Genomic DNA, 45,464 nt, shown 5'->3' on the forward strand with positions numbered 1-45,464 from the left:
CGGGGATGGCGTCCATGCGGTAGTCGAAGGCGCTCTGGCGCCCGGCCGGCAGCAGCGCGGGAATGGGCCCGGCCGGCGAGTCCACCTGGCGCCAGCGCTCGCGCGCCTGCAGCTGCGGATGCGCCCAGAGCCCGGCCATGTCGTTCATGCGCGCATTGGCGATCTGGGCGGCGTCGAGGCGCTCGAGCACCTGGGCGGTGCTCAGCGCGCCGAACAGGCCGACGATGATGGCGCGCAGCTCCTCGCGGTGTTCGTTGCGCCGCGCATTGCTGTCGAAGCGCGCGTCGGTGGCCAGCGCGGGCTGCAGCAGCACCTTCTCGCAGAACAGCTTCCACTCGCGCTCGTTCTGCAGGCCGAGCATCACCGTGCCGCCGTCGCCCGCGGGGAACGGGCCATAGGGATAGATGGTGGCGTGCGAGGCGGCGCTGCGCGGCGGCGGCGTCGCGCCCTGGTAGGCGTAGTACATCGGAAAGCCCATCCACTCGGCCAGCGACTCGAGCATCGAGACGTCGATGTGCGAGCCCTTGCCGGTCTTGCCACGCTGGAGCAGCGCGGCCAGGATGCCGGTGTAGGCATACATGCCCGCGGCGATGTCGGCGATGGAGTTGCCCGACTTGCAGGGCTCCTCGGGCGTGCCGGTGACCGAGAGGAAGCCGGCCTCGCTCTGGATCAGCAGGTCGTAGGCCTTCTTGTCGCGGTACGGGCCGTCCTCGCCATAGCCCGAGATGTCGCAGACGACCAGCCGCGGGTACTTGGCCTGCAGCGCCTGCGCACCCAGCCCCATGCGTGCCGCGGCGCCCGGCGCGAGGTTCTGCACCAGCACGTCGGCGCCGGCCACCAGCTCCTGCAGCACCTCGAGCGCGGCGGGCTGCTTGAGGTCGAGCGAGATGCTTTCCTTCGAGCGGTTGACCCAGACGAAGTGCGAGGCCTCGCCGGCCACGCGCTGGTCGTAGGCACGCGCGAAGTCGCCCACGCCCGGGCGCTCCACCTTGATGACGCGCGCGCCGAGGTCGGCGAGCTGGCGGGTGCAGAAAGGCGCCGCGATCGCATGTTCGAGCGACACCACCGTGATCCCGTCGAGGGGTCTTGTCATTGCTTGATTTCCCGAGAAAAGAAGAAGCTCAGGCCAGCACCGCGGTGGCCTGCATCGTGAGCCAGCCCTCGGCGTCCTCGGCCCAGAGCGCGAAGCTCCCGCCGTCGGTGCCGGGCTTGCCATGCACGCGGAACGGCGCGATGTCGAAGGTGGGCCGCACGGCGCGGAACTCGAAGCGCGCGAGCGGCGCGTCGCCCGTGTGCCGGCGCAGCAGGTCGACCAGCAGGGTCGCGATCAGCGGGCCGTGCACGATCAGGCCCGGATAGCCCTCGACCTCGGTGACGTAGCGCCGGTCGTAGTGGATGCGGTGGCCGTTGAAGGTCAGCGCCGAGTAGCGGAACAGCAGCACGTCGTCGGGCACGATGTCGCGACTGAAGGCGGCGTCCTTCGGCGCGGCCTTGGGCGGCGGCGCGGCCTCGCCGGGTTGCGGCGCGGCGCGGTAGACGATGTCGTGTTCCTCGGTCAGCGCGAGGCCGCGCGCGTTGTGCACCTCGTGGCGTACCAGCACGAACACCAGTTCGCCGCTGCGGCCGGTCTTGTGCTCGACCGAGACGATGGTCGAGCGCCGCTCCACCGTGTCGCCCACGGCCAGCGGATTGCCGGCCTCCCAGCGCAGCCGGCCGCCGGCCCACATGCGGCGCGGCAGCGGCACCGGCGGCAGGAAGCCGCCGCGCTTCGCATGGCCGTCGGGGCCGATCTCGGACTGGCGGTGGTGCGGCAGGAAATAGAGCCAGTGCCACAGCGCGGGCAGCGGCGTGCCGGCGATCGGCGCGGGATCGTCGCGGTCGAGCGTGGCCGAGAGCGCGCGCACCGGGCTCGCGACGATCTGGTCGTGCAGGCTTTCGCTGCGGCCCTGCCAGGCCTGCAGGCCGGCGAGCGCGGCGGCGTCGATGGCGGGGGTGTCGTGTGGGGTCATCCGTTCTCCTGAATCCGGGTCAATCGACCGAGGCGCCCGATTGCCTGACGATGCGCGCCCACTTGCCGAGGTCGTCGTGCAGCAGCGCCGCGAACTGCTCGGGCGAGGTCGGCGGCGCGACCTCCACGCCCTGCTGCTCGAGCTTCTCGCGCAGGTCCTTCGCGGCCAGCGCCTTGTGCATGGTGTCCTGCAGCTTCGCGAGCACCTCGCCCGGCACGCCGGCGGGCGCGAACAGTCCGATCCACAGGGTGCCGTCGTAGCCCGGCACCGCCTCGGCGATGGCGGGCACGTCGGGCAGCGCCGGCGAACGCTTCGCGCCGCTGACGGCCAGCGCGCGCAGCTTGCCGGCCTTGATGTGCGGCAGCGCCGAGGGCAGGCTCGCGAACACGATCGGCAACTGGCCGCCGAGCACGTCGTTGATGGCCGGCGCCACGCCCTTGTAGGGCACGTGCTCGAGCGAGAGGCCGGCCATGCTGTTGAGCATCTCGCCGAGCAGGTGGTTGAGCGTGCCGTTGCCGGCCGAGGCGTACTGGTAATGCGCGCCCTTCTGCCGCGCGAGCGCCAGCAGCTCGGGCAGGGTCTTGGCGGCGAAGCCGGGGTTGACCAGCAGCACGTTGGGCACGGCGCCGATCAGGCCCACGGGCTTGAAGTCCTTCTCGGGATCGAAGCCCGGGTTGCGATAGAGCGCGGGGTTGATCGCCTGGCTGCTGCTGATGGTCATCAACAGCGTCTGGCCGTCCTTCGGTGCCTTGGCTGCGAGCTGCGTGCCGATGTTGCCGCCCGCGCCCGGGCGGTTGTCGACCACCACGCCGACGCCGAGCAGCTCGCCGAGCTTCTGGCCCACGAGCCGGCCGACGATGTCGTTGGTGCCGCCCGCGGCCTGCGGCACGATCAAGGTGACGGGGCGCGTGGGATAGGTGCTGGCCGCCGGCTGCGCCGAGGCGCCGGCCGACAGCACGGCGATCGATGCCGCCGCGAACCACGAGAAAAGAGAAGAAGAAAGCGCCGTTGCGCGAGAACCCATGCCTGTCTCCGGTGTGTTGTAAGGGCCGCGGTGCTCCCCGGCCATGGCGGCATGGTGCGCCGCGCCTCCACCTCGGCGCAATCTCCGATTTCGGAACCCAGCCTTCGGTCTTGCCGAAGCCTCGCGGTCGCTTGCTACCATCGGGCCATGCTTTTCGACCTCACCGACCTGCGCCTGTTCGTGGCCACGGCCGAGCTCGGCAGCCTCACGCGCGCGGCCGACCGGCAGCACCTGTCGCTGGCCGCGGCGAGCGCCCGCATCAAGGCGCTCGAGAACCAGGCCGGCCTGCAGCTGCTGCAGCGCGAGGCGCGCGGCGTGCGCCTGCTGCCGCCGGGCGAGGCCTTCCTGCACCATGCACGACTGCTGCTGAACCAGACCGACCAGCTGCGCACAGACCTGCTCGAATATGGCGGTGGCCTGCGCGGCCACCTGCGCGTGTTCGCCAACACCACGGCCGTGACCGACTTCCTGCCCGAGATCCTGCCGGCCTTCCTCGCCGCCAATCCGCGCATCAACGTCGACCTTCAGGAAAAACCGAACGCTCAGATACCGCGCGGCGTGCGCGACGGGCGCGCCGACATCGGCATCGTCGCGGGCAGCGTCGACACCCTGGGCCTGGAATCGATCCACTTCAGCACCGACCGGCTGGTGCTCGTGACCTCGCGCCAGCACCGCTTCGCGCACCTGCGCACCATCGCCTTCGCCGAGACCCTCGATGAGGACGCCATCGGCATGCAGCAGGGCAGCACCTTGCAGGCCTTCCTGGGGCAGGTCACGGACCGCATCGGCAAGCGCCAGAAGCTGCGCATCCAGCTCGGCAGCTTCGACGCCATGTGCCTGATGATCGGCAGCGGCGTGGGCATCGGCGTCGTGCCCGAGTCGGCCGCGCGCCGCAACCAGGAGGGCATGAAGCTCGCGCTGATCGAGCTCAGCGACGCCTGGTGCGTGCGCGAGCGCTATCTGCTGGTGCGCGAACGCGCGGCGCTGCCGGTGTATGCGCAGGCGCTGGTGGACACGCTATGCCGCCACTACGCGGCCGATGCAGCCGGCGCCTGAGGGAGATTTTCCGTGGGACTGCGCCTACTTGCACGTGACTCCTGAGTTCCGCCGCTTCATCCCCACTTTCTGTGCACAACTTTGGGGACAACTCATGTGGAGCCTTGTAAAACGAATTTAAGTCGTTGTTTTATAAAGGGATTCCACACTTTGCTCAAAAAACGGGCGGTGTACAAGATGAACAGGCTCAGCCCGGGTTGGCGCCGAGCTTGTCCTGCGTGCGGGTCTGGAAGTCGCCCGCGTCGTGGCGCTCGTGCAGCTGGCTCTCGGGCTGGCCCCAGGCGCGGTTGACCATGCGGCCGCGCTGCGCCGCGGGGCGCTGCGCGATCTCGTCGTTCCAGCGCAGCACGTTCTTGTATTCGCTCACCTGCAGGAACTCGCCCGATTCGTAGAGCTGCCCCTTGGCGAGGGCGCCGTACCAGGGCCAGACCGCGATGTCGGCGATGGTGTAGTCGTCGCTCGCGAGGTAGCGGCTCTCGGCCAGCCGGCGATCGAGCACGTCGAGCTGACGCTTGACCTCCATCGCGAAGCGGTCGATCGCGTACTCGATCTTGGTCGGCGCGTAAGCATAGAAGTGGCCGAAGCCACCGCCCAGATAGGGCGCGCTGCCCATCTGCCAGAACAGCCACGACAGGCATTCGGCGCGCGCCGCGCGCTCGGTCGGCAGGAAGGCATTGCCGAACTTCTCGGCCAGGTACTGCAGGATCGCGCCCGACTCGAAGACGCGGATCGGCGTGGCGCCGCTGCGGTCCAGCAGCGCGGGAATCTTGGAGTTGGGATTGACGGCCACGAAGCCGCTGCCGAACTGGTCGCCCTCGCTGATGCGGATCAGCCAGGCGTCGTACTCGGCGCCCGCGTGGCCCAGCGCCAGCAGTTCCTCGAGCATCACCGTCACTTTCACGCCATTGGGCGTAGCCAGCGAATAGAGTTGCAGCGGATGCCGTCCCACCGGCAGGTCCTTCTCATGGGTGGCACCCGCGATCGGGCGATTGATGTTCGCGAAGCGGCCGCCGCTTTCCTTGTTCCAGGACCAGACGGTGGGCGGCGTATAGGCGGTCGTGCCATTCATGCAATGAGTTCCAGGAGTTGGACAGACGATGAACATTCTCTATGACTGCGCCACCGCGCCGAGTCCGCGCCGCGCGCGCATCCTGCTGGCCGAGAAGGGCATTGCCCACGAGACGGTGCAGGTCGACCTGGTTCGTGGTGAGCAATTGGGCGCGGCCTACCGCGCGATCAATCCGCAATGCACGGTGCCGGCGCTGCGCACCGCCGAAGACGGCCTGCTGACCGACAACGCCGCCATCGCGGCCTGGGCCGAGGCGCGCCATCCCGAGCCGCCGCTGATGGGCCGCACGCCGGCCGAGAAGGCCGAGGTCGCGAGCTGGAACTGGCGCGTGGAATTCGAGGGCCTGCTGGCGATCGCCGAGACCCTGCGCAACGGCTCGCCGGCCATGGCCGACCGTGCGCTGCCGGGCCCGGTGAACTACGCGCAGATCCCCGAGCTCGCGCAGCGCGGGCTGGCGCGGGTGCAGCATTTCTTCGAGACGCTGAACGACCGGCTGGCCGGCCGCGAGTTCATCGCGACCGACCGCTTCAGCCTGGCCGACATCACCGCCGTGGTGGCGGTGGATTTCGCGCGCATCGTGCGCGTGAAGCCCGGGGAGAAACACCCCGAGCTGATGCGCTGGCGCGCGGCGATGGCGCAGCGGCCGTCGATGTCGCTCTGAGCAACGACGACGGCGCGCCGAGGGGTCAGCGCTCGATGGTGAGCGCCACGCCCATGCCGCCGCCGATGCACAGCGAGGCGATGCCCTTCTTGGCGTTCTGGCGCTGCATCTCGTGCAGCAGCGTCACCAGGATGCGGCAGCCCGACGCGCCGATCGGATGGCCGATGGCGATGGCGCCGCCGTTGACGTTGACCTTGTTGATGTCCCAGCCCATTTCCTTGTTCACGGCGCAGGCCTGCGCGGCGAAGGCTTCGTTGATCTCGAGCAGGTCGAGGTCGGCGGCCTTCCAGCCGGCGCGCTGCAGCGCCTTGGTCGAGGCCGGCACCGGGCCCATGCCCATGATCGCGGGGTCGAGGCCGGCGGTGGCGTAGCTGGCGATGCGGCCCAGCGGCTTGAGGCCGAGGGCGGCCGCCTTCTTGGCGGTCATCACGAGCACGGCGGCGGCGCCGTCGTTCAGGCCCGAGGCATTGCCCGCGGTCACACCGCCGGCCTTGTCGAAGGCGGGGCGCAGGCCGGCCAGGCCTTCGGCGCTGGTCTTGCGGTTGATGAACTCGTCCTTGTCGAAGACGATCGGGTCGCCCTTCTTCTGCGGGATGGTGACGGGAACGATCTCGTCCTTGAACTTGCCGGCGTCCTGCGCGGCGGCGGCCTTGGTCTGGCTGGCGAGCGCCAGTTCGTCCTGCGCGGCGCGGTCGATGCCGTACTTCTTGGCCACGTTCTCGGCCGTGATGCCCATGTGGTACTGGTTGTAGACGTCCCACAGGCCGTCGACGATCATGGTGTCGACCAGCTTCCAGTCGCCCATGCGCTGGCCGTTGCGCGAGTTCGGCAGCACGTGCGGTGCGAGGCTCATGCTCTCCTGGCCGCCGGCCACGACGATGTCGCTGTCACCCGTGGCAACCGCCTGGGCCGCGAGCATCACGGCCTTCAGGCCCGAGCCGCAGACGGCGTTGATCGTGAGCGCGGGCGTTTCCTTGGCGCCGCCGCTCTTGAGCCACGCCTGGCGCGCGGGGTTCTGGCCGGCACCGGCCGCGAGCACCTGGCCCATGATGGCTTCGCCGACCTGCTCGGGCGTGAGGTTGGCACGCGCGATCACTTCCTTGATGACGATGGCGCCCAGTTCGGTGGCCGCGATGCCGGCGAGCGAGCCGCCGAACTTGCCGACGGCGGTGCGCGCGGCCGAAACGATGACGATGTCTTCCATGAGGTTCTCCGTTGAGGTGATTTGAAATTCGGTAATGCAAGTGTCAGGCGCGGGCCTTGACGTAGCGACCCGGGGCGGGCTCGATGGCCTGGTAGGCCTTGCCCTTGCCGTAGGTCTTGGGCGCGGGGATCTGCTTGCCCGCGTGGCCCTTGAGCCACTGGGACCAGTCGGTCCACCAGCTGCCCGGATGCTCCTGCGCGCCGGCCAGCCATTCGGCCTGGGTCTTCGGCAGCTTGCCGTCGGCACGGATCCAGTGGCTGCGCTTGTTCTTGGCCGGCGGGTTGATCACGCCCGCGATGTGGCCCGAGGCGCCCATCACGAAGCGCTTCTTGCCCGGCAGGATCTGGGTCGAGGCGTAGGCGCCGCCGATCGGCACGATGTGGTCCTCGCGCGAGCCGTAGACGTAGGCCGGGATGTCGATGCGGCGCAGGTCGATCTTCTCGCCGCAGACCGTGAGCGCGTCGGGCTCGGCCAGCTTGTTCTCGTGGTACGTGTTGCGCAGGTACCAGGCGTAGAACGGACCCGGCAGGTTGGTGGCGTCGCTGTTCCAGTAGAGCAGATCGAAGGGCGGCGGGGTCTCGCCCTTGAGGTAGTTGCCCACCACGTAGTTCCAGACCAGGTCGTTGGGACGCAGGAAGCTGAAAGTGGACGCCAGGTCGCCGCCGGGCAGCAGGCCGCCCTTGCCGAGCTGCATCTCGCGGTACTGCACCATGGGCTCGTCGACGAAGATGTCGAGGATGCCGGTGTCGCTGAAGTCGAGGAAGGTGGTCAGCAAGGTGACCGAGGCGGCCGGCTTCTCGCCGCGCGCGGCCAGCACCGCGAGCGCGGTCGACAGGATGGTGCCGCCGACGCAGAAGCCCAGCGTGTTGATCTGCGGGCTGCCGCTGATCTCCTGCACGCGGTGGATGGCCTCGATCGCGGCCTGCTCGATGTAGTCGTCCCAGGTGGCCTGCGCGAGCGATTCGTCGGGATTGCGCCAGCTCACCACGAACACGCGGTGGCCCTGCTCGTTGGCATAGCGGATCAGCGAGTTCTCGGGCTGCAGGTCGAGGATGTAGAACTTGTTGATGCACGGCGGCACCAGCAGGAACGGGCGCTCGTAGACCTTGGCGGTCAGCGGCTTGTACTCGAGCAGCTGGAAGAACGCGTTCTCGAACACCACCGCGCCCTCGGTGGTGGCGACGTTGCGCCCCACTTCGAAGGCGCTCTCGTCGGTCATGCTCAGGTGGCCCTGGCGCACGTCGTGCAGCAGGTTCTGGATGCCCTTGGCGATGCTCTCGCCCTGGGTCTCGATGGCCTTCTTCTGCGCCTCGGCATTGAAGGCCAGCGAGTTGCTCGGCGACGAGGCCGCCATCCACTGCTCGACCGCGAAGCGCAGCCGCGCCTTGGTCTTCTCGTCGGCATCGATGGCCTCCGCCATCTTCAGCAGCGTGCGGCCATTGAGCAGGTAGATCGCGGCCGAGAAGGCCGACAGCGGGTTGCCGCTCCAGGCCTCGCCGGCGAAGCGCCGGTCGCCCTCGGGCCTGGCCTGGAAGCCCTGGCCCCAGAGCGCGGTGGCCTCGGAGATGTACTGCTGCTGGATGGCCTGCAGCGCCGCGGGATCGATCGAGAACTTGGGCAATTCCGGCATCGCGCCCAAAGAGGGCATGCCGGGCATCTCAGGTATTTGCGGCATCTGCCATAGGGGCTTGCCATTGCCGGTCCAGGCGCCCTGCCCGGCCGGCTGCTGGAAGGACTCCAGCGCCTTGCGCCACCCCTGGGTGAGCGCCTGTTGAAAGGGTTCGAACGCGTCGGCCCCCGTTGCTTTCGTCATGGTGTCTCCTGCTCCTCGCCTGAAATCGATCCGGATGGCTTTGCGTCGTTTGAGTATGCTGCATTCGCAAGACGCTCACAACGCCGCGCCGGCGCGGTCCGGACCCCGGTGGCCGTCATCGCACGGCCGGTGTGGAAACACGCTTTACTTCCTCTTTCGTTCGCCCCGCTCTCCTTTTCCCATGTTCATTCATCTCGTCGTGATCGGCTGGCTCTACGTGGTGCTGATGATGGCGGTGGCCCAGGCCACCAACACCACCGGCACCGTGCTCGGCGCCATCATCACCTTTCTACTGTACGGGCTCGCCCCCGTGACACTGGTGGTTTACCTGATGAGCACGCCCGCGCGGCGCCGGGCGCTGAAGGAAAAGGAACTGGCCGCGCAGGAGGCGGCGCGGCGCGCGGCCGCCGAGGAACGGGCGGCGCAGGCCGGACATTCAGACCTTCCAGACCAGCGCGGCGAAACGCCCGCTGACCCCGTCGCGCCGGTGCGAAAAGAACCCTGAGGCATTGCGCACGGTGCACCAGGCATCGCCGCCGTCGTTGCCGTGGATCCGCTCGATGCCGAGCGCGCGCAGCCGCTGGCGTGCGAGCCTTGGCAGGTCGGCCAGCCACTTGCCCGGCGCGGCGCCCGGCCGGAAACAGCCGGCGGCCTCGAGCGCATGGGCCTCGAAGGCGGCCTTGACCTCGGCGCCGACCTCGAAGGCCGAGGGGCCGATGCAGGGGCCGAGCCAGGCGACGACGTCGCTGCCGGCTTGCCCGTCGTCCTCGAAGGCGCGGAAGGCCTGCTCCAGCACCCCGCCCGCGAGCCCGCGCCAGCCCGCATGGGCGGCCGCCACGCGCCGGCCCTCGGTATCGCAGAACAGCACCGGCAGGCAATCGGCGACCATGATCGTGCAGGCCGTGCCCGGCACCGTGGCGGTGCAGGCATCGGCCGCGGTGCCGTCGGCCACGTCCGGCGCGTCGAGCGACACCAGGCCCGTGCCGTGCACCTGCTGCAGGAACACCGGCCGCGTGCCGATCGCCTCGCGCAGCCGCGCGCGGTTGGCCGCGACATGGGCCGGGTCGTCGCCGACGTGGTCGCCGAGGTTGAAGCTGGCATAGCGCCCCTGCGAGACGCCGCCCTCGCGCGTGGTGCAGACGGCGCGCACATGGGCCGGCACCGGCCAGTCGGGCACCAGCCAGGGCTGCGCCATCAGGCCTCCGCGTCGGGCGACTGCGAGGGCTGCGCGCGCTGGAAGGCGTCGAGCTGCATGCAGGCGTCGAAGGCCGCCATGCTGCGCGGCAGGTCGCTGAAGTCGCAGTCGAAGCGGCGGCCGTTGAAGACCTGCGGCACCAGGCAGCAGTCGGCCAGCGTGGGCTTCTCGCCCCAGCAGAAGGTGCTGGCGGGCTGCAGCGCGAGCTGGCGCTCGAAGGCCAGCATGCCGTCGCGCACCCAGTGGCGATACCAGGCGTTCTTGGCTTCCTCGTCGAGCTTGAGTTCCTTCACGAGGTACTTGAGCACGCGCAGGTTGTTCAGCGGATGGATCTCGCAGGCGATCGATTGCGCCAGCGCGCGCACGTGGGCGCGGCCCGCGGGATCGCTCGGCAGCAGCGGCGGCTCGGGATGCACCTCGTCGAGGTACTCCATGATCGCCAGCGACTGCGAGAAGCGCTCGCCCTCGTCCTCCAGCATCGGCACCAGCTTGTCGGCCGAGATCGCCGCGTACGGGCCGGTGCGGTGCTCTCCGCGCGCGATGTGCACGGGGATGTATTCGTAGTCGAGTCCCTTGAGCTCGAGCGCGATGCGCACGCGGAACGAGGAGGAGGAGCGGAAGTAGTTGTGCAGCTTCATGGTCATGGTTTCGAGGATAGCGTCGGTGCGATTCATGAGCGGGGCGCTGCGGCAAGCACGCAGCGCAGGTCGCGCGGGGCGGCCGCGGGATGTTCCCGCTGCCAGTCGTCGAGCAGGGCGCGGGCCGCGGCCTCCCCGCGCGTGGCCAGGCCCAGGCGCCAGGGCCCGCGCGGGCCCACGGTCTGGTCGGCCGGATGTTCGTGGCCCTCGCCGTCGCCGTAGGGCCGGCCTTCGGAACAGGCCGCGCACAGCATGCGGATGCCGAGGCTCCAGTTCTCGGCGCCGTCGCCCACCGCGTGGAAGCGCGCGATCAGGGTGTCGATCTCGTCCTGCGACGCCTCCTCGATCCAGAGCTCGAAGGTGGCGTAGTCGGAAGGCGCGATCAACGCGAGCGCATCGAACACCGCCACCTCGCGCCCCTGGTGCAGCCGGTAGCCATTGGGCGCGCCGTCGTGCAGCACGAGGTCGCCGTAGCGGTGGCCCGAGCCCGGCAGCGGCACGTTGCGCAGGATGGCGCGCGCGGGATCGATGCGGTCGGCCCACAGCACCTCGCTGGCCTCGTCGCCATGCACGCGGATCGGCGTCAGGCCGGCGAAGTGGTCGACCGGGCCCTCGCCCTCGGCCAGCGGGATGCCGTAGAGGCGCCAGGCGCGCCGCGCCGTGGTCCAGTCGCCGAGCGCGGTGGCGGCGATGCCGAGGTTCCAGACCGCGCCCTCGTTGCCCGGATCGCACTGCACGGCGCGCGCATTGGCCTCGAGCGAGGCGGCCCAGTCGCCGCGGTACTTGTGGATCAGGCCGGCGTTGTACCAGGGCACGGCCCAGTCGGGACGGTGGCTGCTGGCCTCGGCATAGGCCTGCAGCGCGCCGTCCTCGTCGCCGTCGTCCTGGCGCGTGTTGCCGAGGTCGTTGCAGGCCTGGGCCTTGCCGGCTTTTCCGAATCGAAGGGGCATGGGGAGGAGCGAAGCGGTGGCGGGGCGGAAAACGGGCCGTATTCTGCGCCCTGAACGCGGCACCTCGGCCCGCATACCCCGATGGCCGCCCCCGGTGCCCGGCGGCCGGCCGGCGCCTCTGGCACACTGCCGGCTTCCCCCTCTCCCGCTTCGCCTCCAAAGGATACTTTTCCATGGCCTCCGAGTTCGTCTTCGCCCCGCCTGCGACCGTTTCCGTTCCCGTCGTCGGACAGACCGCCCGCTTCCCGGTGCACCGCATCTACTGCGTGGGCCGCAACTACGAAGATCACGCCAAGGAAATGGGCTTCACCGGCCGCGAACCGCCGTTCTTCTTCATGAAGCCCGCCGACGCCGCCGTGGTGGTCGAGGCCGGCCAGACCGGCACCGTGGACTACCCCACGCTGACCAAGAACCTGCACCACGAGATCGAACTCGTGGTGGCCATCGGCACCGGCGGCAAGAACATCGCGGCCGCCGACGCACACAAGCACATCTTCGGCTATGCCGTGGGCCTGGACATGACCCGCCGCGACCTGCAGAACGAGATGAAGAAGCAGGGCCGCCCCTGGGACATCGGCAAGGGCTTCGAGCAGAGCGCGCCGATCGGCCCGATCGTGCCGGTGGCGCAGGCCGGCGACGCCGAGAAGGCCGAGATCTCGCTGCAGGTGAACGGCAGCGATCGCCAGCGCAGCAACGTGAGCAAGCTGATCTGGAACGTGGCCGAGACCATCGAGCATCTGTCGGCCGCCTGGGAGCTGCAGCCCGGCGACCTGATCTACAGCGGCACGCCCGAAGGCGTGGCGGCGGTGGTCGCGGGCGACACGCTGGTGGGCGAAGTCGCCGGCCTGCCCGTGCTGACCGTCAAGATCGTCTGAGGCCGCGAGCACGCCCGCCCCATGCTGCTGCGCATCCCCATCAAGCATTGCAAGAACTGCGGCACCGCGGTGGTCTACCGCGTGCCCGACGACGGCGACACCAAGGAACGCGCCGTCTGCCCGGCCTGCAACACGATCCACTACGAGAACCCGCTCAACGTGGTGGGGACCATCCCCGTGCTCGGCGACAAGGTGCTGCTGTGCAAGCGCAACATCGAGCCGCGCTGGGGCAAATGGACGCTGCCGGCGGGCTTCATGGAGCTCGAGGAGACCACGGCCCAGGGCGCGGCGCGCGAGACCGACGAGGAAGCCGGTGCCAATTTCGAGATCGAGGGCCTGTTCGCGGTGATGAGCGTGCCGCGCGTGGGACAGGTGCATCTGTTCTACCGTGCGCGCCTGCTCGACGACCGCTTCGATCCGGGCCACGAGACCATCGAAGCGAAGCTCTTCGCCGAGGAGGAGATTCCCTGGGACGAGATCGCCTTCCGCACGGTGCGCGAGGCGCTGCAGCACTACTTCGAGGATCGGCGCCGCGGCAGTTTCGACCGCGTCCACACGATCGACATCGTCTGAACCGATGAAGCACGCCATCTCCCTTCGACGCGGCGCGGCGCTCGCGTTCGCCGCCGCCCTGCTGGCCGCCACCGCGGCCCATGCCGAGACCGTGGGCGAGGTCGACACCGCCTTCAAGCTGATCGGCCCCGACCACAAGATCGTGATCGAGGCCTACGACGACCCCAAGGTCAACGGCGTGACCTGCTATGTCTCGCGCGCCAAGACCGGCGGCATCGCGGGCGCCTTCGGCGTGGCCGAGGACAAGGCCGAGGCCTCGATCGCCTGCCGCCAGGTCGGCCCGGTGAACGTGACGCAGCCGCTGCCCAAGCGCGAGGAGGTCTACAGCGAACGGCTGTCGGTGCTGTTCAAGCGGCTGCGCGTGGTGCGCATGGTCGACGCACGGCGCAACACGCTGATCTACCTCACCTACTCCGACCTGCTGATCGACGGCTCGCCGAAGAACAGCGTCACCGCGGTGCCGATCGACCGCGGCACGCCGATCCCGCTGAAGTGATCGCCTGAAGCCGCGCGCGGGAAGTCCCTGCCGGCCCGATGGGAACGTGCCGGCGACTTTGCTAGCATCGACCGGCCGGGACCACCCGGCCCCGAGATCCGAAGGAACCCTTCAGAACGCCCCCGTTCCAACCGAGCGCCATGCACCTTCAGACTTCCGTTTTCCGAATCGGCGCCGCGGCGCTGCTCGCCGCCGGCATCGCCGCCTGTACGACCACGCCACTGCCGCCCATGCAGCAGCCCGGTCGCACCACGACGGCCCCGCCGCAACGCCAGGCCATGTTCATCCGGCCCGCCGCCGGCACCACCATCGGCCGCTTCGACGGCGTGCGCAACAAGGGCGTGGACATCGCCGGCAACCTCGGCGACCCGATCGTGGCCTCGGCCGACGGCCGCGTGGTGTACGTGGGCAACGAGCTGGCCGCCTACGGCAACATGGTCATCGTCAAGCACAACGAGACCTTCCTCACCGCCTATGCCCACGCGAGCACCATCCTCGTGAAGGAAGGCGCGGTGGTGCGCCAGGGCGAGAAGATCGCCGAGATGGGATCGGGCGGCGATGCCAACCGCGTGAAGCTGCGCTTCGAGATCCGCAAGAACGGCGTGGCCGTCGATCCCGAGCCCTACCTGAGCGGCCGGCTGCAGCAGTAAGCGAGCCTCACAGCAGACTCTCGGGCACCAGCGGAGCGAGCAGCTCGAGCCGCCAGCGCGCCCAGAAATTCGTCTCGGGCTCGGTGTGCAGGATGGTGTCGGCGCCATCGCCCGCGGCCGGGCTCACCCATTCGATGCCACCGCGCGGCCCGAGCTGCAGCTGGTAGGCGCCGTCGAGTCGGATGAAGCCGATCAGGCTGTTGAGCTGCTGCGCGATCTGCGGGCTGAAGATGAAGAGACCGATCTCGGTGTTGTGCAGCACCGAGCGCGGATCGAAGTTCATCGAGCCGATGAAGACCGTGCGCCCGTCGATCACCGCCGACTTGCCGTGCAGCCGGCCGCTCGAGGTCTCGTACATGCCGAAGCGCCGGCTCTGCTCGACCCGCTTGGGACTGAGCTCGTAGAGCGCCACGCCCAGGCGCAGCATCTCGGCGCGGTATCGGCGGTAGCCGATGTGCACCAGCGACTCGTCGGTGGCCGCCAGCGAGTTGGTGACCATGATGTAGCCCACGCCGTTGCCGCGCACGTGCCGGATGGTTTCCATGCCGCCGCGCCCCGGGATCAGGTAGGGCGTGGTCTGCATGATTTCGGTGCGCGCGCCGCGCAAGTGGCGCTGCAGGTTGAACTGCACGCTGTCGGGCGAGACGTCGGCCGGCGCGCCGCGGCTCTCCTCGGGCGCCAGCGCCTTGGCGGGCGCGTCCGCGTAAGCCTCGGCGCGCGCCCAGGCCAGTTGCAACTGGCCTGCGTCGAGGTCGGCGGCCAGCGGATGGTGGCCCAGCAGATCGGTGGCCGAAGGCTGTTCGGGCTCGGGCGTGCCCGGCCCGCTCGTGAGTTCGTCGAAGCGCGAGCGCAGTGCCTGCGGCGATGCGCCGTCGGCCGACACCAGCGACTCGATCGGGTAGACGTAGGGGCTGTTCCAGTAGATGTCGAACAGCGAGGACAGCTTGTGGACCACGGGCCCGGCCACCAGCGTGTCGATGTCGATGAAGTTCGAGCCGCCGTCGCGCAGGAAGTACTCGTTGGCGATGTTGCGCCCGCCCATCACCGCCATCGTGTCGTCGACCACGAACAGCTTGTTGTGCATGCGGCGGTGCACGCGGTTGAAGTCGAGCAGCGACGCGGTCCAGCGCGTGCCGAAGTACTCGCGCCCGGCGGGGAACGGATTGAACATCCGCACTTCGACGTTCGGATACGCGGCCAGGCCCCGGAACAGCGGATCGGCACCGGCCGTGTAGAGATCGTCGACCAGCAGGCGCACGCGCACGCCGCGCTGGGCCGCGTCGCGCAGGTGGCGCAGCAGGTAGCGGCCGGTCTCGTCGTTCTGCACCAGGTAGTACTGCACGTCGATCGAGCGCTCGGCGCGGCGGATCAGCTCGATGCGCGCATGCAGCGAGAACTGCGCCATCGGCAGCAGGCGGAAGCCGCTGAGCGGTTCATCCGCGCTGCGCGGCGCGGTCCCCGCCACGAGGCGGCCGAGCGTGGTGTCGGCGCCGTTCGGGATCGTCACCGACGACCGGCGCGCGACCTCGGTGGGCAGGCCCGCGCAACCGCCCAGCAGCAGCGCGAAACCGAGCGTGAGCCAGAGGACGAGCGTCGGCCATGCGCGGCCGATGCGGTCTGCGGGCAAAGAGGCGGACGAAGCGGGTGGGTGTGACAAGGGGATGGCCGCACCGGAAGGCGATGCGGGCGGCGGTTTCTACCACGAGGCGACGACCCCACGCAGCCTGCGTAATGTTGAGGCAATGCGCCTGCCTAGCATCAGTGGCCGACGCGCATCGCCCACGGCCACGGCGTCTCGCACCTGGCGGCCTGCCGCGCCATGCCGGGTTCCCTCCATCGCTTCGCAGACCCTGCCGCACATCGATGACCCTCGGACTCGCCACGCCGCCTCTTCCTCTTTCTTCGACCTGGCCAATGGCCCGCACCGCCGCCACCGCGGAAGACGCCAGGCCGCGCCGGCTCGAACTCGTCGATGCCTTGCGCGGCTTCGCGTTGTTCGGCGTGCCGGTCGTGGGCCTGCGCGGCTTCTCGCCGCTCGACTTCACGGGTGCCGCCGTCTCGTGGCCGCTCCTCGTGCTGGGGGCACTGCTGGCCGGCCTTGTCTTGGGTCATGCGGACGCGCTGCGGCAGTCGGTGGCCCATCGGCGGTTCTGGCGCCGGCTGCTGCTGGCGAGCCTCGCGACGAGCTTGCTGCTCGCGCTGCACGTTTCAACGGGCCGATTCGCGACCGGCCTGCCGCACGCGGTGGCGGCGCTGGCCCAGGGGCTTTTCTGCATCGCGGCCTTCGTGCTGCTGTTCCAGCATGCCGCCTGGCGGCGCCGGCTGCGCAAGCTGACACCGCTGGGGCGCATGGCATGGAGCAATGGTCTCGTGCAGATGCTGGTGGGCCTGAGCCTGTTCTACGGCGTCGGCCCGGGCCTGTGCCCGAAGTTCGGCGTGGCGGGCCTCGCCGTGGCCTGCATGGCGATCCTGGCATTGCAAGCGGCCGCGAGCTGCTGGTGGCTGCGGCGCTACCGGCTCGGCCCCCTGGAATGGGCCTGGCGCAGCCTGGTGCAGGGGCGCATGGCGCCGATGCGGTCGAAGCGGGAAGGACAGGTCTGATGCCCGGCGGGCGCCTCTAAGAGAGATTTAACAATGCACTGCAACAATTCTCGGCGGATGGCCGGAGAGCCTCCCAGGGACCACGCAACACCGCGCCCGCGCCGGGAATTTCATGGCCAACCCGTTTTCGCCCTGCCCCTGCAGCATCGAGCATCTGGACAGCAGCCCGCAGCAGGCCTGGATGCGCTTTTTTCCGTGGCTGAAACCCTACCGTTGCAAGAACTGCGGCAAATCGCAGCTGCTGCCCCAACGGGACGTGGAACGGGCCCTCGCCAGCCTGAGCAGCAGGAAGCCTCCGCGCCGGGGCCCACCCAAGCGGGCCAGGGTTCTGTAGCACGCCCGTCACGGGTGGGGGCTCTGCTCTTCCGGTCCCTGCTGGCTTGCGGTACAAACGTATATGTGTAACCCCCTGTAAACCGTGGGGTGCGAACTTACGTTAGGACCGCATGCGAGCATCCGACCCTTTCTTTATCGCTTTCGTTTTCATAGCCGGCATCGGTGCCGGCGCTGCCCTCATGGCCATGCTGGCCATCCTGCGGGCGGAGAAGCCGCGACGACAGCCGAAGCCTCGGGTCGAACGCGAGCATGTCGTCATCGGCCAGACCGGCTTCGGCAGCCTCTGAGAGGCCCGGCGGCGGCTCGGTGAGCGTCAAGCGCGGCGCTGTGAGCGTGCGCGCCGCCTGAGAGTGCGAGGGCCCAGCGTCGAGGCCCCGCGGTTCAGAGGCGAAAGCCCGTCTTTCCTTCGTCGATCATGCGATGAGCAAAGGCAACGCAGTTCGAGAGAAGCTCTTCTTCGGACCTGAAGGTGCCGATGCCGTGGCGGATGCGCCGAGTGGCCTGGCCTTCCTTCTCGAAAGTCACCCACGCGGGCCATTCGCCATTTTCTCGGTCCTGGATGTGGCGGCGTGCAACGAAGCCGCCCTTCTTGAGGATTTCGATGTGCTGCATCGGATGTCCATTTTTTTCTTGAGTGCGGGATTATTCTCGCGACAAGGTCTCAGGAACATGTCAGGCGCCGGCGGAGTTGTGACGGTCGGTAAAGGGTTGGCGGCGATATCGCGCGGGCGCGCGGCTCCAGGCGGCAAGGGTTGGCCCATCGCGTTCAGACACCTGTTCGCCGCTAAATCACTGTATATTCAAACAGTATTTCCACGCCGATTCTTCCCATGACCCAAGTTGAGCTGTTCCATCAACCGGCCATCGTCGATGGCGCCCTTCCAGAGCCCTTCGAAGAAGCACCGCCAGCGCGGCAGAAAGCCGGGCCCGCGCTGTCTTCCACGGAACTCGACACCGAGCCTCCCGCCGCCTACGAGGTGCTCCTGGCCGACTATGCCCACGCCAGCGACGAAGCCATCGGCTTGGCGCAGCGGCGTTTCCAGCGCGAGCTCGAGCGGCAACTGGGCGGCGACGTGCTGCCGGCGCTGCGCGCCTTCCAGAACGCGAGCGAATCGAGCGAGAACGAACTCTCGAAGGCCGACATCGTGCTCGCGCGCCGTTGGGCCAAGGCCTACGACACGGCCAGGACAGCAGGCTTCCGAGATCTGGGCGATACGGACGAGGCGTTCTTCGAGGTTCGGGCGACGGCATAGCGCTCGAGGGATGCGCTCGGTCGGCCCGGCACAATGACCTCCCATCCCAGTCCCGAGGAACCTCCGCTTATGGCCGACGACGTCTCCATGGTCTTCTTCGCATCGAGCGACTCCAGCCCCGATCTGAACGAGGCCTCGCGCCTGTTGACCGAGCAAGGCCTGGATGTGGCCGCCGATGGCGAGGCGCTCGTCGTTCAATGGGAGGACGACGGGCCCGCCCTTCGGATCAGGCTGTCCGCCGCGCCGCACGTGAACGCGGAGGCCATCGAGATCGCCGAAGGCACGGCGCATGCCGCCGGCATGAGCGGGTGCAATGCATGCTTCGAGATCGACATCGACGACCTCGACGAAACGCTCGACGAAATCAACACGCTGATCGAGGTCCAGGCGACGCTGCAGGATGCGACGGACGGCTACCTGTTCAATTCGTGGAACGGCGAACTGAGCGCGCCGGATTCATCGCGCGACTGATCGCGGCTCGACGAAACGAGCACCTCTCGGACACGACAAAAAAAACGGGTCAGAGCTTGTGGCTCTGACCCGTTGTTCCATCTGACGATGATTGTTGGTCGGTGTGAAAGGATTCGAACCTTCGACCCCTTGCACCCCATGCAAGTGCGCTACCAGGCTGCGCCACACACCGAAGCTCTCGATTATAGCCTTCTCTTTTCAGCGTCCGACAGTCAGCAACTCACGAATTTCAAAAAGCTCGCGGCGAAGCTGCAACAACTGCGACAGGTCGACACTGCGGGCCGCGTTCGGTGCGGCTTCTTCGTCGTGCAGCGCGGCCTCGAACGCCTCGTGATCGATCTCGACGGCCTCCATGCCTTCGAGCGGAACCTCACCGGCCTTGCGGCGGTCGCGTTCGTGCTGCACCAGTTCCTGCAGCTTGTTGCGTGCGCCGCTGATCGTGAAGCCCTGGTCGTACAGCAGGTCGCGGATGCGGCGGATCATCAGCACCTCGTGGTGCTGATAGTAGCGCCGGTTGCCGCGCCGTTTCATCGGGCGCAACTGCGTGAACTCCTGCTCCCAGTAGCGCAGCACATGCGGTTTCACCCCGCAGAGTTCGCCGACCTCACCGATGGTGAAGTAGCGTTTGACGGGAATGGGCGGGAGTGCCTTGTCGGCCATGTTCTCCATTGAAATCAAGTCTGCGCGCGGCAAACCTCAGAGGTTACTCCACGGAAGCGCGCCCGAACAAGTCCTATTCGGAACCCAGGCTCCACTCGACCTCGGGGGCGGCGTTCGGATCGATGTTTCCGTGAATCTGTTCCTTGAGCTTCGCGCTCGCATGAAAGGTCGCGACGCGACGCTCGCCGATCGGAATGGCTTCGCCGGTGCGCGGATTGCGGCCCGGACGCGGCGCCTTCACGCGGATCTGGAAGTTGCCGAAGCCCGAGATCTTCACGTCGGTGCCTTCGATCAGGCTGTTGGCAACCAGGTCGAAGAAAGCCTCGACCATGTCCTTGGACTCGCGCTTGTTCAAGCCGATCTGCTCGAACAGCAGGTCGGCCAGATGCGCCTTGGTGAGCGCGGGCGTCTCGAGTGCTTCGAGCGTGAATTCGACGGCATTCATTCGGGTCATCCTCTCAGGCGTCCGCCCACCTTCGCGGCCAGTTGATCGACGATGGCGCGCACGGCCGGCTCGACTTGCTCGTCGGTCAGGGTGGCGCTGTCGCCCTGGAAGCTCAGGCGCACCGCCATGCTCTTCTCGCCGGGTGCAAGGCCACCGGCCGCGGCCACCGTGCCATCGCGTGCGGGCTGCGGACGGTAGATGTCGAACAGCACGGCGTCGCGCAGCAGGCCTTGCGCGGCACCGGTCGAACGGATGGCGTCGATCAGCGCATCGTGCGTGACGGCTTCCGCCACCACCACCGCGATGTCGCGCTCGACCGCCTGGTGCTTGGGCACGGCTTGCGCCACCGGCACGGGCCGCGCGGTGACCGCATCGAGGTCGAGTTCGAACAGCACGGCGGGCTGCGCGAAATCCCACTTCTGGCGCCAGCGCGGATGCAGCTCGCCGACGAAGCCGATGGCCTTGCCGTCGATCGTCACGCGCGCCGAGCGGCCCGGATGCAGCGCCGGGTGTTCGGCGGATTCGAAGCGCGGCACCAGCGGCGCGAGCAGCGCCTCGACGTCGCCCTTCACGTCGTAGAAGTCGACGCGCTGCGCCTTGCCGTCCCAGCGCGCTTCGTCGGCATCGCCCCAGGCGAGGCCGGCCACGCGCATCGGCTGATGCACGCCGCGCACGGTGCTGTCGGTGGTGGCCACGCTGTCGTCGCGCAGGAACACGCGGCCCACCTCGAACACGCGCACGCGCGGCGCCTTGCGATCGAGGTTGAACTTGAGCACCTGCAGCAGCGAGCCTAGCAGCGACGAACGCATCACGCTCATCTGGCTCGCGATCGGGTTCAAGAGCTTGACCGGGTTGTCATTGCCCGCGAGCTCCTTCTCCCAATCGGCTTCGACGAAGCTGAAGTTGATGGTTTCCTGGTAGCCCAGCGCGGCGAGGCCGCGGCGCACCGCGAAGCGGCTGCGCTGCGCCTCGGGACGCACGCGCGCGGTGATCGGCGCGAGCGGCGCGGTGGTCGGCAGGTTGTTGAAGCCGATCAGGCGCGCGACCTCTTCGATCAGGTCCTCCTCGATCAGCAGATCGAAGCGGTGCGGCGGCGGCACGATGGTCAGCGTGCCATCGCCCTCGGTCAGCGCGAAGCCCAGCCGACGCAGCGCGTCCACGCACTGGGCCTGCGTCAGCGGCATGCCGATCACGCGCGCGGCGCGCGCCACGCGCAGCGTCACGGGCAGCGCCTCGGGCACGCGCAGGATCTGGTCGTCCATGGCGCCGGCCTGGCCGCCGCAGATCTCGACGATCAGTTGCGTGATGCGCTCGATGATCTCGACGGTGCGGCTCGGGTCGACGCCGCGCTCGTAGCGGTGGCCGGCATCGGTCGAGAAGTTGAAGCGGCGCGAGCGACCCTGCACCGCTTCGGGCCACCAGAACGCGGCCTCGACGTAGATGTTGCGCGTGTCGTCCGAGACCGCAGTGGCGTCGCCGCCCATGATGCCCGCGAGCGATTCGACCTCGCGCGCATCGGCGATCACGCCCACCTTGTCGTCGACCGAGATGGTGTTGCCATTGAGCAGCTTGAGCTGTTCGCCGGCCTTGCCCCAGCGCACGGTGAGGCCGCCGTGGATCTTGTCGAGGTCGAAGATGTGGCTGGGCTGGCCGTACTCGAACATCACGTAGTTCGAGATGTCGACCAGCGGCGTGACGCTGCGCTGGCCGCAGCGCGCGAGGCGCTCGACCATCCAGGCCGGGGTGGCGACCTGGGTGTCGACGCCGCGCACGATGCGGCCCGAGAAGCGACCGCAGAGCTCGGGCGCCTCGACCTTCACGGGCAGCTTGTCGGCGAAGGCCACCTCGACCGGTGCCACGGTGCGCGGCTTGAGCGGCGCGCCCGTCAGCGCGGCGAGTTCGCGCGCCACGCCATACACGCTGAGACCATGCGCGAGGTTGGGCGTGAGCTTGAGCGTGAGCAGCGTGTCGTCGAGCTTGAGCACTTCGCGCACGTCGACGCCGATGGGCGCGTCGGCCGCGAGTTCGAGCAGGCCGCCGTGGTCTTCGCTCAGCTGCAGCTCGCGTGCCGAGCACAGCATGCCCTGGCTCTCGACGCCGCGCAGCTTGCCGAGCTTGATGAGGAAGGGCTTGCCGTCCTCGCCGGGCGGCAGTTCGGCGCCCACCAGCGCGCACGGCACCTTGATGCCGACGCGCGCATTGGGCGCGCCGCACACGATATTGAGCAAGGCGCCCTGCCCCGCGTCGACCTGGCAGACGCGCAGGCGATCGGCGTTCGGGTGCTGGACGGCTTCCTTGATCTCGCCCACCACGATGCGCGTGAAGGGCGGCGCCGCCGGCCGGCGCTCCTCGACCTCGAAGCCGCCCATGGTGAGGGTCTCGGCCAGTTCGGCGCTGTCGATGGGCGGGTTGCAGAACTCGCGCAGCCAGGATTCCGGGAATTGCATCTCTTCGATCTCGATCTGTTTTTCTGGTGTGGAAGGTCTCGTTTCGTCTCGCGCGTCAGCCGATCACTGGAATTGCGAGAGGAAGCGCAGGTCGCCGTCGAAGAACAGGCGAAGGTCGTTCACGCCGTAGCGCAGCATCGTGAGGCGGTCGGGGCCCATGCCGAAGGCGAAGCCGATGTAGCGCTCGGGGTCGAGGCCCATGTTGCGCACCACGTTCGGATGCACCTGGCCCGAGCCCGACACCTCGAGCCAGCGGCCGGCCAGCGGGCCGCTCTGGAACTGGATGTCGATCTCGGCGCTGGGCTCGGTGAACGGGAAGAAGCTCGGCCGGAAGCGCAGCACGAGGTCGTCGCGCTCGAAGAAGGTGCGGCAGAAGTCGGTGAAGACGACCTTGAGGTCCTTGAAGCTCACGTTCTCGCCGAGCCACAGGCCTTCGCACTGGTGAAACATCGGCGAATGGGTGGCGTCGCTGTCGACGCGGTAGGTACGGCCCGGCGCGATCACGCGGATCTCGGGCGCCTTGACCGTGCCGGTGGTGTCGGCGGCCGCGGCCGCGAACTCGGCCGCGTACTTCTTGATGTGCTGGTGGGCGTAGCGCACCTGCATCGGGCTGGTGTGCGGACGCAGGTTGTAGGGGATGCCGTCCTCGCCGTTCAGGTCGACGTAGAAGGTGTCCTGCATCGAACGCGCCGGATGGTTCGGCGGGTTGTTGAGCGAGGTGAAGCTGTGCCAGTCACTCTCGATCTCGGGGCCGTCGGCCACGTCGAAGCCCATGCTCGAGAAGATCTCCTCGATGCGCTCGAGGGTGCGGCTCACCGGGTGCAGGCCGCCCGGGATGCGGCGGCGGCCGGGCAGGCTCACGTCGAGCGCCTCGGCGCGCAGCTGCTGCGAGAGCTCCTCGTCGGCCAGTTGCTGTCGGCGTTCGTTGAGGGCGGACTCGATCGCCTGCTTGGCCACGTTGATGGCGGCACCGCGCGACTTCTTCTCGTCGACGCTCAGTGCGGCCATGCCCTTCATCAACTCGGTGATGCGGCCCGACTTGCCCAGGAACTGGGCCTTGGCGTTCTCGAGCTCTGCGGGGGTCTTCGCCTGCGCGAAGGCGGCACGTGCGGTGTCGACCAGGGAGTCCAACTCGTTCATAGCAACAACAGATTTCTTCGGGGAAAAATAAAAAAGGGCTGGTGCTCTTTCAAGCGCCAGCCCTTGTGCCGTGGGCGCAGGAAACTGTCCGGGGACGGTCTCCCGCTGTGCAGAATCAAGCAGCCAGCTTGGCCTTGACCTGCTCCACGATGCCCGCAAAAGCGGCCTTGTCGTGCACGGCGATGTCCGCAAGCATCTTGCGGTCGATCTCGATCCCGGCCTTGCGGATGCCGTTGGCGAACTGGCTGTAGGTCAGGCCCAGTTCACGCGAGGCGGCGTTGATACGCGCGATCCACAGTTGACGGAACACGCGCTTCTTGGTGCGGCGGTCACGGTAGGCGTATTGGCCTGCCTTCATCACCGCCTGTTTGGCGATGCGGAAGACATTGCCGCGGCGACCGCGGAAACCCTTGGCGAGTGCGAGAACTTTCTTGTGGCGGGCGCGAGCCGTTACACCACGTTTGACGCGAGGCATGTGATTACTCCTTGTTCGTCAGTTGATCAAATGCCCATGCCGGGCAGCATCGCGGCCATCGAAACCATGTTGGTTTCGTGCACCGACACTGCACCACGCAGGTGACGCTTGTTCTTGGTGGTCTTCTTGGTCAGGATGTGACGCTTGAAGGCTTGACCGCGCTTGACGGTGCCACCGGGACGAACGCGGAAACGTTTCTTCGCGCTGCTCTTGGTCTTCATTTTGGGCATGTGAATGCTCCTTTAATTTGTGCTCGTGAGGCGCCTTGGATGAACTCCATGGACTTGTTGGCCCCGAGACACTTCTTCATCCCGCCACCGCCTTCGCTTGCCTTTCGGCACGCGCCGGCGATCGGCGAAATCCCTTCAAATTCTCGCTTCCGTCGGTACCCGGGGCTTTCGCCGCCGGGCCCGGCCGGATTCTTCGCTCAGGCCCCGACGGTGGTCGGTGCCGCGGCGGCTTCCGTCGCCGACTTTGCGGGCGCGCTGCCGGGCTTCTTGCGGCCCGGCGCGATCATCATGATCATCTGCCGGCCCTCGAGCTTCGGAAACTGCTCGACGAGGATCGTGTCGCCGAGCTCGTCGCGGATGCGCTGCAGCAGGGCCAGACCGAGTTCCTGGTGCGTGATCTCGCGCCCCCGGAAGCGCAGCGTGATCTTGCACTTGTCGCCATCCTCAAGAAAGCGCCGGATGTTGCGCATCTTGATGTTGTAGTCGCCATCGTCGGTACCGGGCCGGAACTTGATTTCCTTGACCTCGATGACCTTCTGCTTGGACTTCGCCTCGGCCGCCTTCTTCTGCTCGTGGTACTTGAACTTGCCGTACTCGATCAGGCGGCACACCGGTGGATTGGCCGCCGCGACGACCTCCACCAGATCCACGTCCTGCTCACCGGCGAGACGCAAGGCCTCCGCAAGACTCACAACACCCAATTGCTCGTTATCCGGGCCGATCAGGCGGACTTCCGGGGCCATGATTTCCCGGTTCAGGCGATGTTGGCGTTCCTCGCGGTGGCGGCGGTCGCGAAATGCAGTAGCGATGGTTGGTATCCTCTAAGTTTTGCTACAAAAAAAGTAGCGAAAGCCGCTCAGTCCTCGCGGGCAAGCGGTATATTTGGCACAGAAACATGTGGGGTGTTTCGACGACAAATCAACGCTTGTCAGCAATGTCCTGGACGACCCGTTGCACGAACGATTCGAGGGACATTGCACCGAGGTCTTGATTGCCTCGGGCGCGCACTGCGACGGCGCCAGCTTCCTTTTCCTTGTCGCCCACGACAACGATGTAAGGGAGCTTTTGCAACGAATGCTTGCGTATTTTATACGTAATCTTCTCGTTGTGCAGATCAAGCTGGACCCTAAGCCCTTGATTTTGCAGCGTTTTCGCAACTTGCGCAGCGTAGTCGGCCTGTCCTTCGCTGATATTGAGCACCGCCACCTGCACTGGCGCGAGCCAGGCGGGCATCGCGCCGGCATGGTGTTCGATCAGCATGCCGATGAATCGCTCGAGGCTGCCGACGATCGCGCGGTGCAGCATCACCGGGTGCGCGCGGCCGCTCGACTCCGTCACGTACTCGCCGCCCAGGCGCTCGGCCGTGTTGAAGTCGACCTGCATCGTGCCGCACTGCCACTGGCGGCCGATCGCATCGCGCAGCGTGTACTCGATCTTCGGTCCGTAGAAGGCGCCATCGCCCGGGGCGATCACGAACTCCACGCCCGAGCGGCGCAGCGATTCCATCACCGCGTGCTCGGCCTTGTCCCAGAGCTCGTCGGAGCCCACGCGGTTCTCGGGCCGCGTCGCGACCTTGTAGAGGATGTCCGTGAAGCCGAAGTCCGCGTACACCTTCTGCAGCTGCGCCGTGTAGGCGATGCATTCGTCGAGGATCTGGTCCTCCGTGCAGAAGATGTGGCCGTCGTCCTGCGTGAAGCCACGCACGCGCATGATGCCGTGCAGCGCGCCGCTCGGCTCGTTGCGGTGGCACTGGCCGAACTCGCCGTAGCGCAGCGGCAGGTCGCGGTAGCTGCGCAGGTCGCTCTTGAAGATCAGCACGTGGCCCGGGCAGTTCATCGGCTTGAGCGCGTACTCGCGCTTCTCCGACTCCGTCGTGAACATGTTGTCGCGGTAGTTCTGCCAGTGGCCCGTCTTCTCCCACAGGCTCTTGTCGAGGATCTGCGGACCCTTCACTTCCCAGTAGCCCGTGTCGCGGTAGATGCCGCGCATGTACTGCTCGACCTGCTGCCAGATCGCCCAGCCCTTGGGATGCCAGAACACCACGCCCGGCGCCACTTCGTCGATGTGGAACAGGTCGAGTTCCTTGCCGAGGCGGCGGTGGTCGCGCTTCTCGGCTTCCTCGATGCGCTGGATGTACTGGTCGAGCTGCTTCTTGTCGGCCCAGGCCGTGCCGTAGATGCGCTGCAGCTGCTCGTTCTTGGCATCGCCGCGCCAGTAGGCGCCGGCCAGCTTCGTGAGCTTGAAGACCTTGAGGAAACGCGTGTTCGGCACGTGCGGGCCGCGGCACATGTCGACGTATTCCTGGTGGTAGTACAAGCCCATGGCCTGCTCGTCGGGCATGTCCTCGACCAGGCGCAGCTTGTAGTCCTCGCCGCGCGACTTGAAGACCTCGATCACCTCGGCGCGCGGCGTCATCTTCTTGACCACGTCGTAGTCCTGCGCGATCAGCTCGCGCATGCGCGCCTCGATCGCGGCCATGTCCTCGGGCGTGAAGGGGCGCTCGAACGCGATGTCGTAGTAGAAACCCTCCTCGATCACCGGGCCGATCACCATCTTGGCCGTCGGATAGAGCTGCTTGACCGCGTGGCCGACCAGGTGGGCCGTCGAGTGGCGGATGATCTCCAGGCCCTCGTCGTCCTTGGGCGTGATGATCTGGAGCTTGGCATCGTGGTCGATGACGTCGCTGGCGTCGACCAGACGGCCGTCGACCTTGCCGGCCACCGTCATCTTGGCGAGGCCGGGGCCGATGGACTTGGCAACGTCGGCCACCGAGACCGGGCCGGGATACTCGCGCTGCGAGTTGTCGGGGAGCGTGATGTGGATCATGAAAAACCTCGGGCGAAAAACAAAAAAGCGCGGTGGATGACCGCGCTTTGCTGTGGCAGGGAAGCTGGCTCGAACCAGCGCGCGCGGTTTAGCGGGCGCTTCCTTCGAAGAAGAAAACACCGCAGGTGGCTTGCGGGGTAGTTCGCGGTGTCATAACCAAAGTGCCTTTCTCGCCCTTGTTGACAGTGAAGCCTCGGATTCTAGCCGCTCGGCGCGCGGGCCGTGCCGAGCGGCCCATTAGCCCATTACGCCGCGGCCGCCGCGTTCTTGAGCCCCAGCACGTCGATCGGCTCGATCGCCGGCGGCTTCGCGAACAGCTCGGGCGCCTTCGCCATCAGCGCCTGCGCGATCGGGCCGACGAGGTGCGCCTGGCGGCCCGCCTCGGTCTCGAACGCATCGAACACGCCGAAGGTGGTCGGCGACAGCCGCAGCGCGAACCAGATCGGCGTGGTGGCTTCGTCGCGCGCCATCGCGAGGCCGGCCTCGAGGAACTGCTGGACCTCGGCCTCCTTGCCGGGCTTGGCTTCGAGGCGGGCGAACAGGGCGAACTTGATCATGGACATCTCCGGTCGTTGCAAGGTGGAAGCGGTGCGCGGATCGCAACCGCTGCGGCGACTCTAGAGTCCGCCCTCGCTCTCACCTATTGGCATTTTTGACATCTTTGATATTGTTATTGCCATGCAACTCGACATCCTAGCGCTCGACGGCGTGTTCGACACCGGCCTCGCCACGGTGGCCGACGTCTTCACCACCGCCAACGAACTGGCGGGCCTGCTCGCGCTCGGCGTACCGCCCTTCGAGGTCCGCCTTGCCGGCCTGCGCAAGCGCGTGCGCACGGCACAAGGCCTGAGCGTGCCGGTCGTGCCGTTCGCCGCTGCCAAGGCACCCGACTGGATCGCGATCCCGGCCATCGGCGAGAAGATGCCCGAGGGCCTGGCGCGGGCGCTCGAACGCAAGGACATCGCCGATGCCGGCGCCGCGCTGCGCGAACGTGCCGACGAGGGCGCGAAGATCGCCGCCGCCTGCATCGGCACCTTCGTGCTGGCCGAATCGGGCCTGCTCGATCGTCAGCAGGCCACCACCACCTGGTGGCTCGCCTCGATGTTCCGCCAGCGCTATCCCGAGGTGCGGCTCGACGACACGCGCATGCTCGTGCCCTCGGGCCCGTCGCTGGTCACCGCCGGCGCGGCGCTCGGCCATGTCGACATGGCGCTGTGGCTGGTGCGCCAGGTCAGTCCCGAGCTGGCCGCCACGGTGGCGCGCTACCTGATCGTCGATTCGCGGCCCGCGCAATCCGCCTACGTGATCCACGACCACCTGAGCCATGCCGATCCGATGGTCGAGCGCTTCGAGCGCTGGGCGCGCGCGCGGCTGGCCGACGGCTTCTCGCTCGACGACGCGGCGCGTGCCGTCGGCACCAGCAAGCGCACGCTGGCGCGCCGGCTGCAGCAGGTGCTCGGCAAGAGCCCGCTCGGCTACGTGCAGGACCTGCGCGTGGAGCGCGCGGTGCACCTGCTCAAGACCAGCGACCGGAGCCTCGAGCAGATCGCCGCGCTGGTCGGCTATGCCGACGGCGTGACCTTGCGCACCCTGCTGCGCCAGAAGCTGGGCCGCGGCGTGCGCGAAGTGCGCATGCGCGACTGAGGCGGGCCGGGCACGGACGAAAAAAAGCCCGGCGCGCGGCCGGGCTTCAAGGTGACAGCGAATGTCGAGTCAGTTGCTCAGTGGAACTGCTCTTCTTCCGTCGAGCCGGTCAATGCCTTCACGCTCGACTGGCCGCCCTGGATCACGGTGGTCACGTCGTCGAAGTAACCCGCGCCGACTTCCTGCTGGTGCGACACGAAGGTGTAGCCCTGTTCGCGCGCCGCGAATTCCGGCTCCTGCACCATGTTCACGTAGTGCTTCATGCCCTCGCCGCGTGCATAGGCGTGCGCGAACTTGAAGGTGTTGTACCAGTTGACGTGGATGCCGGCCAGCGTGATGAACTGGTACTTGTAGCCCAGGTCCGAGAGGTCTTCCTGGAAGGTGGCGATCTGCTTGTCGTCCAGGTTCTTCTTCCAGTTGAACGACGGCGAGCAGTTGTACGACAGCAGCTTGCCCGGGCAGGCGGCGTGCACGGCCTGCGCGAACTCGCGGGCGAAGCCGATGTCGGGCACGCCGGTTTCACACCACACCAGGTCGGCATAGGGCGCGTAGGCGACGCCGCGGCTGATGGCCTGCTCGAGGCCGTTCTTCACGCGATAGAAGCCTTCCGAGGTGCGCTCGCCGGTCAGGAAGGGCTTGTCGTTGGCGTCGTGGTCGGAGGTGATCAGGTTCGCGGCTTCGGCATCGGTGCGGGCCAGCACGATGGTGGGCACGCCCAGCACGTCGGCGGCGAAGCGCGCGGCGATCAGCTTCTCGCAGGCTTCGCGCGTCGGCACCAGCACCTTGCCGCCCATGTGGCCGCACTTCTTGACGGCGGCGAGCTGGTCTTCGAAGTGCACGCCGGCAGCGCCCGCGGCGATCATGTTCTTCATCAGCTCGAAGGCGTTGAGCACGCCGCCGAAACCGGCTTCCGCGTCGGCCACGATCGGCAGGAAGTAGTCGATGAACTCCTTGTCGCCCGGGTTCACGCCACGGCCCCACTGGATTTCATCGGCGCGGCGGAAGGTGTTGTTGATGCGGCGGACCATGGTGGGCACCGAGTCGTACGCGTAGAGCGACTGGTCGGGGTACATGGTTTCCGAGCTGTTGCCGTCGGCGGCCACTTGCCAGCCCGACAGGTACACCGCTTCGAGGCCGGCCTTGGCCTGCTGCATGGCCTGGCCGGCGGAGATCGCGCCGAAGGCGTTCACGTAGCCCTTCTTCGAACCACCGTTGATCTTGTCCCAGAGCTTCTCGGCACCGCGCTTGGCGAGCGTGTAGTCGATCGGGAACGAACCGCGCAGGCGCACCACGTCGGCCGCGCTGTAGCCGCGCTTCACGCCCTTCCAGCGGGGGTCCGTGGCCCATTCTTTCTCGAGGGCGGCAATCTGCTGTTCGCGGCTGAGTTGTTCGGTGAGGGTCTGGGGCATGGTCACTCCGTGAGTTGATTGAAGGGTTGGTTTTGAGCGTGTCGGCGCTGCGGCCATGGGCTTACTGTAATCGTGTCGCCCACTCTTATGTCTTATAGAAGACATATTTTTGCATCAATAAAATCAACAACTTACGGAGATATTTCTCAATGAGAAAACAACTTTCTCATATCGAGAAAAAATACTGCGGTGCAGCAGCGGCGATTTTCACGATGCGCAATCGCTCTTTCGTCTGTGAAAAACGCAAGCGAAAACCCGCCCCGCTAGCGCCGCGAATGCGCGATCCAGTCGCCGCCCGCGATCACCGCGCGTCCCTCGATGCGCGACGGATGGATCTCGTAGACCAGGCAATCGAACGCGCGGCCGTCGCTGGCCTGCACGCGCAGCCAGCGCTTGATGTACTCGCCCGAATCGTCGTCGGCCACTTCCTCGAGCCGGTCGAGCGCGGCCTCCACCTGCGCATCGATCGCGTAGATCTCGCCCTTCACGCGCGTCGCGCCTCCCAGCACCATGCCCGGATAGGCACCGAGGTCGTAGAGCGTGCCCGCGACCTCGGCATCGGCCACGCGGCGCGGCAGCGGCGCGAAGCGCGCGATGTCGTTGCGCCCGCCCGCGCGCAAGGTGCCGTAGACGAAGACGTGGCGCACGCCCGGTGCGGGCGTCGGTTGCGGCATCATCGATGCCTCCTTTTCCAAATCACCCCAGTCTATTGAACCCCGCCGCACCCGCCCCAGGCCGGCTCATGGCCTACGGCTGCCTCGCGCTGAGCATGTCGCTCGTCGGCTGCTATGTCGCTCTCTCCAAGCCGCTGGTCGCGGCCTTCCCGGTGCTGCTGCTGGCCTGGCTGCGCTTCGGCATCGCGGCGCTCGCCATGCCGCACTGGCTGCGCCGCGCGCCCGACGAACCGCCGATGACGGCGCGCACGCGCTGGCTGGTGTTCCTCGAGTCCTTCCTCGGCAACTTCCTGTTCTCGATCTGCATGCTGTTCGGCGTGAGCCTCACGAGCGCGGTCTCGGCGGGCGTGATCATGGCGTCGATCCCGGCGGCGGTCGCTGTGGCGAGCTGGCTGTTCCTGCGCGAACGCATCACGCTGCGCATCGGCCTCGCGATCCTCTGCGCGGCGATCGGCATCGGGCTGCTCGCGCTCGCGCCGGCGCATGCGAGCGCGCATCCGGGCGCGGGAGCGTCCTCGTCGATGCCGTGGCTCGGCAACCTGCTGGTGTTCTGCGCGGTGCTCTGCGAGGCCGCCTACGCGGTGATCGGCAAGTCGCTCACCGGACGGCTCGGCCCCAAGCGGATCTCCTCGCTGATCAACCTCTGGGGCTTCGTGCTCAGCACGCCGCTGGGCATCTGGTTCGCGCTGCAGTTCGACTTCGCCGCGGTGCGCCCCGGCCTCTGGCTGCTGCTGGTCGCCTACGCCCTCGCAGCGAGCATCTGGACGGTGTGGCTCTGGATGACCGGACTGCGCCACATTCCCGCCGCGCAGGCCGGTGTTTTCGCCGTGATGCTGCCCGTGAGCGCGGCCCTCGTGGGCGTGCTCGTGCTCGGCGAAAGCCTCTCCCTGGTGCAGCTGTTCGCGTTCGCGCTCGCTCTCGCTGGCGTCTTCCTGGCGACCTGGCCCGCGCGCCGCAGGCAAAACGGGCGCTCTCCCCTCTGAAAAAACAACAGCCTCCAATGAAAAAACCGCTTTTTCCCTTGGAAACGCGTTTTTTCTCATTTAGCATCCGCGATGCCAGTGGAGACCCTGTTTTTCATTGGTGACTGTTCAACCAAAAAAGGAAATCAACCATGGCAACTGCAAAGAAGGCTCCGGCCAAGAAAGCTCCGGCAAAGAAGGCCGCTGCTCCCGCGAAGAAGGCTGCTGCTCCCGCGAAGAAGGCCGCTGCACCGGCGAAGAAGGCTGCTGCTCCTGCCAAGAAGGCTGCTGCACCGGCGAAGAAGGCTGCTGCTCCTGCCAAGAAGGCTGCACCCGCGAAGAAGGCTGCTGCGAAGGCTCCCGCCAAGAAGCGCACCCCGAACGCCGCCTTCATGAAGGCCCTGACCCCCAGCCCCGCACTGGCTGCCGTGGTCGGCTCGACGCCGCTGCCGCGCACCGCCGTCGTGAGCAAGCTGTGGGACTACATCAAGAAGAACAACCTGCAAGACAAGGCCAACAAGCGCAACATCAACGCCGACGCCAAGCTGAAGGAAATCTTCGGCAAGGCCCAAGTGTCGATGTTCGAACTGGCCGCGCTGATCGGCAAGCACGTCAAGTAAGCGCACCACTCGAACGACCTCCGGGTCGATCAGGAAAGCCGGCGACAGCCGGCTTTTTTTCGTCCGTACCTTTTGCGAGCGCCTCAGCGCGAAGTGTCGGCACCCTGCGCAAAGAAGCGCGAGGGCGTGCAGCCGAAATGGCGCCGGAAGGTCTCGATGAACGCGCTCACCGAGCTGTAGCCCACCGTCAGCGCCACCGTGGTCACGGGCTCGTCCATGCCCAGCAATTGCACCGCCTTGAGCAGCCGCGCCTGCTGGCGCCACTGCGCGAAGCTCAGGCCGGTCTCGGCGGCGAAGCGGCGCGTGAGCGTGCGGCGTGCCATGCCGATGCGATCAGCCCATTGCTCGAGCGTGTCGTCGCGCGCGGGATCGTCGGCCAGCGCAGTGGCCAGCGCGAGCAGGCGCCGCTCCTGCGGCAGCGCGAGGTGCAGCGAGGTCCGCGCGCCCGCCGCCAGTTCGTCGACCAGCACTCCCACCAGCCGCAGGCGGCGCGCTGCCTCCCCCTCTTCGTCGAGCGACACCAGCCGCCCCACCAGCTCGCGGATCAGCGGCGTCGACGCGAACACATGCGGCTGCGCGGGCAAGGCCGTCGTCAGCGCCGGATCGAGATAGAGGCTCCACCCGGCCGTCGCGCCGTGGCTTTGCGCCGCGTGCGCGCAGCGCGGCGCGATCCAGCCGATCCATCCGGGCGGCAGCACCCAGCGGCCCGCGCTGGTCTCGATCAGCTGCAGGCCGGCGCGCAGCGCGAACAGCTGGCCTTCCTCGTGCGCATGCGCGCCCGTGGTGCGCGGTGCCTCGTAGGCGTTGAGGTCGAGCCGCACCGCGGCCTCAGCCATCGCGTCGCTCCATCTGCGACATGGCCCGATGGCGATACCGATTGGCATCGCGCCGCAAGCCCGCAACGCGGCGCCTGCCTAGCATCGAAGCCATCGATCCACCCTTCCCTCTCTTCTTCAAGGAACCGCCATGAAAGCCCAGGATGTCCTGCCCGATGACCAGAACTTCGCCGTCCTCAACGGCCAGCCCGTGCGCAAGGGCTCGGTCGGTGCCTTCCTCGCCAACGTGCGCGTGCTCGAGGACGCCCAGGCCGGCGAGGCGCAGCGCCAGGCCGCGCACGAGGACCTCGTCGCGCTGATCCCTGCGCTCGAGGCGCTCGGCCTGTTCGAGGTGTTCGAGCTGCGCTCCGCAGCCCTGCGCGCGGAGGTCGCGAGGCATCGCGCCGCGCTCAGCCCCGCGCCTGCTGCTGCGCCGCGCGCCTGATCGACGACAGCGTGCCGCGCGTGGTGATGACCTCGGGGTCGAGCGGAATCTCGATCAGCGTGCCGGTGTCGGCAGCCAGCGCGCGCAGCAGCGCGGCCTCGAACTGCGCGGTCTCGGTCACGCGCTCGGCCGCGTAGCCGTAGGCGCGCGCCAGCCCGCAGAAGTCGGGATTGCGCAACGCGGTGCCGCTGGTGCGCTCGGGGTACTCGCGCTCCTGGTGCATGCGGATGGTGCCGAACATGCCGTTGTTCAGCAGCACGACGATGCTTTTGCCGCCATGCTGTGCGGCCGTGGCCAGCTCCTGGCCCGTCATCAGGAAATCGCCGTCGCCCGCAATCGTGAAGGCCACCCGGCCGGTCGCGAGGCTGGTGGCGATGCCGGCCGGCACGCCATAGCCCATCGCGCCACTGGTGGGCGCCAGTTGCGTCTTGTGGCCCTTGGCGAGGCCGTGGTAGCGGAAGTAGCGATGCACCCAGCTCGCGAAGTTGCCGGCGCCGTTGGTGATCGTGGCATCGGCCGGCAGGTGCTTCTGCAGCGTCGCCACCACCGCCGCCATGTCGACCGCGCCGCGCGGCGTTTCCGCCGGCATGCCGGCCAGCGCCTGCGGCTCCAGCCACGCCTCGTAGTCGGCATGCGCCTGCAGCGCCCAGTCCTCCCAGGGCAGCGTGGGCGGCGCGCTCAGCACCTCGAGGCTGCGCGCCGCGGCGCTCATGCCGGCATTGATCGCGAGGTCGGCCTGGTAGACACGGTTGAGCTCCTCGGCGCTGGCATGGATGTGCACCAGCGTCTGCTTCGCCTTCGGTGCCTCGAGCAGCGTGTAGCCGCCGGTCGTCATCTCGCCGAGGCGCGGGCCGATGGCGAGGATCAGGTCGGCGTCCTTCACGCGCTGCGCCAGCTTCGGATTGATCGCGATGCCAACATCGCCCGCATAGAGCGGATGGTGGTTGTCGAAGGTGTCCTGGAACCGGAAGGCATTGGCCACCGGCAGGCGCCAGTTCTCGGCGAAGCGCTGCAGCGCCTGCGCGGCCTGCGCGGTCCAGCCGCCGCCGCCGGCGATCACCAGCGGCTGGCGCGACTTCAGCAGCAGCTCGCGCAGGGTGCGCAGCGCGCCCGGGTCGCTCCAGGGCTCGACCGCCTCCACGCGCGGCAGCGGCCGCGCGGCGGTCTCGCTGCGCAGCATGTCCTCGGGCAGCACCAGCACCACCGGGCCGGGGCGGCCGTTCATCGCGGTCGAGAAGGCCCGCGCGATGTACTCGGGGATGCGGTTCGCATCGTCGATGCGCTCCACGCGCTTGGCGAAGCCCTTGGTGCTGGGTCCGAAGAAACTGCCGTAGTCGACCTCCTGGAAGGCCTCGCGGTCGCGGAAGTCGCTGCCCACGTCGCCGACGAACAGCACCATCGGCGTGGAATCCTGGAAGGCGTTGTGCACGCCGATCGAGGCATTGGTCGCGCCCGGGCCGCGCGTCACGAAGCAGATGCCGGGACGGCCCGTGAGCTTGCCGTGCGCCTCGGCCATGAAGGCCGCGCCACCCTCCTGCCGGTTGACGATGAAGCGCGCGCGCTCGCCGTAGGCATGAAAGCCGTCGAGCACCGCGAGGAAGCTCTCGCCGGGCACGCCGAACGCGATCTCCATGCCCTGTTCGAGCAGGCACTCGACGATCAGGTGGCCTGCGGGTTGTGATGTACTCATGAGCAGTAGAACTCCAACACTTTGTCCGCGGCGATTATGTGCGCCCGCCCCGCCTCCCTTGTTTTAATTCCCCAAATGGTTAAATTCGCGCCATGAAGGCCACCGCTCCCGACACGCTGGAACCCCGCTCGCGCGATGCCGACCGTTCGCAGCTCGCGATCCTCGCCTCGGCGCGCGACGAGTTCTCGGCGCGCGGCCTCGCGGGTGCGCGCATGGACAGCATCGCCGAGCGCGCGGGCCTCAACAAGCGGCTCATCTACTACTACTTCGGCAGCAAGGACGACCTGTTCCTCGCGGTGCTCGAGCGCACCTACGCCGACATCCGCGAAGCCGAGCAGCGGCTGCACCTCGACGAGATCGATCCGGTCGAGGCGATCCGCCAACTGGTGTCCTTCACCTGGCACTACTACCTCGAGCATCCCGAGTTCATCACCCTGCTCAACAGCGAGAACCTGCACCAGGCCTCGCACCTCAAGCGCTCGGAACGCATCCAGGAGATGAACTCGCCCCTGGTGCAGCTGCTCGACACGGTGCTCGAGCGCGGCCGGCGCGACAACCTGTTCCGCGCGGGCGTCGATCCGGTGCAGCTCTACATCTCGATCGCCTCGCTGTGCTACTTCTACCTCTCGAACAACCACACGCTCTCGGCCATCTTCGGCCGTGACCTGCGCGCGCCCAAGGCGATGGCGCAGCGGCTCTCGCACATGACCGACCTCGTGCTCGGTTACGTGCTGCACTGAAGAGCCCTTCCCGCCGCGCTCCGTCGCTTCCTGCCGCTCCTCGCGCGGCGGCGGGGCCGCGCGCCATCGCCGCGCACGACGACCCCCATCGCTTCCACGATCTACGGGTATCCACCAGGGTCCACCCGTTGACGCTGCCGCGCCCGCGTTCCTAGAATCAGCAATTCACTTATTGGTGAATTAAGCTCGCAACGACACCAGCGGCCCCGCCGCGCGGAGACACCACCCATGAAGCAACTCGCACGCACCGCCACGCTGGCCGCGATCGTCGGCCTGGGCGCCCTGCTCCCCGCCCTCGCCGGCGCGGAAGCCGCCTACCCCAGCAAGCCGATCCGCGTGATCGTGCCCTTCGCCGCCGGCAGCACCACCGACATCATTGCCCGCGCCATCGCCGACAAGATGGGCGCGAGCATGGGCCAGCCGCTGGTGATCGAGAACCGCGGCGGCGCCAGTGGCACCATCGGCCAGCAGGCGGTGGCCACGGCGGCGGCCGACGGCTACACGGTGATGATCCATTCGTCGTCGCACACGGTCAGCCCCTCGACCTTCGCCAAGCTGCCCTTCGACACGGTGAACGACTTCGCCGGCGTCACGCCGATCTCCTCGCTGCCCAACGCGCTGGTGATCGCGCCCTCGAAGAACATCAAGACGCTGCCGCAACTGCTGGCCGCCGCGCGCGCCAAGCCCGGCAGCATGAACTTCGCCTCGGCCGGCCAGGGCAGCGCCACGCACCTGAACGCCGAGAAGTTCAAGATGGCCGCCAAGATCGACGCGACCAACATCCCGTTCAAGGGATCGGGCGAGGCCGTCACCGAGGTGCTCTCGGGCCGCGTCGACTACTACTTCTCGCCGATCGCGCCGGTCATCGGCCAGATCAAGGAAGGCCAGTTGCTGGCGCTCGCCGTGGGTTCGCCCAAGCGCGCGGCCGCCCTGCCCGACGTGCCCACCACCGCCGAGGCCGGCGTGCCCGGCTCCGAGTTCAACTTCTGGATCGGAATGATGGCGCCCGCGAAGACGCCGCGCGCCGTGGTCGACCGCCTGCACGACGAGGTGGCGAAGGCCCTCGCCACGCCCGAGGTGAAGGAGCGCTTCCTCAAGCTCGGCGCCGATGCCTGGACGCTCAAGCCCGCGCAGTTCGACGCCTACATCAAGCAGGAGATCGCGAGCAACGCCGAGCTCGTGAAGGCCGCCGGCCTCGCGGTCCAGCAGTAACGCCGCTTCCGCTTCCGCCTCCGCCAGCCCCCGCCTCCCCCGCTCCGCCCGCAGCCCACCGACTTCCGACCGAACGTCCCGCGCCGCCACCGGCGCGCTCTCCATGATCCGCAAACTCCTGCTTTCCCCGGCGCTGCGCCCCTTCCTGCTGATCCTGCTGCTGCTGGTGCTGTGGGACCTGGCGATCCGCCTCTTCAAGATCCCGGCCTACCTGATCCCGCCGCCGTGGGAGGTGGTGAAGCAGCTGATCAACGAATGGCCGCGCCTGCTGGCCGAGAGCTGGAAGACCACGCTGGCCACGCTCGGCGGCTTCGGCCTCACCATCCTCATCGGCATTCCGATGGCGATGGTCATCGCCTACTCGCGGCTGGTCGAGTCCTACGTCTATCCGCTGCTGGTGTTCTCGCAGAGCATCCCCAAGGTCGCGATCGCGCCGCTGTTCGTGGTGTGGTTCGGCTTCGGCATCTTCCCCAAGGTGATCTCGGCCTTTCTGCTGGGCTTCTTCCCGGTGGTGGTCTCCACCGTGATGGGCTTCAAGTCGGTCGAGCCCGACATGCTCGACCTCGCGCGCTCGATGGGCGCGAGCCGGCTGCAGACCTTCTTCAAGATCAGCCTGCCGCAGGCGCTGCCGCAGATCTTCAGCGGCCTCAAGGTCTCGGTCACGCTGGCCGTCGTCGGCGCGGTGGTCGGCGAATTCGTCGGCTCCAACTCGGGCATCGGCTACGTGCTGCAGGTGGCCAACGGCAACTTCGACCTGCCGCTGATGTTCGCCGCGCTGGTCGTGCTCTCGAGCATCGGCGTGATCCTGTTCGTGGCGGTCGACCTGGTCGAGCGCCTGATGATTCCCTGGCACGCCTCGCAGCGCCACGCGGACTGATCCACCCCGCCCCTTTTCTTTCTGGTTCCTTCGCCCACGCCAACAACTCCCTGGAGACAAGACATGAAGAAACTGCTTCCCTCGCTGCTCGCCGCCGCCGCGCTCGCCACCTTCGCCATCGCTCCCGCCCATGCGCAGGGCGACAAGCCCAAGGACAAGGTCACGCTGATGCTCAACTGGTATCTGTACAGCGAGCACGCGCCCTTCTTCCTCGGCAAGGAAAAGGGCTTCTACGCCGAGGAAGGCATCGACCTCGACATCCAGGAAGGCCGCGGCTCCGCCGTCACCGCGCAGGCGGTGGCCGCCAAGTCGGCGACCTTCGGCTACATCGACGTCACGACCATGATCAAGGCCGCCGCCAAGGGCGCGCCGCTGAAGTCCACCGGCGTGCTGTTCCAGGTCAGCCCGATGTCGGTCATGGGATTCACCGAGAAGAACATCAAGACGCCGAAGGACATCGTCGGCAAGACCGTGGCCGTGACGCCGGGCGACTCGATGTCGCAGATGTGGCCGCTGTTCCTCAAGGTCAACGACATCAAGCCCGATCAGGTGAAGATCGTCTCGGGCGACGGCCAGACCAAGCTCAATGCGGTGATCAACGGCCAGGCCGACCTGCTGCTGGGCTACGTGATGGACCAGGCGATCAAGCTGCAGGACGCCACCGGCAAGCCGGTGTCGCCGATCCGCTTCGCCGACTCGGGCGTGAACCAGATCAGCTCGGGGATCATCACCAACAAGAACCTGCTGACCGAGAACCCCGATCTGGTGAAGCGCTTCATGCGCGCCTCGACCAAGGCCGCCGAAGCGGCCGAGAAGAGCCCCGAGGCCGCGGTCGACGCGATGCTCAAGGCCAACCCCAAGGCCGGCGTGCGCGACACGCTGATCGTGGGCATGAAGCAGAGCGTGGCGCTCTATCACACCAAGGACACGGCGAACCAGCGCCCCTTCCGCGTGGCGATGAAGAACGTCAACGAGTCGCTGGACCTGCTGGTGCAGTACGGCGGCATGGAAGCCTCGACGCGCGGCAAGCCAGAGGACTACGTGACGCTCGACTTCCTGCCGTAAACAACTCGCCCCCAGGCTCCGCGCACTTCGTGTCGCTTCTCCCACCCCCTACCGGGGGCAACACCAGCGGCCCGGCAAAGCCGGTTCCGCGGTGTTCCCCGAAAACGCCGCAAGCGCCCCGTCACCTCGTTCGCTTCGTCCTTTACTACGCTCCATGTCTCCAGTCCAACTGATCGAAGCGCGCGGCGTCTCGAAGATCTACCAAAGCAAGGATGGCCCCGTCGAGTCGCTGAAGCCGCTCGACTTCGCCATCAAGGAAGGCGAGTTCGTCTCGGTCGTCGGCCCCTCGGGCTGCGGCAAGAGCACCTTGCTGAAGATGGTGGCGGGCCTGCTGCCGATCAGCGGCGGCAGCCTCACGCTGGCCGGCAAGCCGATCCAGGGGCCGCAGAAGGACGTGGGCATCGTGTTCCAGAGCGCGGTGCTGCTGCCCTGGCGCAGCGTGGAGGACAACATCCTGCTGCAGGCCGAGATGCGCCACCTGCCGATGGACGCCGCCAAGGCGCGCGCCCACGAACTGATGGCCATGGCCGGCCTCAAGGGCTTCGAGCGCAGATACCCGTGGCAGCTCTCGGGCGGCATGCAGCAGCGCGCCTCGATCTGCCGCGCGCTGCTGCACGACCCGTCGGTGCTGCTGATGGACGAGCCCTTCGGCGCGCTCGATGCGATGACGCGCGAGAAGATGAACCTCGAGCTGCAGCGCATCTGGATGGCCTCGAAGAAGACCGTGATGCTGATCACCCACAGCATCCCCGAGGCCATCTTCCTGTCGGACCGCGTGATCGTGATGAGCGAGCGCCCGGGCTCGATCGCGGCCGTCTACGACATCGAACTGCCGCGCGCCCGCACCCTGGACATGATGGCCTCGAGCGAGTTCGGCCACTACACGAAGCTGGTGCGCGCGCATTTCTTCTCGCAGGGCATCCTGGACCACTGACCATGGACGCGCCTCGCTTCCACGTCGAGGAGATCCGCTTCGCCGAGCGCGACGTCGCGCTGCGGCTGCCGTTCCGCTTCGGCGCCGCCACCGTCACCGCCTGCCCGCAGGTCTACGTGCGCGCGCGCATCCGCTTCGAGGACGGCCGCACGGCCAGCGGCTGCGCGGCCGAGATGATGGTGCCCAAGTGGTTCGACAAGAACCCGGCGCTCACCAACGAACAGAACTTCGAGCAGTTGCGCTTCGCGCTGCGCGATGCGCGCGAGGCCTACACCGGCGAGGCCGATGCGCAGACCGCGTGGACGCATTTCGCCGCCAACTACGCCGCGCTGATGGCGCGCGCCCGTGCCAAGGGCCTGCAGCCGCTGGTGGCGGGCTATGGCCCGGCCCTGATCGACCGCGCGATCTTCGATGCGCTGTGCCTGCACGCCGGCACCGGCTTCGCCGCCGCGATGAGCGCCAACCTCGGCGGCATCGACATCGCGGGCAGCGGCCTGGCCGACGACCTCGCGGGCTTCGACATGTCCGGCTTCCTCGCGCGGCAGCGCCCCGCGGAGCGCATCGCCGCGCGCCACACCGTGGGCCTGGCCGACGCGATCGACGACGGCGATGCCCTGCCCGACGCACCGGCCGACGGCCTGCCCACCACGCTCGTAGCCGCCGTGCGCCGCTACGGCCTCACGCACTTCAAGCTCAAGCTCTGCGGCGACACCGCGCGCGACATCGACCGGCTCGAGCGCATCGCGCGCGCCATCGACAGCCATGCGCAGTTGGTCACGCTCGACGGCAACGAGCAGTACGCCGACGCCGATGCCTTCGGCGCCTTCCTCGACCGCCTGCTGTCCACGCCCGCGCTGTGGGCGCTCGCGAAGAAGACGGTGTTCGTCGAGCAGCCGATCCGGCGCGACGCCGCGCTCGAGCGCGACGTGCGCTCGCTCGGCCGGCGCATCCCGCTGCTCATCGACGAATCCGACGCCACGCTCGATGCCTTCGTGCGGGCGCGCGAACTCGGCTACACCGGCGTGTCGAGCAAGAGCTGCAAGGGCTTCTACAAGTCGGCCGTCAACGCGGCGCGCTGCGCGCGCTGGAACGCGGCCGACGACGGCACGCGCTACTTCCTCTCGGGCGAGGACCTGACCATGCAGGCCGGCCTCGGCGTGCAGCAGGACCTGGCGCTCGTGAGCTGGCTCGGCCTCTCGCACGTCGAGCGCAACGGCCACCATTACGTCAACGGCCTCGCGGCCGTGCCCGAGGCCGAGCAGCAGGCGCTGCTGCGCGCCCACCCCGACCTCTACGAATCCAGCGATGGCGCGGTGCGCCTCGCGATCCGCGGCGGACAGCTCGCCCTGTCCTCGCTCGCCTCCGCGCCCGGCTTCGCCACCGGCCAGCCCGGCGCGGGCATCTCGTGGGACGCCATGCGTTCCGTCTACTGAAGCAGCGCTTCTCTGTCCCTCTCTCTCACTCAAGGAAAGAACATGCCCACCCAACGTCTAGGAATCATCATGCACGGCGTCACAGGCCGCATGGGCATGAACCAGCACCTGATCCGCTCGATCTGCGCCATTCGCGCGCAGGGCGGCGTGACGCTGTCGAATGGCGACAAGGTGATGCCCGACCCGATCCTGATCGGCCGCAACGCCGAGAAGATCGAGGCGCTGGCCAAAGCCCACGGCATCCAGCGCTGGGGCACCGACCTCGACAAGGCGCTCGAGAACAAGGACGACACCGTCTTCTTCGACGCCGGCACCACGCAGATGCGCCCCACCCTGCTGGCCAAGGCGATCCGCGCCGGCAAGCACGTCTACTGCGAGAAGCCGATCGCCACCAACCTCAACGAGGCGGTGGAGATCGCGCGCCTGGCCGAGGAAGCCAAGGAGAAGCACGGCCTCAAGCACGGCGCGGTGCAGGACAAGCTGTTCCTGCCCGGCCTGCGCAAGCTCGACATGCTGCGCCGCGCCGGCTTCTTCGGCCGCATGCTCAGCGTGCGCCTGGAGTTCGGCTACTGGGTGTTCGAGGGCGACCTGCAGCCGATCCAGCGCCCGAGCTGGAACTACCGCAAGGAAGACGGCGGCGGGATGATCCTCGACATGATGTGCCACTGGCGCTACGTGCTCGACAACCTGTTCGGCGAGGTCAAGTCGGTGAGCTGCCTGGGCACCACCCATATCCCGAAGCGCTGGGACGAGGCCGGCCAGCCCTACGAGGCCACCGCCGACGACGCCGCCTACGCCACCTGCGAGCTCACCGGCCACAACGGCGAGCCGGTGATCGCGCAGATCAACATGAGCTGGGTCACGCGCGTGCGCCGCGACGACCTCGTGACCTTCCACGTCGACGGCACCGACGGCTCGGCCGTGGCCGGCCTGTCGAGCTGCCGCGCCCAGTCACGCGTGGCCACGCCGCGCCCGGTGTGGAACCCCGACGAGAAGCAGACCATGAACTTCCTCGACCAGTGGCAGGAGATCCCGGACTCGCAGGTCTACGACAACGGCTTCAAGATCCAGTGGGAACACTTCATCCGCCACGTGGTGGAGGACGCGCCCTACAAGTGGACCCTGCCCGAGGGCGCCAAGGGCGTGCAGCTGGTCGAGGCCGCGCTCGAATCGTGGCAGGACCGCCGCTGGGTCGACGTGCCCGCGCTGAAGGTCTGAGACCCGGAGACCCGACCGCATGGCCCTCTCGCTCAAGCTCCCCACCGCCGGCGGCGCGCTCGCCGACTACGCGCTGCGCGGCAGCACGCCGCCGAAGCCGCCCGCGGGCGTGCGCTTCGACCGCATCGCCTACTCGGCCGCGCACGTCGTGGCCGACCCGCTCGCGGCCATCGATCCCTGGCTGCAATGCGCGGTCGACTGGGACGCCACCCTCGCCTACCGGCGCCACCTCTACGCGCTCGGCCTGGGCGTGGCGGAGGCCATGGACACCGCGCAGCGCGGCATGGGCCTGGACTGGCCGACCTCGCTCGAGCTGATCCGCCGCTCGATCGACGCCGCCAGCGACATCCCCGGCGCGCTCGTGGCCTCGGGCTGCGGCACCGACCACCTCGACCTCGATGCGGTGAAGAGCGTCGACGACGTGATCCACGGCTACGAGGAGCAGATGGCCGCCATCGAGAAGCTCGGCGGCAAGCTGATCGTGATGTGCAGCCGCGCGCTGGTGCGCGTGGCGAAGAGCCCGGCCGACTACGAGCGCGTGTACGACCGCATCCTGAGCCAGGCGAAGCAGCCCGTGGTGCTGCACTGGCTCGGCGAGATGTTCGACCCCGCGCTGGCCGGCTACTGGGGCACGACCGACGTCGATGCCGCGATGGAAACCGCGCTCGGCGTGATCGCGGCCCATCCCGACAAGGTCGACGGCATCAAGATCTCGCTGCTCGACAAGGACAAGGAGATCGCCATGCGCCGGCGCCTGCCGACCACCGGCGGCCCCGACGGCCAGGGCGTTCGCATGTACACCGGCGACGACTTCAACTACGCCGAGCTGATCGCGGGCGACGGCCACGGCAGCCACCCCACGCACGGCAAGAGCGATGCGCTGCTGGGCATCTTCGACGCCATCGCGCCGGCCGCCAGCGCCGCCCTCGGCGAGCTGGCCGCGGGCCGCGTCGAGCGCTTCCACGAGATCCTCGGCCCCACCGTGCCGCTGTCGCGCCACATCTTTGCCGCGCCCACGCGCTTCTACAAGACCGGCGTGGTCTTCATGGCCTGGCTCAACGGCCACCAGAAGCACTTCACCATGGTCGGCGGCCAGCAGAGCACGCGCTCGCTGCAGCACTTCGCCGAGCTGTTCCGGCTGGCCGACGCGGCCAACCTGTTCGAGCAGCCCGAGCTCGCGGTGCGGCGCATGAAGACGCTGCTGTCGCTGCACGGCGTGGAGTGATCCCGTCCATGCGCGACTTCTCGCAGAACCACGACTGGCTCTCGATCAACACCGCCACGGTGCGCAAGCAGTCGGGCGCCGAGGTGCCGCTCGACCGCATCGTCGACCAGTGCGCCGAGCGCGGCATCCGCGCCATCAGCCCCTGGCGCGACCAGGTCGCGGCCGTCGGCATCGACAGGATCGCGCGGCAGCTGAAGGCGCACGGCATCGGCCTCTCGGGCTACTGCCGCGGCGGCTTCTTCCCGGCGCCCGATGCCGCGGGCCTGAAGGCCGCGCTCGACGACAACCGCCGCGCCATCGACGAGGCCAAGACGCTCGATGCGCCCTGCCTCGTGCTGGTGGTCGGCGCGCTGCCCGGCGCGCTCGACGGCAAGGCCGCCTACAAGGACATCGCGCGGGCGCGCTCCGAAGTGCGCGACGGTATCGCGGCTTCGCTCGAGTACGCGCGCGAGGTCGGCATGCCGCTGGCCATCGAGCCCCTGCACCCCATGCAGGCGGCCGACCGCGCCTGCATCAACACGCTGGAGCACGCGCTCGACCTCTGCGACGAACTCGATGCGGGCAGGAGCGGCATGCTCGGCGTGGCGCTCGACATCTACCACGTGTGGTGGGACCCGAAGCTGCAGCAGCAGATCGCACGCGCGGGCCGCGAGCGCCTCTTGGCCTACCACGTCTGCGACTGGCTCACGCCCACGCGTGACCTGCTGTCCGACCGCGGGATGATGGGCGACGGCGTGGTCGAGCTCAAGAAGATCCGCGGCTGGGTGGAGGACGCCGGCTTCGCGGGCTTCAGCGAGGTCGAGATCTTCTCGAACCTCGACTGGTGGCAACGGCCGGGGGCCGAGACGCTCGACGCCTGCATCGAGCGGCATCGCAGCGCGGTCTGAGGCCCGGCCCCGCGGCGAACAGGCCATGGCGGCCTGTGCTGCAATGCGCCCATGCCCGCTCCCAGCCTCGACGACCTGCGCCGCTACGCCGTGGCGCGCACCCTGTTCAAGCCCACCACGCTCCCCGGCGCGATCAAGAAGCTCGGCTTCGTGCAAGCCGATCCGATCCGCGCCCCGGCGCGCGCGCAGGACCTGACGCTGCGCCACCGCGTCAACGACTACCGCGCGGGCGATCTCGAGCGGCGCTACACGCGGCTCGCGATCGAGGAGGACTGCCTGGTCAACTACGGCTTCCTGCCGCGCGAGCACCTGGCGCTGATGCATCCGCGCGAGGCCGCCAAGCCCTGGGACGCGGAGACGCGGCGCAAGGCCGCCGAGGTGCTGGCCTTCGTGCGCGAGCGCGGGCGCGTGCATCCGCGCGAGGTCGAGCAGCACTTCGCGCACGGCCGCATGCGCAACTACTGGGGCGGCTCGGGCAATGCGTCGACGCATTTGCTCGACGGCATGCACTACCGCG

The 45,464-nt window shown here is 68.0% G+C and carries 49 protein-coding genes and 1 tRNA gene; 24 read left to right on the forward strand and 26 right to left on the reverse strand.

All coding sequences use genetic code 11. From position 1 onward, the window contains the following. From AC27VN_RS01080 to AC27VN_RS01090, 3 genes are all read right to left on the reverse strand, one after another. Nucleotides 1–1,093: CaiB/BaiF CoA transferase family protein (locus AC27VN_RS01080; protein ID WP_490875303.1), on the reverse strand; the 1,093-nt coding region annotated here is incomplete at its 3' end. Between the two features lie 28 nt (nucleotides 1,094–1,121). Continuing rightward, complete coding sequence (locus AC27VN_RS01085; RefSeq protein WP_490875304.1) at nucleotides 1,122–2,009, reverse strand: HTD2 family dehydratase; 888 nt, start codon at nucleotides 2,007–2,009, stop codon at nucleotides 1,122–1,124. Nucleotides 2,010–2,028: 19 nt separating this feature from the next. Then, entirely contained in the window at nucleotides 2,029–3,033 is a 1,005-nt protein-coding gene (locus tag AC27VN_RS01090) for a tripartite tricarboxylate transporter substrate binding protein (protein ID WP_490875305.1), read from the reverse strand. Between the two features lie 147 nt (nucleotides 3,034–3,180). Here AC27VN_RS01090 and AC27VN_RS01095 point away from each other — a divergent pair, with 147 nt between their 5' ends. Beyond that, nucleotides 3,181–4,089, forward strand: a complete 909-nt coding sequence (locus tag AC27VN_RS01095) for a LysR family transcriptional regulator (protein WP_490875306.1) — start codon at nucleotides 3,181–3,183, stop codon at nucleotides 4,087–4,089. A 187-nt stretch (nucleotides 4,090–4,276) separates the two neighbouring features. Here the strand turns inward: AC27VN_RS01095 and yghU are convergent, their stop codons facing one another. Continuing rightward, nucleotides 4,277–5,158 carry a glutathione-dependent disulfide-bond oxidoreductase gene (gene yghU / locus AC27VN_RS01100; protein ID WP_490875307.1) on the reverse strand — a complete coding sequence of 294 codons (882 nt, stop codon included), beginning with the start codon at nucleotides 5,156–5,158 and terminating at the stop codon, nucleotides 4,277–4,279. A 28-nt stretch (nucleotides 5,159–5,186) separates the two neighbouring features. On the opposite strand from yghU, the gene AC27VN_RS01105 reads away from it, so the two are divergent. Beyond that, on the forward strand, nucleotides 5,187–5,819 hold the full coding sequence (locus AC27VN_RS01105) for a glutathione binding-like protein (protein WP_490875308.1): 633 nt from the start codon (nucleotides 5,187–5,189) through the stop codon (nucleotides 5,817–5,819). 25 nt (nucleotides 5,820–5,844) lie between these two features. On the opposite strand, the gene AC27VN_RS01110 is transcribed toward AC27VN_RS01105, so the two are convergent. Further along, nucleotides 5,845–7,023 carry an acetyl-CoA C-acetyltransferase gene (locus AC27VN_RS01110; protein WP_490875309.1) on the reverse strand — a complete coding sequence of 393 codons (1,179 nt, stop codon included), beginning with the start codon at nucleotides 7,021–7,023 and terminating at the stop codon, nucleotides 5,845–5,847. A 43-nt stretch (nucleotides 7,024–7,066) separates the two neighbouring features. Then, nucleotides 7,067–8,836, reverse strand: coding sequence for a class I poly(R)-hydroxyalkanoic acid synthase (gene phaC / locus AC27VN_RS01115; RefSeq protein WP_490875310.1), 1,770 nt, complete (start codon nucleotides 8,834–8,836; stop codon nucleotides 7,067–7,069). A gap of 181 nt (nucleotides 8,837–9,017) precedes the next feature. Here phaC and AC27VN_RS01120 point away from each other — a divergent pair, with 181 nt between their 5' ends. Next, nucleotides 9,018–9,341, forward strand: a complete 324-nt coding sequence (locus AC27VN_RS01120; protein WP_490875311.1) for a hypothetical protein — start codon at nucleotides 9,018–9,020, stop codon at nucleotides 9,339–9,341. Here AC27VN_RS01120 and pgeF read toward each other — a convergent pair. Genes pgeF through AC27VN_RS01135 form a run of 3 tightly spaced genes read right to left on the reverse strand, consistent with a single transcriptional unit; the run spans nucleotide 9,273 to nucleotide 11,619 of the window. After that, a complete protein-coding gene (gene pgeF, locus AC27VN_RS01125; RefSeq protein WP_490875312.1) occupies nucleotides 9,273–10,031 on the reverse strand; it encodes a peptidoglycan editing factor PgeF in 759 nt (252 codons plus the stop codon). The two genes, AC27VN_RS01120 and pgeF, sit on opposite strands and share 69 nt — an antisense overlap. Continuing rightward, complete coding sequence (gene maiA, locus AC27VN_RS01130) at nucleotides 10,031–10,669, reverse strand: maleylacetoacetate isomerase (protein ID WP_208509974.1); 639 nt, start codon at nucleotides 10,667–10,669, stop codon at nucleotides 10,031–10,033. The genes pgeF and maiA overlap by 1 nt, the downstream gene beginning before the upstream one ends. A 32-nt stretch (nucleotides 10,670–10,701) precedes the next feature. Then, nucleotides 10,702–11,619, reverse strand: coding sequence for a tetratricopeptide repeat protein (locus AC27VN_RS01135; protein ID WP_490875313.1), 918 nt, complete (start codon nucleotides 11,617–11,619; stop codon nucleotides 10,702–10,704). Nucleotides 11,620–11,792: 173 nt separating this feature from the next. On the opposite strand from AC27VN_RS01135, the gene AC27VN_RS01140 reads away from it, so the two are divergent. The 4 genes from AC27VN_RS01140 to AC27VN_RS01155 all read left to right on the forward strand — a co-directional run bounded on the left by AC27VN_RS01140 (nucleotide 11,793) and on the right by AC27VN_RS01155 (nucleotide 14,213). Further along, nucleotides 11,793–12,494, forward strand: coding sequence for a fumarylacetoacetate hydrolase family protein (locus AC27VN_RS01140; RefSeq protein ID WP_208509969.1), 702 nt, complete (start codon nucleotides 11,793–11,795; stop codon nucleotides 12,492–12,494). A 21-nt stretch (nucleotides 12,495–12,515) separates the two neighbouring features. After that, on the forward strand, nucleotides 12,516–13,067 hold the full coding sequence (locus tag AC27VN_RS01145) for an NUDIX hydrolase (protein ID WP_093342880.1): 552 nt from the start codon (nucleotides 12,516–12,518) through the stop codon (nucleotides 13,065–13,067). 4 nt (nucleotides 13,068–13,071) lie between these two features. Next, the gene (locus tag AC27VN_RS01150; protein ID WP_490875314.1) at nucleotides 13,072–13,563 is read left to right on the forward strand and encodes a CreA family protein; all 492 of its coding nucleotides are present in this window, start codon (nucleotides 13,072–13,074) and stop codon (nucleotides 13,561–13,563) included. A 230-nt stretch (nucleotides 13,564–13,793) separates the two neighbouring features. Further along, complete coding sequence (locus tag AC27VN_RS01155) at nucleotides 13,794–14,213, forward strand: murein hydrolase activator EnvC family protein (protein WP_490875315.1); 420 nt, start codon at nucleotides 13,794–13,796, stop codon at nucleotides 14,211–14,213. Nucleotides 14,214–14,220: 7 nt separating this feature from the next. Here the strand turns inward: AC27VN_RS01155 and AC27VN_RS01160 are convergent, their stop codons facing one another. After that, entirely contained in the window at nucleotides 14,221–15,840 is a 1,620-nt protein-coding gene (locus AC27VN_RS01160; RefSeq protein ID WP_490875316.1) for a phospholipase D family protein, read from the reverse strand. A 287-nt stretch (nucleotides 15,841–16,127) separates the two neighbouring features. On the opposite strand from AC27VN_RS01160, the gene AC27VN_RS01165 reads away from it, so the two are divergent. Next, nucleotides 16,128–16,814, forward strand: a complete 687-nt coding sequence (locus AC27VN_RS01165; protein WP_490875317.1) for a DUF418 domain-containing protein — start codon at nucleotides 16,128–16,130, stop codon at nucleotides 16,812–16,814. Between the two features lie 431 nt (nucleotides 16,815–17,245). On the opposite strand, the gene AC27VN_RS01170 is transcribed toward AC27VN_RS01165, so the two are convergent. Beyond that, nucleotides 17,246–17,467, reverse strand: coding sequence for a hypothetical protein (locus AC27VN_RS01170; protein ID WP_490875318.1), 222 nt, complete (start codon nucleotides 17,465–17,467; stop codon nucleotides 17,246–17,248). Nucleotides 17,468–17,531: 64 nt separating this feature from the next. Continuing rightward, nucleotides 17,532–17,762: a hypothetical protein gene (locus AC27VN_RS01175; RefSeq protein WP_093342886.1), complete on the reverse strand. Its 231-nt coding sequence runs from the start codon at nucleotides 17,760–17,762 to the stop codon at nucleotides 17,532–17,534. Nucleotides 17,763–17,980: 218 nt separating this feature from the next. On the opposite strand from AC27VN_RS01175, the gene AC27VN_RS01180 reads away from it, so the two are divergent. Further along, nucleotides 17,981–18,403: a hypothetical protein gene (locus tag AC27VN_RS01180; protein ID WP_256222503.1), complete on the forward strand. Its 423-nt coding sequence runs from the start codon at nucleotides 17,981–17,983 to the stop codon at nucleotides 18,401–18,403. Nucleotides 18,404–18,472: 69 nt separating this feature from the next. After that, nucleotides 18,473–18,874, forward strand: coding sequence for a hypothetical protein (locus AC27VN_RS01185; protein WP_490875319.1), 402 nt, complete (start codon nucleotides 18,473–18,475; stop codon nucleotides 18,872–18,874). Nucleotides 18,875–18,969: 95 nt separating this feature from the next. Here AC27VN_RS01185 and AC27VN_RS01190 read toward each other — a convergent pair. The 10 genes from AC27VN_RS01190 to AC27VN_RS01235 form a co-directional block, all read right to left on the reverse strand. Further along, nucleotides 18,970–19,046, reverse strand: a tRNA-Pro gene (locus AC27VN_RS01190). Between the two features lie 26 nt (nucleotides 19,047–19,072). Beyond that, nucleotides 19,073–19,534, reverse strand: coding sequence for a MerR family transcriptional regulator (locus AC27VN_RS01195; RefSeq protein WP_093343462.1), 462 nt, complete (start codon nucleotides 19,532–19,534; stop codon nucleotides 19,073–19,075). A 73-nt stretch (nucleotides 19,535–19,607) separates the two neighbouring features. Further along, nucleotides 19,608–19,979 (reverse strand): integration host factor subunit alpha, encoded by a 372-nt coding sequence (locus tag AC27VN_RS01200; protein WP_093342889.1) that lies wholly within the window; start codon nucleotides 19,977–19,979, stop codon nucleotides 19,608–19,610. Nucleotides 19,980–19,984: 5 nt separating this feature from the next. Continuing rightward, nucleotides 19,985–22,426: a phenylalanine--tRNA ligase subunit beta gene (pheT, locus tag AC27VN_RS01205; protein WP_490875320.1), complete on the reverse strand. Its 2,442-nt coding sequence runs from the start codon at nucleotides 22,424–22,426 to the stop codon at nucleotides 19,985–19,987. Between the two features lie 63 nt (nucleotides 22,427–22,489). After that, a complete protein-coding gene (gene pheS, locus AC27VN_RS01210; RefSeq protein ID WP_057596654.1) occupies nucleotides 22,490–23,566 on the reverse strand; it encodes a phenylalanine--tRNA ligase subunit alpha in 1,077 nt (358 codons plus the stop codon). A 115-nt stretch (nucleotides 23,567–23,681) separates the two neighbouring features. Further along, nucleotides 23,682–24,041: a 50S ribosomal protein L20 gene (gene rplT, locus AC27VN_RS01215; protein WP_012747009.1), complete on the reverse strand. Its 360-nt coding sequence runs from the start codon at nucleotides 24,039–24,041 to the stop codon at nucleotides 23,682–23,684. A 26-nt stretch (nucleotides 24,042–24,067) separates the two neighbouring features. Next, on the reverse strand, nucleotides 24,068–24,271 hold the full coding sequence (gene rpmI, locus AC27VN_RS01220; protein WP_057596107.1) for a 50S ribosomal protein L35: 204 nt from the start codon (nucleotides 24,269–24,271) through the stop codon (nucleotides 24,068–24,070). Nucleotides 24,272–24,468: 197 nt separating this feature from the next. After that, nucleotides 24,469–25,089: a translation initiation factor IF-3 gene (infC, locus tag AC27VN_RS01225; protein WP_093342892.1), complete on the reverse strand. Its 621-nt coding sequence runs from the start codon at nucleotides 25,087–25,089 to the stop codon at nucleotides 24,469–24,471. A gap of 100 nt (nucleotides 25,090–25,189) precedes the next feature. After that, nucleotides 25,190–27,097 carry a threonine--tRNA ligase gene (gene thrS / locus AC27VN_RS01230; RefSeq protein ID WP_208509700.1) on the reverse strand — a complete coding sequence of 636 codons (1,908 nt, stop codon included), beginning with the start codon at nucleotides 27,095–27,097 and terminating at the stop codon, nucleotides 25,190–25,192. Nucleotides 27,098–27,342: 245 nt separating this feature from the next. Then, on the reverse strand, nucleotides 27,343–27,654 hold the full coding sequence (locus tag AC27VN_RS01235; RefSeq protein ID WP_431512300.1) for a putative quinol monooxygenase: 312 nt from the start codon (nucleotides 27,652–27,654) through the stop codon (nucleotides 27,343–27,345). Nucleotides 27,655–27,775: 121 nt separating this feature from the next. Here AC27VN_RS01235 and AC27VN_RS01240 point away from each other — a divergent pair, with 121 nt between their 5' ends. Beyond that, a complete protein-coding gene (locus tag AC27VN_RS01240) occupies nucleotides 27,776–28,741 on the forward strand; it encodes a GlxA family transcriptional regulator (RefSeq protein ID WP_490875321.1) in 966 nt (321 codons plus the stop codon). Between the two features lie 77 nt (nucleotides 28,742–28,818). Here AC27VN_RS01240 and aceA read toward each other — a convergent pair whose 3' ends face one another. Next, nucleotides 28,819–30,150, reverse strand: coding sequence for an isocitrate lyase (gene aceA / locus AC27VN_RS01245; protein ID WP_093342897.1), 1,332 nt, complete (start codon nucleotides 30,148–30,150; stop codon nucleotides 28,819–28,821). A gap of 263 nt (nucleotides 30,151–30,413) precedes the next feature. Then, entirely contained in the window at nucleotides 30,414–30,824 is a 411-nt protein-coding gene (locus AC27VN_RS01250) for a gamma-glutamylcyclotransferase family protein (RefSeq protein ID WP_490875331.1), read from the reverse strand. Nucleotides 30,825–30,892: 68 nt separating this feature from the next. On the opposite strand from AC27VN_RS01250, the gene AC27VN_RS01255 reads away from it, so the two are divergent. After that, complete coding sequence (locus AC27VN_RS01255) at nucleotides 30,893–31,807, forward strand: DMT family transporter (protein WP_490875322.1); 915 nt, start codon at nucleotides 30,893–30,895, stop codon at nucleotides 31,805–31,807. A gap of 131 nt (nucleotides 31,808–31,938) precedes the next feature. Continuing rightward, nucleotides 31,939–32,406, forward strand: a complete 468-nt coding sequence (locus tag AC27VN_RS01260) for an SWIB/MDM2 domain-containing protein (protein WP_093342900.1) — start codon at nucleotides 31,939–31,941, stop codon at nucleotides 32,404–32,406. An 83-nt stretch (nucleotides 32,407–32,489) separates the two neighbouring features. Here the strand turns inward: AC27VN_RS01260 and AC27VN_RS01265 are convergent, their stop codons facing one another. After that, nucleotides 32,490–33,242, reverse strand: coding sequence for an AraC family transcriptional regulator (locus AC27VN_RS01265; protein WP_490875323.1), 753 nt, complete (start codon nucleotides 33,240–33,242; stop codon nucleotides 32,490–32,492). 130 nt (nucleotides 33,243–33,372) lie between these two features. On the opposite strand from AC27VN_RS01265, the gene AC27VN_RS01270 reads away from it, so the two are divergent. Then, nucleotides 33,373–33,666, forward strand: coding sequence for a hypothetical protein (locus tag AC27VN_RS01270; protein WP_209540877.1), 294 nt, complete (start codon nucleotides 33,373–33,375; stop codon nucleotides 33,664–33,666). On the opposite strand, the gene AC27VN_RS01275 is transcribed toward AC27VN_RS01270, so the two are convergent. Next, entirely contained in the window at nucleotides 33,632–35,356 is a 1,725-nt protein-coding gene (locus AC27VN_RS01275; RefSeq protein WP_490875324.1) for a thiamine pyrophosphate-binding protein, read from the reverse strand. The two genes, AC27VN_RS01270 and AC27VN_RS01275, sit on opposite strands and share 35 nt — an antisense overlap. A 92-nt stretch (nucleotides 35,357–35,448) precedes the next feature. Between AC27VN_RS01275 and AC27VN_RS01280 the strand changes: the two genes are divergently transcribed. The 10 genes from AC27VN_RS01280 to AC27VN_RS01325 all read left to right on the forward strand — a co-directional run. Next, nucleotides 35,449–36,096: a TetR/AcrR family transcriptional regulator gene (locus AC27VN_RS01280; RefSeq protein WP_281077614.1), complete on the forward strand. Its 648-nt coding sequence runs from the start codon at nucleotides 35,449–35,451 to the stop codon at nucleotides 36,094–36,096. Nucleotides 36,097–36,324: 228 nt separating this feature from the next. Beyond that, entirely contained in the window at nucleotides 36,325–37,308 is a 984-nt protein-coding gene (locus tag AC27VN_RS01285) for a tripartite tricarboxylate transporter substrate binding protein (protein ID WP_093342906.1), read from the forward strand. A gap of 103 nt (nucleotides 37,309–37,411) precedes the next feature. Further along, complete coding sequence (locus AC27VN_RS01290) at nucleotides 37,412–38,185, forward strand: ABC transporter permease (protein ID WP_093342908.1); 774 nt, start codon at nucleotides 37,412–37,414, stop codon at nucleotides 38,183–38,185. A gap of 63 nt (nucleotides 38,186–38,248) precedes the next feature. Continuing rightward, nucleotides 38,249–39,250, forward strand: coding sequence for an ABC transporter substrate-binding protein (locus AC27VN_RS01295; protein WP_490875325.1), 1,002 nt, complete (start codon nucleotides 38,249–38,251; stop codon nucleotides 39,248–39,250). A 154-nt stretch (nucleotides 39,251–39,404) separates the two neighbouring features. Then, nucleotides 39,405–40,184, forward strand: a complete 780-nt coding sequence (locus tag AC27VN_RS01300) for an ABC transporter ATP-binding protein (RefSeq protein WP_490875326.1) — start codon at nucleotides 39,405–39,407, stop codon at nucleotides 40,182–40,184. Between the two features lie 2 nt (nucleotides 40,185–40,186). Next, complete coding sequence (locus tag AC27VN_RS01305) at nucleotides 40,187–41,617, forward strand: enolase C-terminal domain-like protein (protein WP_490875327.1); 1,431 nt, start codon at nucleotides 40,187–40,189, stop codon at nucleotides 41,615–41,617. A 42-nt stretch (nucleotides 41,618–41,659) separates the two neighbouring features. After that, entirely contained in the window at nucleotides 41,660–42,835 is a 1,176-nt protein-coding gene (locus AC27VN_RS01310) for a Gfo/Idh/MocA family protein (protein ID WP_209540883.1), read from the forward strand. A gap of 19 nt (nucleotides 42,836–42,854) precedes the next feature. Beyond that, on the forward strand, nucleotides 42,855–44,060 hold the full coding sequence (locus AC27VN_RS01315) for a dihydrodipicolinate synthase family protein (protein WP_490875328.1): 1,206 nt from the start codon (nucleotides 42,855–42,857) through the stop codon (nucleotides 44,058–44,060). An 8-nt stretch (nucleotides 44,061–44,068) separates the two neighbouring features. Then, nucleotides 44,069–44,947, forward strand: a complete 879-nt coding sequence (locus AC27VN_RS01320) for a sugar phosphate isomerase/epimerase family protein (RefSeq protein ID WP_490875329.1) — start codon at nucleotides 44,069–44,071, stop codon at nucleotides 44,945–44,947. A gap of 51 nt (nucleotides 44,948–44,998) precedes the next feature. Further along, on the forward strand, nucleotides 44,999–45,464 hold a 466-nt coding region (locus AC27VN_RS01325; RefSeq protein ID WP_490875330.1), incomplete at its 3' end, for a DNA glycosylase AlkZ-like family protein.

It is taken from the genome of Variovorax sp. 20P10.2.4 (assembly GCF_058244205.1).

Coding starts and splice junctions, on each gene's coding strand:
- AC27VN_RS01085 (WP_490875304.1), bottom strand. CDS start 2,009: ATGACCCCACACGACACCCCCGCCATCGACGCCGCCGCGCTCGCCGGC.
- AC27VN_RS01090 (WP_490875305.1), bottom strand. CDS start 3,033: ATGGGTTCTCGCGCAACGGCGCTTTCTTCTTCTCTTTTCTCGTGGTTC.
- AC27VN_RS01095 (WP_490875306.1), top strand. CDS start 3,181: ATGCTTTTCGACCTCACCGACCTGCGCCTGTTCGTGGCCACGGCCGAG.
- yghU (WP_490875307.1), bottom strand. CDS start 5,158: ATGAATGGCACGACCGCCTATACGCCGCCCACCGTCTGGTCCTGGAAC.
- AC27VN_RS01105 (WP_490875308.1), top strand. CDS start 5,187: ATGAACATTCTCTATGACTGCGCCACCGCGCCGAGTCCGCGCCGCGCG.
- AC27VN_RS01110 (WP_490875309.1), bottom strand. CDS start 7,023: ATGGAAGACATCGTCATCGTTTCGGCCGCGCGCACCGCCGTCGGCAAG.
- phaC (WP_490875310.1), bottom strand. CDS start 8,836: ATGACGAAAGCAACGGGGGCCGACGCGTTCGAACCCTTTCAACAGGCG.
- AC27VN_RS01120 (WP_490875311.1), top strand. CDS start 9,018: ATGTTCATTCATCTCGTCGTGATCGGCTGGCTCTACGTGGTGCTGATG.
- pgeF (WP_490875312.1), bottom strand. CDS start 10,031: ATGGCGCAGCCCTGGCTGGTGCCCGACTGGCCGGTGCCGGCCCATGTG.
- maiA (WP_208509974.1), bottom strand. CDS start 10,669: ATGAAGCTGCACAACTACTTCCGCTCCTCCTCCTCGTTCCGCGTGCGC.
- AC27VN_RS01135 (WP_490875313.1), bottom strand. CDS start 11,619: ATGCCCCTTCGATTCGGAAAAGCCGGCAAGGCCCAGGCCTGCAACGAC.
- AC27VN_RS01140 (WP_208509969.1), top strand. CDS start 11,793: ATGGCCTCCGAGTTCGTCTTCGCCCCGCCTGCGACCGTTTCCGTTCCC.
- AC27VN_RS01145 (WP_093342880.1), top strand. CDS start 12,516: ATGCTGCTGCGCATCCCCATCAAGCATTGCAAGAACTGCGGCACCGCG.
- AC27VN_RS01150 (WP_490875314.1), top strand. CDS start 13,072: ATGAAGCACGCCATCTCCCTTCGACGCGGCGCGGCGCTCGCGTTCGCC.
- AC27VN_RS01155 (WP_490875315.1), top strand. CDS start 13,794: ATGCAGCAGCCCGGTCGCACCACGACGGCCCCGCCGCAACGCCAGGCC.
- AC27VN_RS01165 (WP_490875317.1), top strand. CDS start 16,128: ATGGCCCGCACCGCCGCCACCGCGGAAGACGCCAGGCCGCGCCGGCTC.
- AC27VN_RS01175 (WP_093342886.1), bottom strand. CDS start 17,762: ATGCAGCACATCGAAATCCTCAAGAAGGGCGGCTTCGTTGCACGCCGC.
- AC27VN_RS01180 (WP_256222503.1), top strand. CDS start 17,981: ATGACCCAAGTTGAGCTGTTCCATCAACCGGCCATCGTCGATGGCGCC.
- AC27VN_RS01185 (WP_490875319.1), top strand. CDS start 18,473: ATGGCCGACGACGTCTCCATGGTCTTCTTCGCATCGAGCGACTCCAGC.
- AC27VN_RS01195 (WP_093343462.1), bottom strand. CDS start 19,534: ATGGCCGACAAGGCACTCCCGCCCATTCCCGTCAAACGCTACTTCACC.
- AC27VN_RS01200 (WP_093342889.1), bottom strand. CDS start 19,979: ATGAATGCCGTCGAATTCACGCTCGAAGCACTCGAGACGCCCGCGCTC.
- pheT (WP_490875320.1), bottom strand. CDS start 22,426: ATGCAATTCCCGGAATCCTGGCTGCGCGAGTTCTGCAACCCGCCCATC.
- pheS (WP_057596654.1), bottom strand. CDS start 23,566: ATGAACGAGTTGGACTCCCTGGTCGACACCGCACGTGCCGCCTTCGCG.
- rplT (WP_012747009.1), bottom strand. CDS start 24,041: ATGCCTCGCGTCAAACGTGGTGTAACGGCTCGCGCCCGCCACAAGAAA.
- rpmI (WP_057596107.1), bottom strand. CDS start 24,271: ATGCCCAAAATGAAGACCAAGAGCAGCGCGAAGAAACGTTTCCGCGTT.
- thrS (WP_208509700.1), bottom strand. CDS start 27,097: ATGATCCACATCACGCTCCCCGACAACTCGCAGCGCGAGTATCCCGGC.
- AC27VN_RS01235 (WP_431512300.1), bottom strand. CDS start 27,654: ATGATCAAGTTCGCCCTGTTCGCCCGCCTCGAAGCCAAGCCCGGCAAG.
- AC27VN_RS01240 (WP_490875321.1), top strand. CDS start 27,776: ATGCAACTCGACATCCTAGCGCTCGACGGCGTGTTCGACACCGGCCTC.
- aceA (WP_093342897.1), bottom strand. CDS start 30,150: ATGCCCCAGACCCTCACCGAACAACTCAGCCGCGAACAGCAGATTGCC.
- AC27VN_RS01250 (WP_490875331.1), bottom strand. CDS start 30,824: ATGCCGCAACCGACGCCCGCACCGGGCGTGCGCCACGTCTTCGTCTAC.
- AC27VN_RS01255 (WP_490875322.1), top strand. CDS start 30,893: ATGGCCTACGGCTGCCTCGCGCTGAGCATGTCGCTCGTCGGCTGCTAT.
- AC27VN_RS01260 (WP_093342900.1), top strand. CDS start 31,939: ATGGCAACTGCAAAGAAGGCTCCGGCCAAGAAAGCTCCGGCAAAGAAG.
- AC27VN_RS01265 (WP_490875323.1), bottom strand. CDS start 33,242: ATGGCTGAGGCCGCGGTGCGGCTCGACCTCAACGCCTACGAGGCACCG.
- AC27VN_RS01270 (WP_209540877.1), top strand. CDS start 33,373: ATGAAAGCCCAGGATGTCCTGCCCGATGACCAGAACTTCGCCGTCCTC.
- AC27VN_RS01275 (WP_490875324.1), bottom strand. CDS start 35,356: ATGAGTACATCACAACCCGCAGGCCACCTGATCGTCGAGTGCCTGCTC.
- AC27VN_RS01280 (WP_281077614.1), top strand. CDS start 35,449: ATGAAGGCCACCGCTCCCGACACGCTGGAACCCCGCTCGCGCGATGCC.
- AC27VN_RS01285 (WP_093342906.1), top strand. CDS start 36,325: ATGAAGCAACTCGCACGCACCGCCACGCTGGCCGCGATCGTCGGCCTG.
- AC27VN_RS01290 (WP_093342908.1), top strand. CDS start 37,412: ATGATCCGCAAACTCCTGCTTTCCCCGGCGCTGCGCCCCTTCCTGCTG.
- AC27VN_RS01295 (WP_490875325.1), top strand. CDS start 38,249: ATGAAGAAACTGCTTCCCTCGCTGCTCGCCGCCGCCGCGCTCGCCACC.
- AC27VN_RS01300 (WP_490875326.1), top strand. CDS start 39,405: ATGTCTCCAGTCCAACTGATCGAAGCGCGCGGCGTCTCGAAGATCTAC.
- AC27VN_RS01305 (WP_490875327.1), top strand. CDS start 40,187: ATGGACGCGCCTCGCTTCCACGTCGAGGAGATCCGCTTCGCCGAGCGC.
- AC27VN_RS01310 (WP_209540883.1), top strand. CDS start 41,660: ATGCCCACCCAACGTCTAGGAATCATCATGCACGGCGTCACAGGCCGC.
- AC27VN_RS01315 (WP_490875328.1), top strand. CDS start 42,855: ATGGCCCTCTCGCTCAAGCTCCCCACCGCCGGCGGCGCGCTCGCCGAC.
- AC27VN_RS01320 (WP_490875329.1), top strand. CDS start 44,069: ATGCGCGACTTCTCGCAGAACCACGACTGGCTCTCGATCAACACCGCC.